60 protein-coding genes and 1 tRNA gene (1 of these 61 running past the window's edge) are annotated in these 55,595 nt (G+C 59.9%); 39 read left to right on the top strand and 22 right to left on the bottom strand.

The window, feature by feature from the left end; all coding sequences use genetic code 11:
• The 3 genes from Enr8_RS10625 to Enr8_RS10615 form a co-directional block, all read right to left on the bottom strand.
• Window positions 1–523: the 5' portion of a YebC/PmpR family DNA-binding transcriptional regulator gene (locus Enr8_RS10625; protein ID WP_146431240.1), read on the bottom strand. Its footprint begins 212 nt before the window's first position; only the first 523 of its 735 coding nucleotides appear in the window; the start codon lies at window positions 521–523; its stop codon lies off the left edge, out of view.
• Window positions 524–705: 182 nt separating this feature from the next.
• Entirely contained in the window at window positions 706–2,082 is a 1,377-nt protein-coding gene (locus tag Enr8_RS10620) for a DUF1552 domain-containing protein (RefSeq protein WP_146431238.1), read from the bottom strand.
• 70 nt (window positions 2,083–2,152) lie between these two features.
• Window positions 2,153–4,450: a DUF1592 domain-containing protein gene (locus tag Enr8_RS10615; RefSeq protein WP_246120056.1), complete on the bottom strand. Its 2,298-nt coding sequence runs from the start codon at window positions 4,448–4,450 to the stop codon at window positions 2,153–2,155.
• Window positions 4,451–5,000: 550 nt separating this feature from the next.
• Here Enr8_RS10615 and Enr8_RS10610 point away from each other — a divergent pair.
• Complete coding sequence (locus Enr8_RS10610) at window positions 5,001–5,969, top strand: hypothetical protein (protein ID WP_146431234.1); 969 nt, start codon at window positions 5,001–5,003, stop codon at window positions 5,967–5,969.
• 279 nt (window positions 5,970–6,248) lie between these two features.
• Here Enr8_RS10610 and Enr8_RS25390 read toward each other — a convergent pair whose 3' ends face one another.
• Both Enr8_RS25390 and Enr8_RS25385 read right to left on the bottom strand, forming a co-directional pair.
• Complete coding sequence (locus Enr8_RS25390) at window positions 6,249–6,392, bottom strand: hypothetical protein (RefSeq protein WP_186767565.1); 144 nt, start codon at window positions 6,390–6,392, stop codon at window positions 6,249–6,251.
• A gap of 365 nt (window positions 6,393–6,757) precedes the next feature.
• Complete coding sequence (locus Enr8_RS25385; RefSeq protein WP_186767564.1) at window positions 6,758–6,940, bottom strand: hypothetical protein; 183 nt, start codon at window positions 6,938–6,940, stop codon at window positions 6,758–6,760.
• Between the two features lie 137 nt (window positions 6,941–7,077).
• On the opposite strand from Enr8_RS25385, the gene Enr8_RS10600 reads away from it, so the two are divergent.
• Window positions 7,078–7,782, top strand: a complete 705-nt coding sequence (locus tag Enr8_RS10600) for a hypothetical protein (protein ID WP_146431231.1) — start codon at window positions 7,078–7,080, stop codon at window positions 7,780–7,782.
• A 1-nt stretch (window position 7,783) separates the two neighbouring features.
• On the opposite strand, the gene Enr8_RS25380 is transcribed toward Enr8_RS10600, so the two are convergent.
• The 10 genes from Enr8_RS25380 to Enr8_RS10555 form a co-directional block, all read right to left on the bottom strand.
• Window positions 7,784–7,945, bottom strand: a complete 162-nt coding sequence (locus Enr8_RS25380; RefSeq protein WP_186767563.1) for a hypothetical protein — start codon at window positions 7,943–7,945, stop codon at window positions 7,784–7,786.
• Between the two features lie 234 nt (window positions 7,946–8,179).
• Window positions 8,180–8,551 carry a hypothetical protein gene (locus Enr8_RS10595; RefSeq protein ID WP_146431229.1) on the bottom strand — a complete coding sequence of 124 codons (372 nt, stop codon included), beginning with the start codon at window positions 8,549–8,551 and terminating at the stop codon, window positions 8,180–8,182.
• Window positions 8,552–8,662: 111 nt separating this feature from the next.
• Window positions 8,663–9,565 carry a dihydrodipicolinate synthase family protein gene (locus Enr8_RS10590; RefSeq protein WP_246120027.1) on the bottom strand — a complete coding sequence of 301 codons (903 nt, stop codon included), beginning with the start codon at window positions 9,563–9,565 and terminating at the stop codon, window positions 8,663–8,665.
• A gap of 29 nt (window positions 9,566–9,594) precedes the next feature.
• Window positions 9,595–11,325 carry an L-arabinonate dehydratase gene (gene araD / locus Enr8_RS10585; protein ID WP_146431227.1) on the bottom strand — a complete coding sequence of 577 codons (1,731 nt, stop codon included), beginning with the start codon at window positions 11,323–11,325 and terminating at the stop codon, window positions 9,595–9,597.
• Window positions 11,326–11,418: 93 nt separating this feature from the next.
• On the bottom strand, window positions 11,419–13,059 hold the full coding sequence (locus Enr8_RS10580; protein WP_146431225.1) for a GntP family permease: 1,641 nt from the start codon (window positions 13,057–13,059) through the stop codon (window positions 11,419–11,421).
• 705 nt (window positions 13,060–13,764) lie between these two features.
• Window positions 13,765–14,853, bottom strand: coding sequence for a sialate O-acetylesterase (locus Enr8_RS10575; protein ID WP_146431222.1), 1,089 nt, complete (start codon window positions 14,851–14,853; stop codon window positions 13,765–13,767).
• Between the two features lie 164 nt (window positions 14,854–15,017).
• Window positions 15,018–15,518 carry an alpha/beta hydrolase-fold protein gene (locus Enr8_RS10570; RefSeq protein ID WP_222434841.1) on the bottom strand — a complete coding sequence of 167 codons (501 nt, stop codon included), beginning with the start codon at window positions 15,516–15,518 and terminating at the stop codon, window positions 15,018–15,020.
• Window positions 15,519–15,583: 65 nt separating this feature from the next.
• Entirely contained in the window at window positions 15,584–16,180 is a 597-nt protein-coding gene (locus Enr8_RS10565; RefSeq protein ID WP_146431217.1) for a hypothetical protein, read from the bottom strand.
• Between the two features lie 481 nt (window positions 16,181–16,661).
• Complete coding sequence (locus Enr8_RS10560) at window positions 16,662–18,122, bottom strand: cation:proton antiporter (RefSeq protein ID WP_146431215.1); 1,461 nt, start codon at window positions 18,120–18,122, stop codon at window positions 16,662–16,664.
• Between the two features lie 396 nt (window positions 18,123–18,518).
• Window positions 18,519–18,592, bottom strand: a tRNA-Met gene (locus Enr8_RS10555).
• Between the two features lie 357 nt (window positions 18,593–18,949).
• On the opposite strand from Enr8_RS10555, the gene Enr8_RS10550 reads away from it, so the two are divergent.
• Together Enr8_RS10550 and Enr8_RS10545 are read left to right on the top strand one after the other, a co-directional pair.
• Window positions 18,950–21,211: a prenyltransferase/squalene oxidase repeat-containing protein gene (locus Enr8_RS10550; protein WP_146431214.1), complete on the top strand. Its 2,262-nt coding sequence runs from the start codon at window positions 18,950–18,952 to the stop codon at window positions 21,209–21,211.
• 443 nt (window positions 21,212–21,654) lie between these two features.
• On the top strand, window positions 21,655–21,927 hold the full coding sequence (locus Enr8_RS10545; protein WP_146431212.1) for a hypothetical protein: 273 nt from the start codon (window positions 21,655–21,657) through the stop codon (window positions 21,925–21,927).
• Between the two features lie 49 nt (window positions 21,928–21,976).
• On the opposite strand, the gene Enr8_RS10540 is transcribed toward Enr8_RS10545, so the two are convergent.
• The 5 genes from Enr8_RS10540 to Enr8_RS10520 all read right to left on the bottom strand — a co-directional run bounded on the left by Enr8_RS10540 (window position 21,977) and on the right by Enr8_RS10520 (window position 27,156).
• Window positions 21,977–22,591, bottom strand: a complete 615-nt coding sequence (locus Enr8_RS10540; RefSeq protein ID WP_146431209.1) for a non-canonical purine NTP pyrophosphatase — start codon at window positions 22,589–22,591, stop codon at window positions 21,977–21,979.
• A 5-nt stretch (window positions 22,592–22,596) separates the two neighbouring features.
• Window positions 22,597–25,128, bottom strand: coding sequence for a DUF3656 domain-containing U32 family peptidase (locus Enr8_RS10535; RefSeq protein ID WP_146431207.1), 2,532 nt, complete (start codon window positions 25,126–25,128; stop codon window positions 22,597–22,599).
• A gap of 284 nt (window positions 25,129–25,412) precedes the next feature.
• On the bottom strand, window positions 25,413–26,144 hold the full coding sequence (locus tag Enr8_RS10530; protein ID WP_146431205.1) for a TVP38/TMEM64 family protein: 732 nt from the start codon (window positions 26,142–26,144) through the stop codon (window positions 25,413–25,415).
• Window positions 26,145–26,209: 65 nt separating this feature from the next.
• Window positions 26,210–26,800 carry an REP-associated tyrosine transposase gene (locus Enr8_RS10525; RefSeq protein WP_146431203.1) on the bottom strand — a complete coding sequence of 197 codons (591 nt, stop codon included), beginning with the start codon at window positions 26,798–26,800 and terminating at the stop codon, window positions 26,210–26,212.
• A 95-nt stretch (window positions 26,801–26,895) separates the two neighbouring features.
• A complete protein-coding gene (locus Enr8_RS10520) occupies window positions 26,896–27,156 on the bottom strand; it encodes a hypothetical protein (RefSeq protein WP_146431201.1) in 261 nt (86 codons plus the stop codon).
• 263 nt (window positions 27,157–27,419) lie between these two features.
• On the opposite strand from Enr8_RS10520, the gene Enr8_RS10515 reads away from it, so the two are divergent.
• The 31 genes from Enr8_RS10515 to Enr8_RS10370 all read left to right on the top strand — a co-directional run bounded on the left by Enr8_RS10515 (window position 27,420) and on the right by Enr8_RS10370 (window position 53,329).
• Entirely contained in the window at window positions 27,420–27,941 is a 522-nt protein-coding gene (locus tag Enr8_RS10515; RefSeq protein ID WP_146431199.1) for a hypothetical protein, read from the top strand.
• The gene (locus tag Enr8_RS25370; RefSeq protein ID WP_186767561.1) at window positions 27,938–28,114 is read left to right on the top strand and encodes a hypothetical protein; all 177 of its coding nucleotides are present in this window, start codon (window positions 27,938–27,940) and stop codon (window positions 28,112–28,114) included. Before Enr8_RS10515 ends, Enr8_RS25370 begins: the two co-directional genes overlap by 4 nt.
• Window positions 28,093–29,169: a GNAT family N-acetyltransferase gene (locus Enr8_RS10510; protein WP_146431197.1), complete on the top strand. Its 1,077-nt coding sequence runs from the start codon at window positions 28,093–28,095 to the stop codon at window positions 29,167–29,169. Before Enr8_RS25370 ends, Enr8_RS10510 begins: the two co-directional genes overlap by 22 nt.
• A gap of 237 nt (window positions 29,170–29,406) precedes the next feature.
• Complete coding sequence (locus Enr8_RS10505) at window positions 29,407–29,781, top strand: hypothetical protein (RefSeq protein ID WP_146431195.1); 375 nt, start codon at window positions 29,407–29,409, stop codon at window positions 29,779–29,781.
• Between the two features lie 126 nt (window positions 29,782–29,907).
• Complete coding sequence (locus tag Enr8_RS10500) at window positions 29,908–30,261, top strand: hypothetical protein (RefSeq protein ID WP_146431193.1); 354 nt, start codon at window positions 29,908–29,910, stop codon at window positions 30,259–30,261.
• The gene (locus Enr8_RS10495) at window positions 30,254–30,571 is read left to right on the top strand and encodes a hypothetical protein (protein ID WP_146431191.1); all 318 of its coding nucleotides are present in this window, start codon (window positions 30,254–30,256) and stop codon (window positions 30,569–30,571) included. The genes Enr8_RS10500 and Enr8_RS10495 overlap by 8 nt, the downstream gene beginning before the upstream one ends.
• The gene (locus Enr8_RS10490; RefSeq protein ID WP_146431189.1) at window positions 30,561–31,046 is read left to right on the top strand and encodes a hypothetical protein; all 486 of its coding nucleotides are present in this window, start codon (window positions 30,561–30,563) and stop codon (window positions 31,044–31,046) included. Before Enr8_RS10495 ends, Enr8_RS10490 begins: the two co-directional genes overlap by 11 nt.
• Before the next feature lie 222 nt (window positions 31,047–31,268).
• Window positions 31,269–32,432 carry a C1 family peptidase gene (locus tag Enr8_RS10485; protein WP_146431187.1) on the top strand — a complete coding sequence of 388 codons (1,164 nt, stop codon included), beginning with the start codon at window positions 31,269–31,271 and terminating at the stop codon, window positions 32,430–32,432.
• Window positions 32,433–32,440: 8 nt separating this feature from the next.
• A complete protein-coding gene (locus Enr8_RS10480) occupies window positions 32,441–32,734 on the top strand; it encodes a hypothetical protein (protein ID WP_146431185.1) in 294 nt (97 codons plus the stop codon).
• A gap of 333 nt (window positions 32,735–33,067) precedes the next feature.
• Entirely contained in the window at window positions 33,068–33,586 is a 519-nt protein-coding gene (locus Enr8_RS10475) for a thioredoxin family protein (protein ID WP_146431184.1), read from the top strand.
• Window positions 33,587–33,625: 39 nt separating this feature from the next.
• Complete coding sequence (locus tag Enr8_RS10470) at window positions 33,626–34,006, top strand: hypothetical protein (protein ID WP_146431182.1); 381 nt, start codon at window positions 33,626–33,628, stop codon at window positions 34,004–34,006.
• Between the two features lie 199 nt (window positions 34,007–34,205).
• Window positions 34,206–34,586 (top strand): hypothetical protein, encoded by a 381-nt coding sequence (locus tag Enr8_RS10465; protein ID WP_146431181.1) that lies wholly within the window; start codon window positions 34,206–34,208, stop codon window positions 34,584–34,586.
• Window positions 34,579–35,805 (top strand): phage terminase large subunit, encoded by a 1,227-nt coding sequence (gene terL / locus Enr8_RS10460; RefSeq protein WP_186767560.1) that lies wholly within the window; start codon window positions 34,579–34,581, stop codon window positions 35,803–35,805. Before Enr8_RS10465 ends, terL begins: the two co-directional genes overlap by 8 nt.
• Window positions 35,805–36,326, top strand: a complete 522-nt coding sequence (locus Enr8_RS10455; RefSeq protein ID WP_146431177.1) for a helix-turn-helix domain-containing protein — start codon at window positions 35,805–35,807, stop codon at window positions 36,324–36,326. Before terL ends, Enr8_RS10455 begins: the two co-directional genes overlap by 1 nt.
• A 67-nt stretch (window positions 36,327–36,393) precedes the next feature.
• Complete coding sequence (locus tag Enr8_RS10450) at window positions 36,394–37,938, top strand: phage portal protein (protein WP_146431176.1); 1,545 nt, start codon at window positions 36,394–36,396, stop codon at window positions 37,936–37,938.
• A gap of 167 nt (window positions 37,939–38,105) precedes the next feature.
• A complete protein-coding gene (locus Enr8_RS10445) occupies window positions 38,106–39,218 on the top strand; it encodes a hypothetical protein (RefSeq protein WP_146431174.1) in 1,113 nt (370 codons plus the stop codon).
• Between the two features lie 169 nt (window positions 39,219–39,387).
• The gene (locus tag Enr8_RS10440; protein WP_146431172.1) at window positions 39,388–40,116 is read left to right on the top strand and encodes a hypothetical protein; all 729 of its coding nucleotides are present in this window, start codon (window positions 39,388–39,390) and stop codon (window positions 40,114–40,116) included.
• A 142-nt stretch (window positions 40,117–40,258) separates the two neighbouring features.
• A complete protein-coding gene (locus Enr8_RS10435) occupies window positions 40,259–41,485 on the top strand; it encodes a phage major capsid protein (protein ID WP_146431171.1) in 1,227 nt (408 codons plus the stop codon).
• A gap of 155 nt (window positions 41,486–41,640) precedes the next feature.
• Window positions 41,641–42,042, top strand: coding sequence for a hypothetical protein (locus Enr8_RS10430; RefSeq protein WP_146431169.1), 402 nt, complete (start codon window positions 41,641–41,643; stop codon window positions 42,040–42,042).
• Window positions 42,043–42,164: 122 nt separating this feature from the next.
• Window positions 42,165–42,407, top strand: a complete 243-nt coding sequence (locus tag Enr8_RS10425; RefSeq protein WP_146431168.1) for a hypothetical protein — start codon at window positions 42,165–42,167, stop codon at window positions 42,405–42,407.
• On the top strand, window positions 42,404–42,733 hold the full coding sequence (locus tag Enr8_RS10420; protein ID WP_146431166.1) for a hypothetical protein: 330 nt from the start codon (window positions 42,404–42,406) through the stop codon (window positions 42,731–42,733). Before Enr8_RS10425 ends, Enr8_RS10420 begins: the two co-directional genes overlap by 4 nt.
• Window positions 42,734–42,903: 170 nt before the next feature.
• Window positions 42,904–43,347, top strand: a complete 444-nt coding sequence (locus tag Enr8_RS10415) for a hypothetical protein (protein WP_146431165.1) — start codon at window positions 42,904–42,906, stop codon at window positions 43,345–43,347.
• 3 nt (window positions 43,348–43,350) lie between these two features.
• Window positions 43,351–44,259, top strand: coding sequence for a phage tail tube protein (locus Enr8_RS10410; RefSeq protein ID WP_146431163.1), 909 nt, complete (start codon window positions 43,351–43,353; stop codon window positions 44,257–44,259).
• Between the two features lie 12 nt (window positions 44,260–44,271).
• The gene (locus Enr8_RS10405; RefSeq protein ID WP_146431162.1) at window positions 44,272–44,604 is read left to right on the top strand and encodes a hypothetical protein; all 333 of its coding nucleotides are present in this window, start codon (window positions 44,272–44,274) and stop codon (window positions 44,602–44,604) included.
• Between the two features lie 14 nt (window positions 44,605–44,618).
• A complete protein-coding gene (locus Enr8_RS10400) occupies window positions 44,619–44,972 on the top strand; it encodes a hypothetical protein (protein WP_146431161.1) in 354 nt (117 codons plus the stop codon).
• Window positions 44,973–45,130: 158 nt separating this feature from the next.
• On the top strand, window positions 45,131–45,691 hold the full coding sequence (locus tag Enr8_RS10395; RefSeq protein ID WP_146431159.1) for a hypothetical protein: 561 nt from the start codon (window positions 45,131–45,133) through the stop codon (window positions 45,689–45,691).
• 502 nt (window positions 45,692–46,193) lie between these two features.
• Window positions 46,194–46,916, top strand: coding sequence for a hypothetical protein (locus tag Enr8_RS10390; RefSeq protein WP_146431158.1), 723 nt, complete (start codon window positions 46,194–46,196; stop codon window positions 46,914–46,916).
• Window positions 46,917–46,936: 20 nt separating this feature from the next.
• Complete coding sequence (locus Enr8_RS10385) at window positions 46,937–49,816, top strand: autotransporter outer membrane beta-barrel domain-containing protein (RefSeq protein ID WP_146431156.1); 2,880 nt, start codon at window positions 46,937–46,939, stop codon at window positions 49,814–49,816.
• Window positions 49,817–49,830: 14 nt separating this feature from the next.
• Window positions 49,831–50,547 (top strand): LamG domain-containing protein, encoded by a 717-nt coding sequence (locus Enr8_RS10380; RefSeq protein WP_146431154.1) that lies wholly within the window; start codon window positions 49,831–49,833, stop codon window positions 50,545–50,547.
• On the top strand, window positions 50,544–52,187 hold the full coding sequence (locus tag Enr8_RS10375; RefSeq protein WP_146431152.1) for a hypothetical protein: 1,644 nt from the start codon (window positions 50,544–50,546) through the stop codon (window positions 52,185–52,187). Before Enr8_RS10380 ends, Enr8_RS10375 begins: the two co-directional genes overlap by 4 nt.
• Window positions 52,184–53,329 carry a hypothetical protein gene (locus Enr8_RS10370; RefSeq protein ID WP_146431149.1) on the top strand — a complete coding sequence of 382 codons (1,146 nt, stop codon included), beginning with the start codon at window positions 52,184–52,186 and terminating at the stop codon, window positions 53,327–53,329. The genes Enr8_RS10375 and Enr8_RS10370 overlap by 4 nt, the downstream gene beginning before the upstream one ends.
• 174 nt (window positions 53,330–53,503) lie before the next feature.
• Here Enr8_RS10370 and Enr8_RS10365 read toward each other — a convergent pair whose 3' ends face one another.
• Entirely contained in the window at window positions 53,504–53,773 is a 270-nt protein-coding gene (locus Enr8_RS10365) for a hypothetical protein (RefSeq protein WP_146431146.1), read from the bottom strand.
• A gap of 101 nt (window positions 53,774–53,874) precedes the next feature.
• Here Enr8_RS10365 and Enr8_RS10360 point away from each other — a divergent pair, with 101 nt between their 5' ends.
• The 4 genes from Enr8_RS10360 (at window position 53,875) to Enr8_RS25365 (ending at window position 55,118) form a co-directional block, all read left to right on the top strand.
• Window positions 53,875–54,297, top strand: coding sequence for a hypothetical protein (locus tag Enr8_RS10360; protein ID WP_146431144.1), 423 nt, complete (start codon window positions 53,875–53,877; stop codon window positions 54,295–54,297).
• The gene (locus Enr8_RS26415) at window positions 54,272–54,406 is read left to right on the top strand and encodes a hypothetical protein (RefSeq protein WP_261342434.1); all 135 of its coding nucleotides are present in this window, start codon (window positions 54,272–54,274) and stop codon (window positions 54,404–54,406) included. Before Enr8_RS10360 ends, Enr8_RS26415 begins: the two co-directional genes overlap by 26 nt.
• Window positions 54,407–54,709: 303 nt before the next feature.
• The gene (locus Enr8_RS10355) at window positions 54,710–54,922 is read left to right on the top strand and encodes a hypothetical protein (RefSeq protein WP_146431141.1); all 213 of its coding nucleotides are present in this window, start codon (window positions 54,710–54,712) and stop codon (window positions 54,920–54,922) included.
• Between the two features lie 19 nt (window positions 54,923–54,941).
• Complete coding sequence (locus Enr8_RS25365) at window positions 54,942–55,118, top strand: hypothetical protein (RefSeq protein ID WP_186767559.1); 177 nt, start codon at window positions 54,942–54,944, stop codon at window positions 55,116–55,118.
• 17 nt (window positions 55,119–55,135) lie between these two features.
• On the opposite strand, the gene Enr8_RS10350 is transcribed toward Enr8_RS25365, so the two are convergent.
• Window positions 55,136–55,423 (bottom strand): hypothetical protein, encoded by a 288-nt coding sequence (locus Enr8_RS10350; protein WP_146431139.1) that lies wholly within the window; start codon window positions 55,421–55,423, stop codon window positions 55,136–55,138.
• Window positions 55,424–55,595 lie beyond the last annotated feature (172 nt).

Raw genomic sequence — 55,595 nt, 5'->3', positions numbered from 1 at the left:
TGGCCGCGGCGAAGACGGTTAGCTGGCCATTCTCTTCTTCGACGTCCTCGACATTGACGTCCGCTTCCAGGCAAGCTTCGAGCACCTGGTCTTGGTCGCCACCTTTGAAGGAGAAGACCGCCAGATGGTCGAACAGGTGGGAGACCGAACCGGAGTTGCCCAGCTTCGAGCCTGTCTTGGTGAAGCAGTTGCGGACGTCGGTGATGGTGCGGTTGGGGTTGTCGGTCAGGCAGTCGACGATCACCGAGCACCCGCCGGGGCCGTAACCTTCGTACCGCGATTCTGAGTAGTCCTCGCCGCCGGAGCCTTTCGCCTTTTCGATCGCTTTGTCGATCACATGGGCCGGAACCTGCTCTCGTTTGGCCTTTTCCATGATGGCCTTCAGCGTCGGGTTCGACTCGGGATCGGGGACGCCGTTCTTGGCGGCGACGTAGATCATTTTGCCGAACTTGGAGTAGAGCTTGGTCTTCTGAGCAGCCGTCTTGGCGATCGAGTGCTTCCGGTTCTCGAAACTTCGTCCCATGGGAGTGGTCTATTGACTCTGGCAAGTGCTGGTGAAAGAAATGACTTCCTAGAAGGATAGACAAGAACTCGCTTTCGGGCAATCACGACCCACCTTCCCCCCAAGAGTTGCGGCGGCGCCACCCTGAAAAAGGCGAAAATCGCGGGATCATAACGAGTTTGCCGGGCAGAATCGACGTCCAGTTAGCTCCAGCCTTTGAGCGGCCCGGTGCTGTCGCCGAAGCTTTCGGCCTCGACCCCCATGTGGTGCAGCAGCGAAACGTACATGTTGCAGAGCGGCGTTTTCTTGTCGGCGGTGATACGGCGGTTGGTCTTGAAGGTTCCGCCCCCTTGGCCGGCCAGCAGCAGCGGCAGGTCTTCTTCCTGGTGGGTGTTGCCATCTTTGATGCTCGAGCCGTACATCACCAGGCTGTTGTCCAGCAGCGAACGGCCTCCTTCGTCGAGCCCCCGCATCTTGTCGAGCAGGTAAGCGTATTGCGTCAGGTGCCACAGCACGATTTTTTCGTACTGCTGCCGCTCTTTCTCTTCGTTGCGGTGATGCGACAGACCGTGGAACGATCCCCGGACGCCATCCAAAAAGCTGAAGTTTCGCCCCGTCTGGGCGTTCCCCAACATGAAAGTCGAGATCCGGGTGGTATCGGTCCAGAACGCCAAGACCATGATGTCCAGCATCAAGCGGACATGCTCTGGGTGGCTTTCCGGAACGCCTGGTCCAGGACGGGGCAAGTCGAAGCGGCCATCGTTGATCCACCGCTTTTGCGGTTTGAGCGCCGTTTCGATTCGCTTTTCGACGCTGCGAACCGATTCGAGATACTCGTCCAGCTTCGCCTGATCGGCCTCGCCCACTTTGCGGCGAAGATCTTTGGCGTCGGACAAGACCAAATCAAGCACGCTGGCGTCATCACGGGCCAGCGAGTCGGCGACCGCTTTCTGGTTGGGATTGAAGCCAGAGACGACCGGCCCGGCCGAGGTGGTGCGGAACAACCGGTCGAACGCCAGTCGCGGCACGATCTCTTTGGGGACCGGCGTGTGCGGATCGCGCCACGCGATGTGCGATCCATAGATGCGGGTAAATCCTCCGCCGACGTTATCAACGCCGGAATAGGCGGCGTCGACCCCCAGTTCGAGCGACGGCAGCGGCGTGCGGTCGCCAATCTTGGCGGCCAAGACCTGGTCGACCGAGATCCCGCCGGTGTTGATGTCGCGGCCCGAGGTTCGCTCGACAAACCCGCCCGATAGCCAGGCCGGCACCTTCGGCCAGTGCCCGTTACGGCCGACCGTTTGCTTGTGCCAAAGGTTCTCGAGGATGGTGAGCTCTTCTTTAACTTCTTTGAGCGGCTCGAGCATTGGCGTCAGCTCAAAACTGCCGTCCTTGGTCTTGGCCGGGTTCCACTGGTCGGACCGCACGCCATTGGGGACGAACAGAAACGCAACCCGCTTCGGCGGTTTGCTGAGCGTCTCGGCGCCATAGCTGCGTCCGCTCATCGCTTCCAGCCACGGCAAAGCGAGAGCGGCGCCGGTACCTTGAAGCAGCGTCCTGCGCGAAATCGGTCGTGGCATGAGGTTCTCCTCAAAGTGGATTGGAAGGCCTAATGGGTGAGCCCAAAAAGGTGAGCCCAAAAAGGTGAGCTTAGTGGGCGGGCATCGGGGCAGCGGTCATCGCGGCGGTCTGCTGGCGATAGCGGAAGGGCGTGCTCAGCACGATCTGCTCGATCAACGTCTGCATTCGGTAGTCGTTTTCTTCCAGCGACGTGACGAGCGACTCGATGGTGCAGCTGTCGGGATCTTCCAGACTGCGCCCTAACGCATAACCTAAGACTTTTCGGCTCAGCTGACGAGTGAATTCCTGCTTCCGATCGAGCAGAATCTTCTTCAGCTCGCTGGGCCCAGCGAACTTTTCGCCCGACGGCATCAGTCCCGAGGCGTCGACCGGCTTGCCGTTCTCGGTAGTTTCGCGCCATTGGCCGAACAGGTCATAGTTGTCGAGGCCAAAGCCGATTGGGTCAATCAGATCGTGACAGGCGGCGCACGACGGGTTATCGCGATGCTTTTCAAGCTGTTCACGGAAAGTCTTCGCGTCTTTCTTCGTGCTGACTTTCGTCGGCAGCGCCGGGACGTCGGCCGGCGGACTGGGAACCGGCGTGCCAAGCAGCGTCTCCAGCACCCACGCGCCGCGAAGCACGGGACTGGTTCGCTGCGGGTAAGAGGTCAACATGTGCACGCCGCCTAGCCCCAGCAAACCGCCGCGCTGGCCGTTGCTGACTTCCACTTTACGCAGCTCACGTCCTTTGACGGCCGGCAGCTTGTAATGCTTCGCCAAACGTTCGTTGAGGAAGCAGTAGTCGGCGTCAAGGAACTCTAGGATCGGCCGGTTCTCACGAACGATGTAGGCGGTCAGCTGAATCGCCTCGGCCCGAAAGTCGGCCGCCAGTTCGTTGGAGTAGACTTCTTTGAAGTTGCCATTGATGGGCGCGATGCTGCCGCCAACTTCCTTAGTCCCCAGCCACTGACCGGTAAAGGTCTCGAAAAAGATTTCCGCCTTCGGATCTTGCAGCATGCGCTGGACTTCGGCCTGCAGGACCGGCGTTTCGTGCAGCTTGTTGGCCTTCGCCAGGTCGAACAGTCGCTCATCGGGCATGCTTGACCACAGGAAGTACGACAGACGCGTCGCCAGCTCGTAGTCGTCAATTGGCTCGAGTTCCGACGATGCCGGCCGCTCTTCGATCCGGAACAAAAACTGGGGAGAGACGAGAATCCCTTTTAGCGCCAGCTTGACGCATTCTTCGTACGGGTCGTTGCGTTTGGCGGCGCGATCGAACAGCGCGAGGTAGGGCGCCAGTTCGGCTTGCTCGACCGGGCGGCGAAACGCGTGCGTCGCGAAACGGCGAATCAACGCTTCGGCCGCTTTTGCGTTTTTTTCGTACTTGCCGTCGGTCGCCTCAAAAATTCGATCGTGAAACTGCTGCGCCTGCTTGGGGCGCTTGATGCCAACTTCACGGATGACCAGCCGGGTGACTTCGACGCTGGATTGATGCTTGGGATTGTGAATGCCAATCGCATGAAATCCACGTCCCAGGCGGACCTTCGTCTGCAGCGTTTGCAGGTCTTGGTTGGACTTCAGCGTAAAGCGATCGGCCGGCAGACCATCTAGCTTCAGGGCGAGCGTTACTTCTTGGCCTGTTGGATTCCGCACTTCGGCGGCAATCTCATAGTCGCCGCTGACGTAGATGATTGGGCCGGCCGAGAGATCGGCGCCCGGTTTCAGGATCCGCGGCTTTCCCGCTTTCGCCGGTTCGGCAGGCAGCAACTGATCGCTGGCAAACTCTTCTCGCAAGGGGGGCGTTAGGATTGCTGAGTCCAGAATCTCCTGGGCCGCTTCGACGTACCGTTCCATCAACATCGGCGGCAAGAATAGGGTCTCGCCGTTGTTGTTGAAACCTTCGCCGCCGCCGCCATCGGTCGGAAAGCTGTCGGCATAACCCAGCTGCGGGCCAACCAGGTCGCGGATGGTGTTCTCGTACTCCAAGCGGTTCAGCCGGCGGGTTGTCACCTGGCCGGCATACGGACCAAGCTCGCAGGCAGTCGCCCGCAAGTGATCGTCGATCCAGTTGGCCAGGGCGAGCCGCTCCTGTTCGCTCGGCTGCTCTTCGTCGGACGGCGGCATCGTTCGGTTGCGCAACTGGGCTGCGACGCTGCCCCAACTGCTGCGCAAGTGTTGAATCTGCGGCGCCGTTTTCGCCTGGAGAAAGCGAATGTGGTTGTCGGGATCGTCGGGATCGTGACACGCGGCGCAGTGGGTCTCCAGCAGAGGCCGAATCTTGGTTTCGAAATGGTCGGCCGCTTCTGGCTCCAAGGCCGAAACTGAGGAAATCGCAACGACCGCTAGCAGGAAGGAGAGTAGGGTAACGCTGTGGGCGCGCAAGAACATGGGCACGGAGGTGGGAAAGGGGGAGGGGAGGTTGGGTGAGCGGCTGTTTCTGAGCCCCTGTCTTTAGGATAACTGCGATTCTATCCTCCATATAGGGCAATCGCTGCGAAAAAAATGACGAATGCCGAAGCACGAACGACCCCGATTCGCGCGGACGGCACAGGACTGGACCGTTTCGTTTTTTGAATCGTAGTGGACTGGATCGCACACTTTTTTTGTAGGCACCAGCTCGACTGCGGGCAAGAATCGACGCAACCTCTTCTCACTACAGGTCTTTCGTTCCGCCAGGCGATCTCTACCAAAAGCACCTCCCAATCACGCTAAGCTCGAACCGCGCGTACACCGAAAAAAACAACGTCCCCCAAAAGACGCGCACGCAAATAGGCAACGAAGACCCACCCAGCTAACACCCCACAAAATCGCAGGCGATTGGTCTCTTCGTTGGGCTTACGTTTGCTCCCGTCCTCAAATCAGAAGCAAAGTCACCCGGCGGCAAGATCACTCCCCGTCTCCACGGGGTCGGTGAAAGGCAAAATCCTGCAAATCACTCGTGGGAATTCACCCACGGCATACCTGGACATATTTCTACCAAAAATCGAGGCAATCGGGCAAGCAAAAAGAGGGGCAACGGCTTAAGCTCGTGCCATTCGACCCCGTTCCCTTTTCTTCGCTCGTTATTGTTGTCGTGGCCGTAGCGACGCTACCACTATCAGGGCCAATTGCTATAAGCACTGCGGCTACCTTTTCGATAACAGGTGCTGCACAAGCAGCCGTCGTGGTTGGTGCAGGCTACACGGTCGTCCGAGCTGTCGATGAAGGGGTCAAAGATGCCGGACGCTGGACGGGCCACTTCGACAATGATACGTTGACTCCAATCACCTACGTGATTGCCCAGGGGACAGGCGATGAGCTTGCGCAAGACATTGTCCTTTCGGCTGACATTTCAGTGGCGACGGTTGAGATTACTACCGGAATTGCCGGAGGGATTGCGGCAGCGAGGGCTAGTTCAAGAATTGCCCCAGCAAGAGTTACAGGCAAGTTCCGTGGTGAGCCGTTTGCGTTTGGTACTGGCGCTCGTTCGCAACGGGCCTTGGCAATGGCGGAAGAAGCTGCCAAAGCGTCGAATGTCAGGCTTTTCGATGTGGTGGATGAAGTTCGCTATGTTCGAGGATCGTCATACTTCGATGTTGACCTTGCAGGTCGTCGCATTCTTCATATTGGCGAGAATGCCTTCGGAAGGAATCGCACTGGCCAAATCCTCGAAGCTACGCACGAGTTGATTCACGCTCAGCGGTACAACAATGTTCTGCGAGATAGGGGCGGGAACTTCGTTCAAGCCTATGACGATTACTTCTTAGCCAAGCCGTTCGGAAGTGATCTTTATGCGTTGGAGGAAGTGACAACGGAGTTGCTTGCTTTGCGACGTGTCGAAAACTATCTCGGAGGGCTTTCGCCGCAGCAGCGTGCTGCATCAACACGATACATCAACGATTGGCTGTCAGGATTCCGTGGCAACTAGTCGCAAAAATCACAAACATCAGGAGACCAAACATGTCACGACTTACGCTTCTCCAAGGTCTACTCCTAAATTTCAAGGGAGAGATCGAACCAAGGCGGCGGGAATACTTGCCGAAGAAGGAGGCATACGAACAATTGAAGTTACACACTGGCCAAGATTTCGGTGAAGACATTGATGCCTGGCAACAATGGATTCAGGATCACCCGACGTCGGTTCGGTCGAAGGATGCTTCGTCCGATGCTTCTCGAATGGTCTCAAACTTCTTGTCAAAGAAGTAGTTCACTTCGCCTTCTGCATCACGATCTTCGCAGGCTGAGCCGGTTTGAACGGTTGCAGCTTGGCCGGTTGAGCAGGCTTCCACGGCTTGAACACCGGCACGCCTGACGGCGGCGACTTCGGCTTTTTGCTCAAGCTCTTGTTCACCGCTGAATCTCTCGGCAACGGGTTCATTTTCGACAGCCCGATGACGGACGAAAAAAAAGGTGTCAGGACTCTTTATTCCTCCCGGTCGGCGACTCCGACTGGACCAATCAACCGCTCGCCGCGTGAACCTAGATTCCACCCTCCGCCCCCACGGCAGGCCGAAGAAAGGGAAGGACTCTCGAAACAAAGAGTCCTGACACCTTTTTTATCACAAGAGATTTTGCGAGATACGGCGGTGCCCAGCAGCGGCAGGCATTGCTAAATCAGGTCAGGGCGTCAGGTACGCTCAGCGAAGCAAAGGGAGTTGTTCATTCGTTCCGAGAGATGAAGCGGCTCGGATACGAATTGCAGGATGTTTCCTTTCACTACAGGGCAACCAAGGCTTGGATCTGATATTCCACAACGGCAGTCGCTACGCAGTCGTTGAGGCAAAGCACGGCAAGTATCTCTCGCTCCTGAAGACGTACAAAGGAAACCTGCGGCAGGGCAGTTTGCAGTACAATACGAGCCGCCTCCAACGCTATCTGCAATATGGAGATGGAACGCATGATGCTCTCGCTCAACAGTTATTGAAGGATGCACGTAGAGGACAACTGGAGAGCTTTGCCACCTTCTACAGAAGTGGTAGAATTCTCGAGCTTCCGGTAGGCTGGCCCAAGGTGAAAGCAGTTCCAAGGTAATACCAATGGCGATGACAGCAGAACAGATGATCGAATTCTTCGGCAAGGTGGCCAATGCAGCATCGACCGATGGAATGCATGCTGCAAAAGAGTCAGAGAACTATTACCTTGCCACAATCAATTGCAGCGAAGCTTTCAAGTGTCGCTTGATGAAAGGTCTTATTGAATGGCGAATGGGAACCGATCCGTCAGAGTCATTATCTGAGGCTGTAAGCGGTTTTGCGGATGATTGGGCAACAGTATTGGCGGTCGGCAATGGTGATGGCAAATCCGCTGACGTGCCAGCTGAACGGGTGGCCTTCGTTGCTTATCTGATTGGCAAGCCGCCTTCCATTGGCGTTTCTAGCGAGGGTTTTGAAAGCGACCGTCTCTTGGACGTTGTTTTGGGGGATTGGCTATTCGATTCATGGAATGGTGAATCGTGGGAACAGGGAATGGAGCAGCTTCGTGAAGCTGGCAGTCATTTGGCAGTTCAAACGCATGAACTATACAAAGCTGTTGCCCATGCAGCCGAGGCAGACTTGCCAGCACTATCGCAAGAAGGCGAGAAGTTATTTGCCAAAAGAAAGTCTGATAGCTTCTTTAGCGGTGGCGATCAGACAGAGGGCGGTAGCGAAGACAATAATGTCACCGTTGACTACAGGCTTGCAGCCCTACTGAAACGTGCTGGATTCGATGGCACCAGCGAAGTTCACGCTTGGAAGTGGTAAGTTACTTCGGCTTTTGCATCACGATCTTCGCAGGCTGAGCCGGTTTGAATGGCTGAAAGCGTGCCGGTTCAGCAGGCTTCCACGGCTTGAACACCGGCACGCCTGACGGCGGCGGCTTTGGCTTCTGCTTCAAGCTCTTGTTGAACGCTGAATTCTTCGGCAACGGGTTCGCTGGTGACATCCCCTTCGGTCTGCCATCACTTCCCAGCAACAGCCCTTCCTGTTGCTTCTGTCGTTCTCTGAGCCATTCGGGACGCGGGCCTTTTCTCTACAGAGCGGCGTCGCGACGCCTGCCAAAATCAGCAGGCAGCCGACGAGATAGAGCCAGGGGACTCGCCGTTAGGGAGTTCGAGCTATTGGTGAAGAAGACATGGCGGTCTCCATTTGGGGCGCCAAATCATCGCCATTTCAGCACGACCAACACACCAATTAGAAACAGCAACAAGAGAATTCCAGGCAAGAATACTCGGAGCAGATATTTGAAGATCGGCTTGTCATCAAGTTCCTCGACTTCCGTCAACTGCATGTCCAATCGTTCGATTTCCTCTTGATCATACTCGACACTGAGTCCGGATCGAAGTTGAGCAGAGTAACTGTTCAATTCGTCGTCATATTTTTCCTTCTCGAATTGAGAACCGTAACGTCCCGATGAAAGGCAGACGCTCTTCACTAGATCTTCACGGGCCAACTGAGGATCAAACGCACACTCGCCGCACTTGTTGTACGGAAACGATTTCTTTGCTCCACACTTGATACAGATCGCAGTCATAATCAGTCCTCACTACCGTCAAGCAACTCCCATATCCCGCCGCCGAGATGTGGTCGATTCTCGAATCGGCTGAATCTGGCGGAGCGTAGCGAAGTAGCATGATCGTCGCGGCTACTTCATCTGGTGCAGCGCGGCGGCGATTTCTTCTCTGACCGACTCGGCCGGTTCCGACAGCAGTGGAATGATCGGTCCGGTCTGGGCGATGCCGGCCAGTTCGGTGGCGCGGTGCAAGATGCTGATCGGGCCGAGCGAATCGCGGAGTTGTTCCAGCGGCAGGAAACGCTCGCGGATCGCTTCCGCTTCGTCCCACTTTTCGGCGTGAATGGCGGCGAGCAGGTCAGTCGACATCTGCGGGAAGATGCAGCCGCAGCCGGTCGTGAAGCCGCCCAGACCAAAGTCACGCATGTGGACGATCGCCGGTTGATCACCCAGGCCGCTTAAGATCAGGCTCTTGTCGATCTGGTCGGTCAGGCTGCGCAAGTAGTCGTCTTGGGTGTAGTCTTTGCGAACGACGGCGTACTTGATCGCCGAGATAACGCCGTCGCTCGCCAGCGCGGCGGCGTCTTCGACCGAAACCGTGCCGTCGTACTTCAGATACAGCACGACGGGCTTGCCCAGCTTCTCAGCGACTTTGCGAACCGCCGAAGCGATGCCGGGCGACGAGACGACGTCGCGCTGCGGCAACAGCATGACGTTCGGAAAATTGAAGTCGAGCAGGATGTCGACCTGGTCGAGCATCGTGCCGAAGGCCGGACCGATTGCCGGAATGACCAGCGTGTCGTCGGCGGCGGTCGTGCTGATCAACTCAAGCGCCGATCGATACTCGGCGAGCGTCAGATGATAGAAGATCGCGTTGCCGCCATAGAGCAGCGTCGAGATGCCGCCTTGCTCGATGTGCTTGATCAGCTTCGCATTTTCCGCGACGTCGAGCGCCCCTTCGCTATTGCGGGCCAACGACGGGACCGCCCAGACGGAACGGCAGATGGTTTCAGCGGTAAGCGGTTTGGTATCCATGGCCAATTCTGGTCCTTGCAGGGTCTGTCTCAGAAAATATCGGGGTCGGGCGTTTCGTCGCCGTGATGAAGGAAATCAAAATCGCAGCCGACGTCAGCCTGGGTGACGTGCTTCAGGAACATCGCTCCATAACCGCGGGTGTACCGCGGAGGGCGAGGTTTCCAGGCGGCGCGTCGTCGCGCCAGTTCGTCGTCGTCGACCAACAGGTTCAGACTGCGCTCAGCGACGTTCAATTGAATCAGATCGCCAGTCTGTACCAGGCCCAGCGGTCCGCCGACCGCCGCTTCCGGCGCGATGTGTAATACGCAGGCGCCATAGCTGGTGCCGCTCATCCGGGCGTCGGAGATTCGGACAAGATCGCGGACCCCTTGCTTCAGCAGGTGATCGGGGATCGGCAACATGCCCCATTCCGGAAAACCGGGGCCGCCTTGCGGTCCAGCATTGCGCAAGATCAAGACCGAGTCGCCGGTGATGCCGGATGCGGGATCGTTGAGCTTCGCCTTCAGCCTGGCGTAGTCGTCAAATACGACCGCCGGGCCGGTGTGGTCCAGCAATCGCGGTGAGGCGGCGGTTGGCTTGATCACGCAGCCGGACGGAGCGAGATTGCCCCGCAAGACAAACGTGCCGCCGGTTGCCGAAATTGGATTGTCGAGCGGCCGAATGATGTCGGCATCGATCACTTCGGCGGCAGAGATGTTCTCGGCCAGGGTCTGCCCGTTGACCGTCTGCCGCGTCCCGTCGATGTGCTCGCCTAGTTCCTTCAGTAGCGCCGGCAGTCCGCCGGAGTCGAAGAAATCTTCCATCAGGAACTTGCCGGCCGGGCGGATGTTGGCCAGCACCGGCGTGGTGCGCGACAGTTCGTCGAACCGCTCCAGCGTCAGTTCAATGCCGGCACGGCGGGCCATGGCGATGATGTGAACGATCGCGTTGGTCGAGCCGCCGATCGCCATGCTGGTGACGATTGAATTGTCGAAGGAGGTCGGCGAAAGGAAGGAGGAAGGTCGCAGGTCGGCCAGCGCCATTTCGACTGCGCGGCGCCCGGTGGCGACCGCCAGACGCGAATGTTCGGCGATGACCGCCGGAACCGACGAGGCGCCCGGCAGCGTAAAACCGAGCGATTCGGCGATCGCCGACATGGTCGACGCGGTTCCCATCGTCATGCAGGTGCCGGCCGAGCGAGCGATGCAGTTCTCGATCTGTCCCCACGACTCGTCGCACAGGTTGCCGGCGCGGCGTTCGTCCCAGTATTTCCAGGCGTCGCTGCCGCTGCCGAGCGTTTGATCTTTCCAGCGCGCCCGGAGCATCGGACCGGCGGGCAAGAAGATGGCGGGGCGATTGGCCGAGATCGCGCCCATCAACAGGGCCGGCACGGTCTTGTCGCAACCGCCCATCAGCACCGCCGCGTCGATCGGGTGACAGCGGAGGACCTCTTCGGTTTCCATCGCCAGCAGGTTGCGATAGAGCATCGTCGTCGGCTTCATCATCATTTCGCCGAGCGACATCACCGGGATCTCAACCGGAAAGCCGCCGCGCTGCAAGATGCCCCGCTTGACCTCTTTGACCCGTTCCGGAAAGTGCGAATGACAGGTGTTCAGATCGCTCCACGTGTTCAGGATCGCGACGACCGGCTTGCCGCGAAAGTCCTCGTCATCGTAGCCCATCCCTTTCAGCCGCGAGCGATGACCGAAGCCGCGGAGGCTGTCGGGGGCGAACCAGCGACTGCTGTGCAATTCGGAGTTCTCAGAAGGTTCAGCAGGCATGAAGCGAATCGTGGTTGAAGGTGCGTGGCGATTGGGAAAGGGCGCCTATTATCTTAGCTGTTTCCGGGCGTGACGAAACCGTCGTAACGCGACTTACGCAAGGGGGAAAAGGTAGGCCGCCAACAGCGTCGCCAGAAACGAGGCGATGCCCATAATCGTAAGCAGCACCGAGAAGGTTTGCAGCGTTTCTTTCTCGGTAAATCCACTCATCCGGCTGATCACCCAGAAGCCGCTGTCGTTCATCCAGGGCAGCGGTTTCGAGCCGCAACCGATCGCCAGCGCCAGGTAGACCGGATGAAACGGCAGCCCAATTTGCGTCGCTAACGGGACGACGATCCCAATGGCCGCGATCATGGCGACGGTCGCCGAGCCTTGAATGACGCGAATAGTCAAGGTGACGAGAAACGCCATCGCCAGTAGGCCGGACCCGCTGACCGACGACGGCATTAAGTTGGCGATCGTGGCGCCGACATCGGTTTGCCGAATCATCTCTCCAAATGCGCCGCCGGCACAGGTGATCAAGATGACGACGCCCCCTTCGGCCAATGCCTTCTGCACCGACTTGCCGAGTTCGACCCAGGTGGTCTTCGGCTTCAAGATCAGCGTTAGCATCGCTAACAGAGCGCCCAACGATAACGCGATGTTCTTATCGCCCAGGAAAGGAATGGCCGTGTCGAGAACCGGGGTCAGCGCACTGCCGAAGTCGGGCTTCGCGGCTTTGTAGAACGTTAGCAGCGCGAGCAGAATAATCGGGATGACGACCGGCAAGATCGAGAGGCCGAAGCTGGGGAGCCGCGAATCATTGGGCGGCGCCGCGTCGGTCACTTGTTCGGCTTCGTCGAAACGGAGCGGAATTTGCCACCGGCGATTGGCCCACAGCATGTAAATGTAACCGGCGAAGACGCCCCAGATGCCGACCGCAATCCCGCCGATCGCCATGGCGCCGATGCTGACGTTGAGTTCGCTAGCGACAAATAGCGGACCCGGAGTCGGCGGCACCAGCGAATGGGCGAGCGTTCCCCCGACGATGATCGACATCACGTACTTTAGGTAGTCGCGACCGGTGCGGCGAGCCATCGCTTGGGCGAGCGGCAACATCAGGAAAAACACCGTGTCGAAGAAGACCGGAATCGCCAAGATGAAACTGCTGATCACAAAGGCGAGCGTGGTCCAGCGCTGGCCGAGCGCCTGGCGAATGGTCTGCACGATCCGTTCTGCGGCGCCGCTGGTTAAGAGACATTGGCCGATGATCGAGGCCATCGCAATCAGTACGCCAATTTTGCCGAACGTCTTGCCAAGTGCGTCGGCGACGCGGCTGGTGGCGCTGGTTTCGGACAGCTTTACGGCTTGGTCGTAGTCGTGCTGAGAAATTAGCCGCGCAGGCAGTCGAGGCGATTCAGCCAAGTTTTCGCGGAGCGTTGCGGTCGATGCGTCGAATTGCTCGATCCAAACGGATTGCGCGTCTAGCTGCGGGAGATCCTCCTCGCCGCTGACGATGTAGTAGGCGCCGGGCTGGCTTTTAAATTCATCGCCCACAGCGGCTAGTTCTACCTGCTGGTCGGCAAGGGCGACGATGTTCGCCGCGTGATTGTCGAGCGCGCTTTCGCGAACGCAATAAGACGCCGTTGCGGCGGCGACGACCAGCGTGGCGAAGAATAGGGCCAGGAATGCATGCAGCCGAAAAAACAGCACGCCGCCAACGACGATGAGCATTCCCAAAACGATCGCAAGCATGTCTAGGGACGCCCAGTCATTTGGAAACTAGCGGAACAGCGGGAGGAAGGAAGATCAAAGCGGGGCATTCGGCCGGAAGGCTGCGAAGCTGCCACACGCTCGGTTAGCGTCCGGCATTTCGTCTTAGAGACGAAAAAGATTGTTAAACTACAAAACTTTCGAGCTTCCGCAGTAAGTCAGAGCGTAGCAGAAGAGAGCAGCGCAGGCAAACGGGGCAGCCCCGGCAGTTTCGCCTGCGAGTCGAGATCGAAGTCGAACGTATTCGGGCCGTCGGGCGAAATGGTCGCAGTGAACCCCGACTTCTCAAAATCGCGATACTTGGCCGGCGTGAGCGGCACTTTCTTGACCGGGCCGCCAGAACCGCCGGGCCCGGCATGTGGCCCCGACGCGGCGATCTCGATTCAGTCGTTTTTCTCGACGGTGACCTGAAAGTCTCCCTCGGTAACGCCGTCAAAGTCCTCGAACGTCGTCAGGCGATATTTGCCGGCGGCGTCGGTGACGCTGACGCCAGAGTGATTGCCGTCTAACAGTCCGTCGAGAAAATCAACGGACTGCTAATCCAGCGTGAGGGTGCAGGTTAGCCCCTGGCAAGAAGCCTCGCTATTTGCGAGGCGACTTGAATGCTTTGCTTGCAAAGATTCGCCGGTTCGGCAGATGTCCGACCGGCGTTGATTTCTCGAAGCCGAGCGAAAAACTCCGCTGCGGTTATGGGCTCTTCTGCAATCGCACCATCGCTTGGCCCATCGCTTCGCCGACGTTCATGTAGGTCTCGGCATTGTGGTTGTAATGACCATTAGAAGCGCCCCCTTGAGAAAGCGGATGCGTGTAGACGGTGGCGACGGCGCCTTTGAACTCGGGGTGCTTGTTAGGATCGCTGACGGCGAACTGCGCTTCGAGGATATCTTTCTCGGTCCCTTGGGCCGCGTCCTTGTCGGTTTGGCCAAGCGTTGCACAGACGAACTTGGCGCTCTTGGCGTCAAACTCTTGGCGGAGGCGCTGGATCAGGTTCACCAGGTTCTGTTCGTACTTCTGCGAGTGCCCCGGATTGTAGCGATCCTTGTCTCCTTGCCACCAGAAAAAGCCGGTCACTTCGTAGTCGGTGGCGCCGGGGTAATACTTGTCGAGATTGCTCAGCACCTCTTTCGCCCGGGCGATGTCGCCATCGTACTGAACGCCTGCTTTCCAGCCGATTGGCTCCGGCTCGGTCCCTTTCTCCCAACGCAGCGGGCTCTGTCCGTAGCCGGCATAGATGTAGGTCTTGCCATCCTTCGGATCGGTGAATTCATACGACGGCGAATCGGGGGGAAGCAAGTCCCAGCCGAGCGAACGATTGCCAATCGCACTTTTCAAAATCAGCACCGGCTCGTCATGCAACTCACCCAGATAGCTGCCGATACCGATCTCGACGCCAATCTTTCCGCCGGCGACTTGCAGCCAGTCATTCTTGCGGAGCGAAGTCTTGCCGGGGCCGCCGCTCCCCATGACCGCGACGTTGCGAACATCCTTGCGCACCGTCCAGGCGCCAGCTTCATTGACTAGATAGGGATAGAGTCCCTTGCTGTTGACCGCGTGCTCGAGTCGCCCATCTTCGTCGCCGGCGACCTTGCCCATCTCCAGCATGTTGGACTGCCCCATCAAGATGTAAACCTTCACCGGCTTGGTCATGTCGGCCGGCTTGCCATCCGGATCGGGAAGCGGGGCGGATGGTTCCATCGCCATCGCCGGCAATGCAAACGCCGTCACGATAAGAAACGTCAGCAGCAAGTGAAATAACGCGAGGCGTAACTTGGGCATGATTCGGCTCCAGCAGAGTAGGCGAGGGAAGGGGTGCTTCTAGGATACCCGACCTACGGTAGCTTTTTACACAAGATTTTTGGTTTTGCGGCGACTCAAACGTTTGAAAAAGATAGGCTGTTATCGATTCGGTGAGAAAGCAATCACGAGAACGTTCGCCGCACTCATTGCGCCGGCAAAGCGCCGGAGCGGCGGACGTTGTCGGCGTGAAACTGAACGATCTCTAGCCCTCGTTTGTCGTCGATCTTGGCGGCGCTATGCGGGGCGCCTTCGACGATGATGCGCTCGAACGGAATCTCGAGCGACTCCCGATACTTCATGAACTGCAAGTTGTGCTCGTAGTTGAACCCTTTTGTGCCGACATGCAATTGAATCCGCAGCGGCGGGTTTTTCGTCTCGGCGTATTCTTGGGCCAAGTCCCAGGTGTTGTCTCCTTTGGCGAAGACCAGATTCCTGTTCTCGCGGCCTTCTTGCTCTTTCACCTTCATTTCGTTGGAGTACCCAGAACGTCCTGGCGCTGTCGAACAAAACAGGTCAGGGCGCTTGAACATGATCCGCGTCGTACCGCGGCCACCTTGCGAGAACCCTTCGAGCCCGCGTCCGTCGCGATTGGCGATGGTGCGATACGTCTTGTCGATGAAAGGGATCAGTTCCTTGACGAACACGCGGGCAATCTAAAGGGACGGCGGGCAATCTAAAGGGACGGCGGGCAAATTCGCAGCGCCGGCCTTTAAGACCCCCGTCCCCTGTTCTCTGCTGGACTAGCTCCGTTGAAGCCCGGGACTAGGCGGGCGTTAGTGAATGGATTGATGAGTTTCCACGTTCCCTCCAGGACGGGCTTTTCCGACGACAATAGAAAAACTTTTCCAGATGCACCAGCAAATGACGAGCGACCAACAAAATGCAGGGAGACGAGCTTGCCATCACGAGTTGTGGTGACGCCGAAACGAATCACTCCGTCGGCATCGACGGTTCCATGGACTTTTCGCTCCGGGGAAAGCCAAGGCTCTTGTCCCAATGGTCGAGCAAGCCACTTGGCTCTGCCATCGTCCGACGGATCGCCGAAGCCACCTCTTGCTTGATTCGAGGCGTCTTCATCAGCCTCTTCTGTTGCGTCCTGTTTCTCAGCGAGATCGCTGACCACAACCAGAGTGAGCCGTTCTGCTTCGGAGCAAACATTCACGTCGTGGAAGAAATTCCGGCGAGCGTCTGTCTCGTCAAACGTTGCAATCAGCGAGTGTTTCCCGGTCGCCATTCGGGCGTTGTCTTGCGCCCGAGACTCGGCGACAAAACAGATTAGCAGGAGGGCGGTGGTCATGCGCAACATGTGACGCTCCAACTATGTAGAAACTCTGAAAACAGACAACTTATGATTGTTCAGAACGGCCTATTACGGGGAGCGCCCTCTAACAATAGGAGCAATCTACGGGGACGGGGGTCAAATTCGCAACGCAGGCCTCCCCTTTTCTCTGCCAACTCTCTATATTCTGAGCGTGAGACTTTCCCTCCTCTAACGGTAACTGGAAGACTCCAGGCAAAGCAAGCGATCGCGAACTTGACGAGCGCTTGGCGACGGCGCGTCTCCATCATCACCACCAACGCCCCCCACGTTGAACCGACAACCTCAAGGCTATCTGCCTGTTGGAAAATGCCCTCGTGGCATTTTCCAACCTCGCCAGGCTCAGAGCATAGCTCTTCGCGGCTCGCAAAATAACGACTTACGTCGCTATCTTGGGATCGCATACCGTTGAGAAAATCAACGGACTGCTATGAGGCCGCCTCCGCGTTGATCAGGTCGCTATCCGTAGTTAGTGGGCGTCTGATTTGCTTTGCCCGGCAAGGCCCAGCTGGCGCAACATTGGCCCCATGGTCAGGCCGCCGAAGAGGATTGAGAAGGCGACGACGACGTAGGTCATCGTCAGGATGAGTTCGCCGATGTTGTCGTACTGCGATTGCTGGGCGTGGATCTCTTCCTTGAGCGATAGCGCGAGTGCGACGCTGATCCCGCCGCGCAGGCCGCCCCAAGTCATCACCTTGATCGCGTGCGGCGTATATTCTCGGTTGGTCGCCTTCTTCAAGGCGGTCACCACGGCGCCGACCGACAGGAACCTCGCCAGCAGCGCCGCGGGGATCGCCAATGCCCCGGCCAGCAAATACTGCGCCGTGAACGAAAGGACCAAGACCTCCATACCGATCAACACAAACAGCACCGCGTTCAGAAGTTCGTCTACCAATTCCCAGAACGTGTCCAGGTGCTCGCGCGTTTGGTCGGACATCGCTAGCGTTCGGCCATGGTTACCCAGGATCAGCCCCGCGACCACCATCGCCAATGGCCCCGATAGGTGAAGCGCCATCGCCAAGGCATACCCGCCGGTCACGACCGCCAGCGAAAGCAAAATCTCCGTCGCGTAGTGATCAATGGTTCGCAACAGGAGGAACGCGACCATCCCCAGCACCAGGCCGAGCGCGAGCCCGCCGCCGGCTTCGAGGGCGAAAAGCTTGGCGACATCCATTACTGTCGTCTCCGCCTTCTCGCTGTGCGCTTGAGCATCGTGCGTAGGTGCGTTTCCGGGTTGTTCCGCATCGCTATCGGCGCTGGGGCGGTTGTCCAAAACTTGTTCGCTGGGCTCAGCGACGTGATTGACATCATGGTTCTTCGCCGCGTCGGCATGCGATTCGCCATGATGCTGACCCAGCCCCGCGATCCCCAGCAGCGCAATAAACACCACCACGCCCACGCCATCATTAAACAGCGACTCGCCGGCGATCTTGGTCTCCAGCGGCTTGGGTGCGCCGAGGCTCTTGACGATCCCCAAGACCGCGATCGGATCGGTCGGCGCGACAATCGACCCAAATATCAGGCAGTAGATGAAGCGGACCTCGATACCGAGCCAGCCGGTGATCACGTAGGTAAGGCCGCCGACGATGAACGTCGTCGCGAGAACGCCGACGGTCGCAAGCAGACCGATGGCCGCAGACTGTTTCTTGAGGTCGTTCAGGTCGACATGCAACGCCCCGGCAAACAGCAGGTAGCCGAGCATGCCCTCCATGAGCGTCTGGTCGAAGTCGATCGAGCCGACGAGGGTCTCAGCCGCGGTGAGCACGCCCGCCTGCGGCACGATCCAATTAATCAGCAGCAGGGCGACCGCGTGCAGCATGGCCAGCAGCATCAAGCCTACCGTTGTCGGCAGCTTAAGCAGTTTGTGGTTGATGAACGCGAAGGCCGCTGCAAGGGCGACAAGGATGCCGGCGATATTGAAGAAGCTCATGGCCCCCTTTATACCGTACTTCCGTAAAGGAAAAAGAGGGAGAAATCGTCCTGACCGCCTGCCGATACGTCGAAAGTAGGCGCGCCCTGCGCTGGGGTATTCAAAGGATCAGAAGCGGGGAAATGAAGTGTGCTGTGGTCGACAAGAACGGCGTGAGGACGCGTTTCGGCTTCGATTCGCCAAAGTCTTTCTGGTTTTCACCACAGCCACGCTTTCCCAGATAGAGGGTTCGGCCAAAAATCCGAACGTCGACCTGCTTAGAAGGGGCGTGAGATCAATACATTGGAACACGCCGCCTTGCGCACGCCGGCACTAGCAGCCATTGGTTAAGTGCGAAATTCCGCGACGGCATAAAAAAACGCTGGCAGAGCAATTTTGCTCAACCAGCGTTGAAAGTGGCGGGGGCCGGATTTGAACCGACGACCTCGAGGTTATGAGCCTCGCGAGCTACCTAGCTGCTCCACCCCGCGACATTAACTCCACTTAACGACATGCTTGCCGCTGTTGGAAGTGCTGAATTGTAAAGGAACTGTGATCAGTGTCCAGGGGACCGACCGAAAAAATTCGTAGGCGATCTACTTTGGTCGGCGTTTACGCGGCAAATCGGCCGCAATCGCCGGTAGGACAGTTTTCGACGCGGAAAGCCGTGGGATCGAGCGTTGTGTGCGGTCTCGTCAAAATCGACAAAATCGGCGCGAATTCCGCGCGGGCTCGGTTGAGTACATTATCGGTTCCTTGCCGCTTAAAAAACTCACTGGTAGAGTGACGTAACCCCTTTTTTCGCTTGTATTTTGGCCGTCTTGGTAGTGCGGTCTTGGAGCTGGTGGATGTCGAGCGACGAACATCCGAAAGACCGCGATAAATCGCCAGAGAAGCGCCCTGCGCCGATATCGCAGCCTCCATCGACTCCGCCGCCGGCGTCAGAAGGGGATGCGGCGAAGGCGCCGATCTCGTTTGGACAAGCACCGCCGCAATCGGTTCCCAATTATTTTCCGCCCGCGGGACAGTATCCGCCGGGGCAATACCCACCGCCGCAATATCCTGCGCAGGGACCGTACCCGCCGCCGGGTCAATATCCACCGCCTGGTCAGCAAGGTCCGCCGCCGCAATATCCGCCCGCTGGCGGTTATCCTCTGCCGGGGCAACAACCACCGCCGGGGCAGTACCCGCCATCAGCTCCTTATGGATCTCCTGGGGCGCCGGCTGGTTATCCGAACCAGTGGGCGCAGCCTCCGGTAGCGCCGCAAAACGAATCGCCGCCGGTTCCGCCGAGCGCTCCGCCCCAACCAAAGCCTGCCGAGCAAGAGCCAACTCCTCCGCCAAAGTCGGCATTGCCCCCCAGTGCGAAGCGACCGCCGGAAACGAAGAAGCCGCAGTCGCGCAAGCCAAGCGACAAGCCGGAACCGCCGAAGTGGCGCGATGAAGCGCCAGGCGAACAGCCTCCGGCAAAACCAACTCCAAAGAAGCGGGCGACCAAAAAGCCGCCGGCTGCGAAACCTGCGCCCGCGTCAAAGCCGGCGGCCGAAGCGCCGGTAAAGCCGAAGCGGACGCCTGCGGCAAAGTCGCCTGACGCGAAACCGGTCGACAAATCAGCGCCGGTCGAGCAAGTTCCTTCTGATGGCAAAGGTTTGCCGCAGAAGGCGCCCAAGAAAGCTCCGCCGGAAGTGGTCGACGCGAACCTGGCGGTCGCCAAGCTCAGCGCTCCGGCCGATGACTTGACCGCCAAGTCGACGCGGATGATGCCGCCGTGGATGATCAGCTCGATCATCCACTTCGTCTTGGTGGTCGCGCTGGCGATGTTGGTCTTCACGCCGACGCAAAGGCAGGAAGTCGTCGTGACGGCGACGTACGCCGAGCGTCTGGGCGAACAACTCGATCTAGAAATGTTGCTCGATGAAGATGACTTGGTGGAGGACGACATTGTCGGGTTCGACATTACGTTGTTTGAGTCCGAGCAACCGCCGCCCGAGTCGCTGACGACCCTGGCCGCCACGGGGACGAAGTCGCGACAGCGCGAAGTCGAAACGCCGGGCGTTGAATTCAACTTCCGAGGCGAAGGGGGCGGAAAGAAGGCGCTACTGAAAGCGTATGGCGGCAACGCGACGACCGAACAGTCGGTCAAAGCGGCGCTCGATTGGCTCAAGCGAAATCAACGCCGCGATGGCTCGTGGAGCTTGAAAGGCCCCTACAAAGATGGCGCCGGAATCGAGAATCATATTGCGGCGACCGCGATGGCGCTGCTGGCGTTTCAAGGGGCAGGGCACACGACGCTCGAAGGCGGCTACACTCGCGAGGTGACCCGAGGCTGGGGCTTCTTAATGTCGCAGATGGACAACGATGGCACCTTCATCAGCGGGCCGCTCGCCAATCAGCATCGCTTGTACACGCAAGCCCAAGCGACGATTGCCCTCTGCGAGTTGTACGGCATGACCAAAGATGAGCAGTACCGCAAACCGGCCCAACGGGCGATCAACTACGCGGTCCGCATTCAGTCGCCGGAAGGTGGTTGGCGCTACACGCCAGGCGATGGCGCCGATACTTCGGTCACCGGTTGGTTTGTCATCGCCTTCGCCAGCGCCAAGATGTGCGGGCTGACCGTACCCGAAGAGACGCTGCAGCGCGTCGGCGGGTTTCTCGATACCGTTGCGAAAGAGAATGGCGCTCGCTACACCTACCAACCAACCCGCAACCAGCCGGCGACGCTGTCGATGACGGCCGAGGGTTTACTCTGCCGGCAGTACTTGGGCTGGAAGCAAGAAGATCCCCGTTTGCAGGATGGCGTCGACTACCTGGTCGAAAACCCGGTCGATTGGAAAGAACCCGACGTCTACTACTGGTACTACGGCACTCAGGTGGCGCATCATTATGAGGGCTCGGCGTGGCAAAGTTGGAATCGCGTCATGCGGCAGGCGATCCCAGAGGGTCAGGTCCAGGTCGGCAGCGACAAGGGAAGTTGGTCGCCCGATGGAGACAAACATGGCGTGATCGGCGGGCGGCTGTTTATGACTTGCCTGTGCGTCTACATGCTGGAAGTCTACTACCGGCATCTGCCGATCTACTCGAAGTCGGAAGTCCTTTCGCTGCAATAGCGATCGCCTTATCCGCTAGATATAGAAATCTGTTGATTCTGTAAATTCAACTCGCGTTCCGAAGGGGAGGATTGGTATATTGGTGGGGCTTGTCCCAACCCGCATGCCAAGCCCTAGATTCGCAAATTTCGCATGGACGCTTTTCTGCTCGTTTGCCCCCCTTGTTAGGCGCGTTACCAACTGCCCAACGCCAGCACGCACGGCAAGACAGTTACCTGCAAGGAGTGCGGAGAGAAGTTTACCGCCAAGCTGCAGAAGGCCGCGCAATCGCCGAAAACTGCCGCTCCGCCGCAGCCTCAAGCAGCCACGAAGTCGAGCGCTGACGATCCCTTCGCTGACTTGTTCAGCGATTCGGCAACCCACGCGATTCGCAGGCGTTTCGCGATGAGGTCGGTCTCGAAAACATGGTCCGGATCGAGATGCCGGGGCTCAATAAAGAGTAGATGAAGGAGATGTTCCTCCGGTTGAAAGACAAGGTCAACACCGGGCACTACTCCAGTCGTACCAGCGGAAACGTGACCGTTTTGGATATTGGCTTCGACGGCGACGTTGAAGCGCTCGCCAAACTGATCGACTTTGGCGAAGTGGAGGAAGTCTCGGTCGAGCAGCGGACGATCAAGTTGAAATCGGTCTCGCTTCCCAGGTCGCAGGAGACGGAGCAAGCCGAACAGGACGAGTTCTTTAAGCCGTCGGGGAAAGATGATTTTGGTAAGTGACGAAGGCCGGAACTTGCTCGCGTCCCTTTTCGCTCGCTGGCGCTGTGGGCTAGATTTTTGACTGGCGGCGGAGTTCTTTAAATAGCCGCTGTGTCGCTCGCCCGCGGTGGCCAATTAATCGAGTGGCAGCCGGGCTCATTTCGGCCAGTCGCCGACGATACTCGATGATTTCTAGATGGGCGTCGTAGCCGATGCCGTACTGGCCGCGGGCTTCATCTTGGATTCGTCCGTGACACTCACCGATCGCTTCGCAGAAGATCTCGCCATTCGGATTAGCGATCGCCAGGTGACAGACAAAGCGGGCCGAACGTCTTGCGAGCGGCACGTCTGCCAGCGCGTTGATCAGCTTCACGCGGTTTTCGGCGGTGGTTGCCTGGTCGCCGGCATACCGGGCGGAACGAACGCCCGGTTCTCCGCCTAGCGCCGCTACTTCCAGTCCCGTATCGTCGGCCAAGACCCATTGTCCGGTTTGCCCGGCATAGCCGATCGCCTTTTTCAGCGCGTTGTCGCGCAGCGTTTCGCCATCTTCGACGACGGCGACGGCGTCGGGAAAATCGCGCAGCGAAAGGAGCGTCACGCCCAGCGGCCCCAGCGACGTCGCCAGCTCTTGCAACTTGTGGGCGTTGCCGGTCGCCAACAGCAGAGCTGAGAAGGGGAGCTTCATCGGGCTTACAGAATCGCCAGCGGGTTGCGACGTTCTTCGAGCGTTCCGCGGGTCACGCCGACGCGGTTGAGCGCCTTCAGTTCGGTCCAGACTTCCTTGCCGGAGATTTGCCCGGTGAGCAGCGACGAGTAGAGGTCGAGCGTCTGATAGACCTGCGATTTGGTCGCTTCGTCGAGCAGCTCAACGCGGAAGTGCCGCACGCCCAAGTCGATCAGCGCGGCGACCGCTTCGGCGCCACTTTGTGGAGCGGCGTTGTAGAGCGTGTTGCGGCAGCCGACGTCGGCGGTTAGCAGATGTTCGCTGCCGACCCGATCGCGCAGCTGCACCACGTGCGTATCGCATGGCCGGCCGCAGTTGGTCTTGTTGGTGCCGGGCGAAAGGACCGAACAGAAGACGCAATGCTCCATATGGAACATCGGCATGTGCTGGTGGACGACCACTTCCAGCAGCTGCGTCGGACTGCGGCGAACCATCTCGAACAGCTGTTCGCGGTTCAAGTCGTACGATGCGGTGATTCGCTCGGCCCCTTGGCGGCGGAGGAAGTCGACGGTCAACTCGTTGGCCGCGTTGAGCGAGAAGTCGGCCACGCAGGCGACGTTCCGCTCGCGATAGTAACGCAAGCCCGAAAGGTTGCGGACCAGGATCCCGTCGGCGTTCTGTTTCTCGAGCGCCCTGAAGATTCCCATTTCGCCCGGCTTTTGAATCCGCGGCGTCGCCAAGTAAACTTTGGCGCCGGCGCCGTGGGCGATGGCGACCGCCTGACGATACTCGCGAATGTCGGCGAAGTCGGCGTAGAGCCGCTTCATGCCGATCTCACTCGCCCAGGTCAACTGATCCAACGTGCGGCAGAGCAGGTTCAAGTGGGGCATGTCGTCGGTCGGAATATTCTCTGGAATCGCATCGCGCAATTGCGGCAGGACCGGCTTCGCACTGACGGCATGCGAACGGATCGCCGCGGCCCGACGCGCTTCGGTCAGTTGCTCGACCATCTGCTTGCGCAGTGCGCCCAACACGCTGAGCGGCGCCATCGGCTCGCCAGCGATGTCCGCTTTGAGATCGGCAAGCCGGTAGCCGGTCTCGCCCAAGCGAGAGAACTGCTCCTGCAGCGTTTCGATCGTCAGCGGATGTTTGCGGGCCGCCTCGAGCGGTTGTTCGGTTTGCAGCTGTAGTTGAGGCAAACCGTCGACAGTCGCCACCAACTGCAGCGGCTGGTCGACAGCGGCGGAGACTTGCAATTGCAGGTCAACATCGCGCGGCGCGATCTCGCCATCAAACGATTTTCGCAATCGGCGATTCAGCTCGGGATCGTCGCTCTTCCAGATTTTCTGGCCTGGGTAAAGCTGGGACAGATCGACGGCGTCCCGCATCAGCGCCATCTCGACGACGCCATGCGAAACTTCGCCTTCAAGTCGATTCTGGCCGCGATACAGGGCGAAGATGCGGCCCCCTTGTTCGGCGTCCGCGATACGGTCGCCGTCAAAGACGATGCCGTCTCCCGCTTTCAACGCTCGCCGCAGCGAGACCTTGACCCGTTGTCCCTGGACCTTCTGCACTTCGCCGACCAGCACGCCCCGCTTGGCCGAACTGATCGCCGGGACCAACATCTTGTGATCGCAGCCATGCAGCCAGCCGACCGAGAACCCCCGCGAAAACGACAGTTCCATCTCTTCGACGTCGCGCGGCGCAAACTCGACCGGGCGTCCGGCGACGGCGGCGTCGATGGCCGTGCGATAATGCCGCGTGATGTTGGCGACGTACTCGGGCGTCTTCAACCGACCTTCGATCTTCAGCGACACGACGCCGGCTTCGATCAGCTCGGGCGTCACCGCAAACGCGGCCAGGTCTTGCGGGCTGAGCAAGTACTTTTGATCGCCAAGATCGACCTCTTGACCGTCGCAGATCAGCTCGTAAGGCAACCGGCAGGCCTGGGCGCATTGGCCGCGATTGGCGCTGCGGCCGCCCAGCGATTCGCTGGTCAGGCATTGTCCGCTGTAAGCGACGCACAGGGCGCCGTGCACGAACGCTTCGAGCGGCATCTCGGTTTTTTCGTGAATCGCCGAGATCTCGGCGATCGACAGCTCGCGGGCCAGCACGACCCGCTCGACGCCCATTTCGGCCGCCAGAGCGATGCACTCGCTGCTGGTCATCGTCATTTGCGTCGACGCGTGAATCGGCAAGGTTGGCGCAATTTGCCGAATCAGCCCGACCAGGCCCAGGTCTTGCACCAACAGGGCGTCGACTCCGGCGGCGGCGATTTGCCGCACCAGCTGTTCGACCGCTTCCAGTTCCGGCGAAAAGGCGAGCGTGTTGAGCGTGACGTATCCCCGCACGCCATGCCAATGCAAGAACGACATCAGCGACGCCAGGTCTGCGGCGTCAAAATTGTTGGCCCGCGCCCGTGCGTTAAACCCGCTGGTCAGCCCGAAATAGATGGCGTCGGCGCCGTTGGCGACGGCCGCTTTGGCGCAGTCCCAGTTGCCGGCAGGCGCCAGAAGTTCGGGGGCAGCACGATTTTCAGACGCACAGGTATCAGACATATAGCAGGGGAGCGATTCGTTGAAGGTGTCGAAACCGCCATTCTAACAGTCGCCGCCGCGGTGCGTAGTCGATTTGCCACAAGAATCTCGCAGATCTGCGGCTGTCACGCTGCAAAGAGCGGCCCACAAAGTTAGCAGTCCGTTGATTTTCTCGACGGACTGCGTGATCGCATGGATGCGATCCCAAAATAGCGACGTAAGTCGTTATTTTGCGAGCCGCGAAGAGCTACGCTCTGAGCCTGGCGAGGTTGGAAAATGCCACGATGGCATTTTTCAACAGGCAGTTAGGGGGATCGTCGCAGCCATTTGACTACCTGACGCGTGAGCAGCGGCAACAGGCCCAGCAGGGCGAAGGCCGCCAGCGTTGGCCAACGGACCACGGCGCCGAGTCCCTGCTCTTGGATGGCGGCCAGCGACGGCAAACTGGCGCCGGCGGCGACGTAGACGATCGTGCCGGCCAACATGCCCAACTGGCTGACCCACCAAAACGTCACCAGGCGAATCGGCGTCAGGCCCATCAGCAGATTGACCAGAAAGAAGGGAAAGATCGGGATCAGCCGCAGCGTAAACAGGTAGTAGGCGCCCTCCGCTTCGACCGAGGCGTTCAGCTTTTCCAGCCGCTGCTGGTAACGCTGCTGGATGGCGTCTCGAAAGAGATAGCGGCTGACCGAAAAGGCGATTGTCGCCCCCAAGGTCGAAGCGAAGCTGACCAGCACGACGCCGGCGACCGGCCCAAACAGCCAGCCATACAAAATGGTCAGCAGCGCTGCGCCTGGCAGAGAAAGCCCCGTGATCACAACGTAGATCGCAAACGCGGCGAAGTAGGAAACCAGCCAATGTTGCTGCTGGAAAGAACGGAGAGCTTCCTCACGCTCGACTAAGGCATCGATCGAGAGATGCCGGCCGAAGAGGTAGTAGACGGCGATGGCGAGGAAGAGTAAGAGGAGGGCGATCAGCCAACGATAGGGCCGAGCACCGGATGGCGCCGAATCGCCTTCAGGAATTGGATCGTCCATTCACACCACTTCTCTTAACGGGTGGCACTGCTGGCTTGCCCAGCAGTGAAACAGCGTAGCGACACTCAGCAGCCACGAACATTCCAGTCGGCCGGAAGCGGAGAAAGCAAAGGAAGGTCTGCTTCTATCGGCGATTCAGGCAGAAGAAACCGACGAGCACTCGACCACTTCCAATCGATCGCCCGTTTGCAAAGTCCTCGTTTGACTGGATTGTCATGAATGTAATCGATGACCAATTGAATTGTCGCTGGATCGAAGATCTTCCGATCGTAGCCCGGTCCTTCTTGCCAGAACCGAAACGTCTGCACGCCCGGGCGTTGTTGAACGGTGAGTCGCTTCAGTAGCGGACTATTACACTCAATCAGATGCTGCTTGATTCGGTAGGAGAACGGCCGTTTTACTGCGTTAAGAAAACTGGAAATCGTGGACGCCGATTGCTGTGGCAAGACCAGCAAGTGTACATGTTCCGGCATGAAAACGAACGCGGTTAGATGAAACTCGTGTCGCTCGACGGCGTTCTGAATGCTCTGAGCGAGCATGCCCCTCCATGTGTCGTTGGTGAGGAGCGGCTTTCGTTGGTAGCAAGAAAAGGTGAGTTCATGAAGGTGGCCCGCTTCATGGATGTGTTTGACTTGCTTCTTTTTGGGTGGGGCCATGCCCCCAGGGCAGTTCTGAAGCCACTGCTGGGCAAGCCAGCAGTGGCACCCGTTGGTCGTGCCGTGCTTCTGAGTCGTGAGGAAATTCTTAGTATTTACTTCTTCTTTTGTTCCTTCTCCTTTTGGACAGCCTCCTTCTTGGCTGCCTGGCGAGCCCGGGTCAGCCGGGCTTGTTGCAGCGGCGTCCAGGCTTCGAGGTAGTCGATTGAGCGGATGGCCATCGTTGTTTCGATCTTGACTTCGTCCGGGCCTTCGCTGGCCCAATCGGCCCGAAATTCTCGTAGTTTTGCGAGGAATTTGACGATCCGGTCCTCCATCTCTTTGATGTCGTCGACCGTTTGATATTCCATTCCCATGAGCGATCTCCCGGGGCGAAAAAGGTTTTATTGATTCCATCCCATTACCACAGAATACCTTACGTCAATCGTTTGTAAAGTCTAAGACTCTCCTCGAACTTTAGGCGGTCAAAAGTCTTGCAAAAGTCTAAGACTTTACTTAGAATGTCTTGAGTCATTGGGGTTGGCGGACGTCAGCAGGATTGACCTGAATTGCGACCCGCTCGGCCCCGAAACAGAGAGCGAAACTGGCGACGAAACTTCCCTGTTGTGGAGGACCTTGGATGCTACTTTTTTCTCCTCCGGCGGCGCCGACGCCGCTCAGCTATTACCGAATTCGCTCGATTCAGGACAAAGTCGACGGCGTCTACTATTGGCTCAAAGCGTCACGTACCCCGCAGCAGCAAGCGTTGTTCGCCGACTTGCAGGTCGCCCGGAATCTGCTGTGCGATTTGCCGGTCTTGCTTGACGCCGAACGCCGCGAGGCGGATCGACGCTGGCAAACGGCGATTCAGTCCCTTTCGCAACCGCAACAGAGCCCAGAGGCGTCTTCGCCTGGCTGGAGCGATCTGAACGAACCTCACCCGCGGCGGCGTCATTTTGAAAGCCACGAGACCGGCGTTGGGTGCTACGAGTTCGACGCCGACTTTCAATTCGCCCGCGGGCCGCTGGCGGATCAACTGCAACACGTCACGATCACCGCCGCGCGCCGATTGGAGGGGGACGAACTGGTGGAAGTGACCAATCCGGCCGAGCTGCGAATGCTGGGCGCCGAGGCCGAAACCTGGTGGGAGGCGCAATCATGACGAAGAAGCCGCCTGCCCGCAAAGCGGCCAAGCTCGTCCCCAAATCAACGAAATCGAAGACTTGTCCGCCGCTGTATCAAGTGGTCGCCGAGTGCGAAAGCGAACGTCAGCAGCGTCAGTTGTTCGTCGAACTGAAAGCGAAAGGATACCAATGTCGGTTGTTGAGTCTGTAGTATCGTGTCGCGTCGCCGATTCGTTTCGGGTGCAGATGGTCAGCGGCATGTTCGACGTGTCGCTCGACGAAAAGCTGACCGATCGTTTTGCAATTGAGTTGCCGCTGGACGACGATTGGCAGGTCGGCTTGATCGTCGGACGCTCGGGCTCGGGCAAGTCGTCGATCGCCGCCAAAGCGTTCGGCTCGCAAGTCTATCGCGGCTTTCGCTGGCCGAAGCGGAAAGCGATCGTCGATGCGTTTCCCGAGCCGCTGGAAACCCGTGAGATCGTCCGCCTGCTGATCTCGGTGGGGCTCAGTTCGCCGCCGGCGTGGTGCAAACCGCATCACGTGTTGTCCACGGGCGAGCAGTTTCGCGCCGACCTGGCAATGTCGCTCTCCTCAAGCGATTCGCTGGTCGCGTTTGACGAATACACGAGCGTCGTCGACCGGCGGACCGCGCAGATCGGCTCGGCCGCGCTCCGCAAGTCGATCGACGCCGGGCATATCGACAAGCAGTTTGTGGCGGTTACCTGTCACCGCGACATCGCCCGCTGGCTGCAGCCCGATTGGGTGGCCGATATGGAAAGTGGACGACTCACCCGGAGGCGTCTTCGGCGACCGCAACTCGATTTACAGATTCGCGCCGGCAATCACCAGCACTGGCCGCTGTTTGCGAAGCATCACTATCTAGATCCGCGGCTTAATCCGGCCGCCCGGGCGTTTGTGGCGACGCTGGATCAGCAGCCGGTGGCGATCTGCGCGGTGCTGAATCACTTTCGCAAAGATGCGTTTCGCGTCACGCGACTGGTGACGCTCCCCAGCTTTCAAGGGATGGGGATCGGCGGAGCATTGCTTGACGGCGTCGCGGCTCACCTGGTCGAAGAAGAAGAGGCCCAGCTCGTCTCGATCAGCGGCAGTCACCCGGCAGTGATCCATCACTGTAACGCATCGCCGAAGTGGGAGTTTCACAACCTCAAGAAAACCGGCCGCCGAGCCAGCGGATTCTTCCGCGAGCATCCCGATTGGAAAGTTTCCCTCGGCCGCGCGGTGGCGTCGTTCCACTATCGGTCGTAACGCGACTCGAGTCGTAGGTTGGGTGCAGCGCAGCGAAACCCAACAATGCGGCTTCCAAGCAAAGGTGGGTTACGCAAGCGAGTCGCGCGTCATGCGAGATAGGGATGGCGCGCGCTTGCTGCACCCACCCTACGAAGAAGGCCTTCAAGCATGGTCATTCGATAAATCCTAACGCATTCCCTCGCTTGCGGGCTAGTGTGCGTTTTTTCCATTCCATCCCCTCACCGGAGTTCCGTCATGACCCGTATTACGACCGCGCAAGCGGAGGTTGTCGCTCGGCAGATTGAAATGCAGCTGGCGCAGGGGAACTTCTCCGCCGCCCAGTCGATCTTGGCTCGCTGTCTGGAAGAGGTGCGGTCGGAACGCCGCGAGTTGATCCGTCAATTCGCGCAGCCGCGGGAAGTGCCGCTGGCCCGACTCAGTCTCGAACCGCAGGTCATCACCGCTTTGAAAAGCGTGCACATCACGACCGTCGGCGATCTGCAAGGCGTTACCTACGAGCAGCTGCTCGAAGTGCCGGCGATCAACACGACCCGCGCCAGCCAGGTGCGCGACAGCGTACGGCAACTGGTCCGCGACTTCAAAACCCGCAGCTTCGAGCAGGCGCTCTAAGCCGCACTTCTTGGTTCGATTCCCATTTTCGTAGCGAAAAACGGCGCGTAGGTCGCCGTCCCGCTGGCGGTATGCGCCGACCGGCCGCCGCTTTCCCTTTACCAACCTATTTCGGAGCGACGTTGAATGGTCACGACCTTCACTGACAAGTTGTCTGAACTACTCGCCGAAGCTCAGGCCAAGCTGCGACCCGGCTTCAGTTGGGACGCGCTGAGCGAGGCATTTTTGACGTTCATCCATGGCGCGATGCTGGCCGCCAAAGAAGAACTGCTGAACCCTGGCGCCGAAAAGAAGGCGGCGGTTCTGGAGTGGGTCGGCGCGTTTTGGGATTACGTCGTCGCCCAGGTTCCGCTGCCGACCTGGCTGTTTTGGATGAAGCTGCCGTACGTCCGCTCGGCGACGCGCAGCATCATCCTGACGATCGCCGCCGGTTTGATCGAAGCTCTCTACGCCCAAAACCTGGAGCAATTCCGTGCTTAATTTGTTTCTGATTGCGGCGGCGGCGTTTGGCGCGCTCGGTCTCGTTTCGCTCGTCTGGGCCCCCGCGCTAAAAGCGCCGGCCAGCAGCGGCGGTCCGGCGCCGGCGCCGCTCCCTGTGAAGTTGATCGCGAAGAATCCGCAGCCCGAGCGCGATTCGCCGGGCCCCAATCCGGTCGATGCGTTTCGCGCCTGGTTTTGCGTCGTTCGCCCGGTGCTGATCGCCAGCGGCGCGTCGAGCGAAGAGATTCGCCAGGCGGGGCTCGATCTGGTGAAGCATCTCATCATGGAGGCGCCCAACGATGAAACCTAACGTCTGCTTCCTGCTGATGGCGGCGATGTTGGCGGCGGCCGGGCTCTCGCAGTTCGACTTGCTGCCGACGATCACGCCGCCGCCCGAAAACCCCGGCGAACCTGACTTGTTGGCGGCGTTTCGCGAAAGCGATGCCCACAACGAGGCGAGCCAAGATGCCCAGCGGTTTGCGGAGTTGTGCGACTCGATCGCCGCCGTGATCGAGTACGACGCCGCTCGCAGCCAACCGCAACTGCGCAGCGGAGTGCAGCTAGAAAACCTGCGGATGATCGCCCGCGAAACGCAACTGAGCGGGGGCAGCTATGCCGCCAAGTATCCGCGTCTGGGCGGCGAGATCAAAACGTACCTCGACGCGCGGCTGGGCGTCGATGGCGGTGGACTGTCCGACGATCGCCGCCGCAACTGGATCAACGCCTATCGGCAACTGGCCAAGTCGGCCCGCTACGCCGCCGAGTACCTCCGCTGGAAGTCGTAACCACTGGAAAGCGTAACCACTGGAAAGCGTAACCACCCGTAGGGTCCGCTGTGCGGACCACGCGTCACGATCGAGCAACCACCCGCAATCGAAGCGATCAAGCGGCGCCCGGCCCGCACAACGGACCCTACAAGAGGTCAGCACTAGCCCGCAGCACTAGCGAGGCAGTGCGGCCAAAAGCCAATGACGAATGTCGAAACTCCAATGACGAAAGAAGCGCGAATGCCAAAAGACAACAACCATCCACCAAGCCAACGCTGGCAAGTACTGCTGCTCGTGCTGCTCGGCACGATCGGCGGGCTCGCCTACTTCGCGGCTCGCGAGAATCCGTCCGATGTGCCGGAAGAAGTGAGCGACGAAACGCAGGGCGAGGTTCGCCCAGTGAAACCTTCGCCCGACGTCTTGCCTGGTAAACGGCAGCCGGCGGTCGCGTTGTTCGGCTACAAGCCGCGGCCGAATGAAACGCGACGGTTTTTGAGTACGCTGCCGCAGCCGAAACTGCGACAGGCGGCGCCGCAACTATTCGCGCCGCGCGGTCCGCCGCATGACGCGCTGCTCTACCGGGCGCTTTACAAGGCGCACCGCGATACGTTTGGCGTCGATTGGCAGGTGGGCCGACAAGGGATCGGCGATTGCGTCAGCTGGGGTTGGGCGCATGCCTGCGATATTCACCTGGCGATCATGTACTGTCAGGGGGACAGCGCCGAGTGGCGCCCGGTCGCGACCGAGTCGATCTATGGCGGCTCGCGAGTCGAAGCTCGTGGGGTGACCCGCGGCGGTTACAGCGACGGCAGCTATGGAGGGGCCGCGGCGAAATGGGTTCGGGATTACGGTCTGATCTTTCGCCAGGCATACCCGTCGGTCGACCTGTCCGAATATTCATCGCGCCGCGCCAAAGACTGGGGCAATTATGGAAATGGCGGTCAGCACGATGGCGGCCAGCTCGATCGCGAAGCGGAGAAAAGCCCGGTGCGGACCGTCGCCCTGGTCAGCACGTTTGAAGAAGCGGCGGCGGCGATTCAAAGCGGCTATCCGGTGCCGGTTTGCAGCGGCCAGGGGTTCAGCAGCAAGCGAGATGAACAAGGGTTTTGCCGCCCGTCGGGCAGTTGGTCGCACTGCATGTGCTTTATCGGCGTGCGGCACGATCGCCCCGGGCTGCTTTGCTTGAACAGTTGGGGCCCGACTTGGGTCAGCGGGCCGAAGTGGCCCGACGATATGCCGGACGGTTCGTTCTGGGTCGACCAGGCGACCGTCGATCGAATGCTGCGGCAGAACGATTCGTTCTCGGTCAGCGGGTACGACGGGTTCCCGTTTCGTGAATTGGATCATGCCGCCTGGGTGCAGCGTGCATCACAGGACGATTCCATCTTTGCTCTCAGTTTATAGGTGCTGTGATGAAAATCTTGACCGCTGGTTTGTTTGGTTGCGTGTTGGTGTTGTCTGGGTTGCTGCTGCTGGAAAAGGCGGACGATGTGCTGAACGGCCCCGTGCCGACCGACGTGCAGCGCGACAGCCTCGGCAAACGCTTCGTGCGGGCGCTGACCAATTGGATGATCGACAAAGGAATGCGCGACGGCCCGCCGAGAGAAAGCTTCGCGCCGCCGCACGCAATGATGAGCTACTCGCCGCCGACCCGTGAGTTGTTGCTGCACGACGGCGACGACATCGATCACGCCGAAGGCTGGTAAGCAAAACACTAGCCGGCAGCGCCAGCGAGGGAATGCGGCTGCAAGGAAAATCAGATGTCGGAACGAAGTGTCTTCCTTTGGACATTAGGGCTTCGCCATTCGACAGTTCCGAACCCATTCCCTCGCTGGCGCTGCGAGCTAGCTGCCTGTTGAAAAATGCCATCGTGGCATTTTCCAACCTCGCCAGGCTCAGAGCGTAGCTCTTCGCGGCTCGCAAAATAACGACTTACGTCGCTATTTTGGGATCGCATCCATGCGATCACGCAGTCCGTCGAGAAAATCAACGGACTGCTAGTGTCGGACTTTGAAATTCCCTCAACGTTAGGTGACGTAATGAAGTTGGTGTCGTGGTTTCTCGTTCGGTCGTCAGGCCGAGGCCTGACCTACATGGTGATGTTGCTGGCGACGCCGGCGATTGCTGCGGCGGACGATGGGGCTCGGGCCAAGGCGGCGGTTTGCCTGGCATATGCGTCGGTGGTGAAAGATGTGCCCGACTTGATCGGGCCGATAGCGCCGACGCCGGAAGTGGCGCCAGCGCAGCCGATTTCGTATCGCGACGCTTATGCGCTTTACAAGAGTCAGCGGCGGCCGATGGTGGTGATGGTGACGGCCAGCTGGTGCCCTTATTGTCCTGCGATGAAGCGTGAACTGTTGACGCTGCAGCGTGATGACAAGCTCCCCTCGGCGTCGTTGGTGATCGTTGACTACGACGCCGATCGCGCGACCGCTCGGACGGTGATGGGTTCGCGGCGGACGCTACCGGCGCTGGCGGTCTTTCATTATGTGGGGGACAAGCCGAAACAAACGCGGCCGACGAAGGCGAGCGAGGTAACCAAGATCTTGGCGCAGTAGCGGGCGGCGGAGGCGGTTCTAGGTAGAAGGAGACGGACAATGGCGACTCTCTTGCTGATATTGGCGGCGATTCCCGTACAAGCGGCGACGATCGATCGCGTCGACTTGATCGAAGTGAATCACTTTTTTGACGAACAAGGCCGACATGTGATCGACCAGATCATCTTTTGGGACTGGGATCGCGACCGCTTTCAAATCCGGGCCTGGCGGCTGATCAATAGCGACGCTCAGTTGCCAACCCGCGACTGGCGCCGCGATCAGTATGTCTGCTACTGGCGCGACTTGATGCAACTGCGCAAGGTCTACGCTCCCCGAAAGCGCGAAACCTGGACGACTTACGATCCGGAAGTACTGGAACGCGAGATGCGATCCATCGAAGAACGCCGCGAGCTGACGAAGCTCAAACCAACACGACGCTAGCCCGCAGTGCAAGCGAGGGAAAGCGGCTGCAAGCAAAGAGGAATGTCAAATCACGAATGACTAGTTCGGATTTCGAGGTCTTCCCTCAAACATTAGGGCTTCGTCATTTGACATTTTCCAACGCATTCCCTCGCTTGCGCTGCGGGCTAGTGTTCGAGCCAAATGGATTTCATCTTTCTACATAACTCCGTGAGGCGGTATGAGCCAGCCAACGTCAATCAGCGAAGAAGCTGCGCGCGGGCGAAACAGCCGGCGGCTGCTGCGGATCGAGAATCAAAAGGGTTTCGCGGTCGACGACAAGCTGCGTCAGCTGTGCGTTGATCTGGTGCGAACCACGCTTGAGAACGATCAGCTCAGTTTGCGGGATCGACAGGCCGCCGCTGCGTTTGTGTTGAAACTGTGCGAGTTCAATCTCGATCGGACGCTCTTGCTCGTAGAGATCGACTCGCTGACCGGCGGCGAAGAGTCTCCGCCGACAACCGAAAGCAACAAGAACTTCTTTGGAAACGACGCCCATGAGACGTTTGAGCCCGCGAGTGAGAAAGCATCTTTCGCAGACCGGGAGACGTCGCGTGATTGAGGTTCCCTGGCCGCTGCCGCATCAACTGCCGATCCTCCGCGATCCGCATCGCCACAAGCGGGTGATCTGCGGACGTCGCTGGGGCAAGACCGGCGCCGGGTTGATCGCGGCGATTCTTGGGCATGGCGATCCGGCAGGCCCCGGACATCGCAAGGGGATGGTCGACGGCGGCAACTTGTACTGGGTCGCGCCGACCTTCGCGCAGTCGAAGAAGATCGAACGGGACATTGTGCGGGCCTTCATCCGCAGCGGGCTCGAATACTCGAAAAGCGAATGTCGAATCGAACATCCCAGCGGCGGCAGCATCACGATCAAGACGGCCGCCGCGCCGATCAGCTTGCGCGGCGATGGACTCGACGGCATGATCGGCGACGAGTTCGCCTTCGTAAACAAAGAAGTCTGGTCCGACGCATTGCGACCGGCGCTGTCGGATCGGCGGGGCTGGTCGATGTTTTTGACGACCCCCAACGGGCCGAACTGGATCAAAGAGCAGTTGGAACTGGATGGCGTTGACCCAAACTACAAATCATGGCAATGCCCAACCAGCGAGAACAAGTTGATCGACCAAGCCGAACTCGACGCGGCGCTGTTGGACCTCGGCCAGGCGTCGTTCGATCAAGAGTACCGAGCGCAGTTCCTGGACATCGCCGGCGCCGAATTCTCGGGGCTCTACTTTCAGACGCCTGACTTTTGGTTCCAAAAGTGGCCGGCCGAGGAAGAGATTCGCCATCGCGTGATCGGGCTAGATCCGTCGAAAGGGAAGAGCGACAAGTCGGACTACAGCGCTTTCGTGCTGCTGGCAGTGACCTATGACGGCCAGGTCTACGTTGACGCCGATATTGAGCGGCGGGACGTCCGCAAGATCGCGGAGAAGGCGTGCGCGTTGTGCGATGCGTTCAACCCCGATGGGCTAATCGTCGAGACGAACCAGTTTCAAGAGCTGTTGCGGTGCAATATCGAGGAGCTGACCAAACGTCGCGAGCGCCCGCTGCCGATCTACGGCCAGACGCATCACGAAGACAAGCGAACGAGGATTCGTCGCACGTTGACGCCGTTTCTCTCGCGGGGAGAGTTGCACTTCAAAGCGGACAGTCGCGGCGCGAAGCTGCTCGTGTCGCAACTGAAAGACTTTCCGGTCGGCGCTTACGACGACGGGCCGGACGCGCTGGAGATGGGGATTTCGCTGTTGGCTCGCATTCTGCACGGGAGTAATCACTGATGGAGAACCGGGGACGAAAACTGGCGGAAGCGACGCGAACGCGGATCGGCCAATTGCTGGCGCAAGGGATGTCGGTCCGTAAGGTCGCCAAGGCGATGTATGTCTCGCCGTCGACGGTGCAGCGGATTCGGGGTGAGGCGTTGACGGCCGACTCGTCTTGCGCGCAGGCGTCGAAGGTGCGCTGCGCGAGGGGAGAAGATGCGGTGATGAAAAAATGTCGAAACGACGTCGCGACAAAGGCGAAGACTTGCTTGACAAAGCGCACGGGATTTTCATCGAATACCGCCGCACGATTGGGAAACGATCGTGCACGACCGAGAGGTTTTGCAGCGACTTTGGTGGCCAAGGTTCAAGCTTATATGCCAGTGGAACGCGTATTCCCTCGCTTGCGCTGCGGGCTAGTGTGGTGCGTTTCGATGGTGCGAAGGATTCGAGAAATTTGGTTGACAAAGCGCACGGAATTCTCCTCGAATACCGGCGCGATGATCGAGAAGCCGCCGGATCGACTGCCTCACTCTTGATCGGATTCGTCATTGGCATTTGCCCGATATTCATCGGCGGACAAGTAATCAAAACCGAGCAATACTCATGCAAGAAGAATCCCAAAGCTGGGTGTCCCGCGAGCAAGAGCTGCGAGCCGAAATCGAAGTTCGGAGTCGCTTGCAGCCGCTTCGCGATCACTTGGTGGAAGCCGCGTCTCGTCCGCAGCAGGTCCGCGAGTCTTTAGGCGACGTTCGTCTTGCTCACGGTCGGGCTGTCCAGCGGCCGATCGACTTCTATGAATCCGTCAGCCTGGAATCTTGGGCGACGCCGGATGTGGCGACCAATCGCAAAGATGGCCACTATGGGCCGGTCTTTCGATCGGAAGCGGAACTCGCGCTCTTTCGCGGGATCGCACGCGCCTTGGCGGACGGAGACGAAACGGCGGTAGGGGTCTTGGGCAACCTGGTCCACTACGTCGTGCACACCGGTTTTACGTACGCGGTCAACGCGACGGAGAAATCGGCGAGCGTCGACCTGTTGCGAGACGAGGCGCGGCGGTGCGTGGAGGAGTTCCTCGCCCGCAATGAGTGGGAGCTCGGCTTTGAGGAGGAGCTGGTCAAAGACTCGATCGTCGACGGCGAACTGCTGATCGCGCTCGAAGCTGACGCCGACGGCGTACGGGCCCGGCATGTCGAACCGGCCTGGCTGACCCAGCCGCTCGATCCGCGACTGCTGGAAGAAGAGTTGCGTCGGCGGCACAGACTCTCGCATCCGCTCGACTGGCGGTATGGCGTCGCCACCCGGCAAGGAGACGCGAGCGACGTGTATGGCTACTTCGTTCGTTGGAATGGCGACGCCGAGCAGTGGAGCTTTTACCCGCCGTCTCGTTTTCTGCAATTGAAGCGAAATGTGCCGCGGCATGTGAAGCGGGGGCTGAGCGACTTTTATCCGGTCAGCGGGCGAATCGTTGGCGCGACCGAACTGCTGAGCCGGATGGGAACCGGCGCCGGCATCCAAGCGTCGATCGCTTTGATCATCAAGAACGCCAGCAGTTTGCCGAGCGGCGGCTCGATCGAGAGCTTAGCCGGTGGGCCTTCGCTAGCCGGCGACAATCCCACCTTCGCGGCTAGCAACTGGCGCAACGGCGAGGTGATCGACACCTTCGGCCGCGAGTTTCAGGCTGGTCCGATGGCAGGCGCGCAGGCCGGCAATTTTGTGCAGATCTTGCAGGCGATGCGCCGCGCGACCGGCGTTCGCTGGAGCATGCCCGAGCACATGATCAGCGGCGACGCGTCGAACAACAACTACGCGTCAATCCTAGAAGCGGGCGCCCCATTCACCCGAGCGATCGAATCGGCCCAACAGAAATACATCACCGCCTTTGAAACGCTGCTGTGGCGAGTGCTGCGGATCTACTTCGAGCAAGGCCGTTTCCGCCGCTGCGGTTTCGCCTGGCGACAGATTCGGCGGCTGTTGGCGATGACGATCGAAGCGACCTCCCCCGCGGTGCGCGACAAGGAGAAGGAACTCCGCGTCGCGCAGTCGCTGCGAGAAAGCGGCGTCATGTCGCGCCGAACGTTAGCCAGCCGGTTCGATCTCGACCTGGACGAAGAGCGACGGAACGAAGCGAACGAGGAATCTCAACACTAACCCGAGGCGCAAGCCGAGGGAATGCGGCCACCATTCTGTATCAGCCCATTCAACGTGCGCCACTGCCGGCTTGTCGAGCAGTGTGAGCCTGCAATCGATCCACAACGCAACCATTGCTAGTGGCACACGCGACGACGAACCAACACAACGCCTCCCCAGGAGAAAATATGTCTACACCCAAACAACTACGCGTCAAAGAGGCGGTCGGCGTCACCCAAACCTCGGGGCAAGTCGATCGCGAAGATGGCGTGATCCGCCAGGTGCAGATCTGCGGTCCACTCTCGCGGAACGGCCGCAACTATTCGGCGGCGCTCGACAGCGCAGCGCTGCTGTACGAAGGGGTGAAGGTCAACATTGACCATGGTTTCGCCCCCGGCGAAGAGCGGTCGTTTCTGGCCGGCTTTGGCGTGTTGCGGAACGTGAAGCGACAGGCGGACGCCCTCTACGGCGATCTCCATTTCCTGAAGTCGCATCAACTGGCCGAGCTGGTTTGCGAGCGGGCCGAGCGCTTTCCCGAGACGTTTGGCCTGTCGCATGACGCCGACATCGACGGTTATGTCGACGAGGCGGGCGTGTTTCAAGTCACCAAGATCATCGCGGTTCGTTCGGTCGACCTGGTAGGCGAACCGGCGACGGCCCGCGGCATTTTTGAATCGGAGCGAACTGGTATGACAGCGACCCTTGCAGAGCGGCTGGCGTCACTCGACGCGACCGCCTACCCGGCGCGAGACGACGTGCTGGCGAAGCTGGAAACGGTAGAGATCGGCCAGCAGCCGCTGCTTGAGCGACCGTGGGAAGAAATCGACGCGCCGCTCGAAGAGACGCTCTTGGCCAACTTTCGCGCGGCGGTGATCGCGGCGCTCGACGCGGGCGATTCGGCCGACGTGCTGCACGCGATCTGGCAAGCGCAGCAGCTGCTGCTGCAAAGCGGCGAACCGATCGCCGCGGCGCAATCGGCCCAGGAAAGCGTTAGCCGCCGCTTGCTGGTCGAGCTTCGCCGAGTGACGCGGCGGCTCGATCTGCTGGAACGCGATCAATGGGCCGCCGCGGTGCTGGAATCGGCCGGGCTGCCGAGCGACTCGCCGTTGCGAACTCAATTGCAAGCGATGACCAGTCGTGCCGAGATGGAAGCTCACGTCGCCGCGAGCGACATCGGCCCGGCGTTCGCTCCGATCGCTGGCGGCGAAATCCCGGTCTGGGAGTCGCATTCGCCCGAAGCAGAACCGCTCCACCGCACCCGCGAGCAAATGTACGCCGCGTGGGGATTGGGAAGTAAGTAGAGAGGGGAAAGGAAAAACTAGAGCCGAAGGGTCCGCTGTGCGGACCACGCCCTGCGAACCAACTCTGCCAAACCAGTCAACCGGCGCTTCTCGGTCCGCACAGCGGACCCTACGCCGGGGCGGCAATTCACCAACCAAGCAAACCCCTGTTTCAGTTAGGACTACAAATATGCCTCAAACGCTTCACCCCAACAGTCCCGTTTACGGGCTCGGTTTTCAGGCCGCCTATGCGGATCACTGCTTTGGTCTCGATACCGACGTCTTCGAGAAGCTGGGCGATAACGCCTCTTCGGCGATCGCGGTGACCGATGCGTCGGGCGGCGTGCTGCGAATCGCCACCGGCGCCACGTCGGCCGCCGATAACGACGGTTGCTACCTGGCGACCAAAGGCGAGGTGATCAAGATGGATCGCTCCTTCGTCTTGAAGTCGAAATTTCGCTACAGCGAAGCAGGCGCCAATGTCGCGAGCGCCGTCGCGATCGGCTGCATGAACAACGCCGCCGTCGGCGCCATCTTGGCGGCAAACGGCGGCGGACCGGCCGGCAACTTTTGTGGCGCCATGATCTACAAGGTCGATGGCGAAACGACCTGGAAGTGCGTCAGCTCGGCCGGCAGCACGCAGTACGTCGACGACACCGGCATTACGGCCGCGTCGAGCGAAATGGCCGACTTCGAGATCCAGTTCGAGGTCCTGCCCGGCGGCGCCTACGGGCGGTTCGTCTTTCTGATCGACGGTCACGTCTGCACCAAGGCGACGTCGAACCTGAACGAACCGATCACGCACGAAGTCCCGTTGAGCGGCGCGACCGAGATGAACGTCCTCTGCGGCGGTCAAACCGGCAGTGCGGCGGAAGAAGTCTTCTACCTCGACGCCATCGCCTTCGGCGTCACGACGTAGTCCCAAACTAACCCGAGGCGCGAGCCGAGGGAATGCGGCCACCAGTCTGTTCACGCCAAGAAGCTGTGTGCCAATGCTGGACCAGCCAGCAGTGGCGCCCAAGAGAACGAACTACACCTAAAAACCTCCCCCGGAGTATTCCATGAACTATCTCGAACTGGCCCATGATTTTGAAGTTGGCGAACGTCAGCGGAAAGCCGTTTGTCGGCGGATGGGCGTTCATGAGTCGATCAGTTACGACGAAGTCCCCAACCCGGCGATGGACGCGCTGAAGGGGGCGCTTCGTTCGGGCCAATTGCGCGCCGACGAGATCAGCATCCGCAGCATCTTTGAAGCGACGGTCACCGACCGCATGGGCAAACGCTGCGGCCGCGAAATGGTCAACAGCTGGCGCGATACGAAGGATGGCCGCGTCACCGGCCATCGTATCTACGAGTCGGGCGTCCGCAGCGCGGCGTTCGCCAACTTGATTGGCCAGGTCTTCTATACCCGGATGATGGAGGAGTTCAACAAGCCGGAGCTGATCGGCATGTCGCTGGTCGAGTTGATTCCGTCGACCCACCAATGGGAAAAGTTCGCCGGGATGACGATGCTTGGCGATCATGCTCAAGAGGTGAAGGAAGGGCACGACTATCCGACGGTCAGCCTGGCCGAAGATTGGGTGATGTCGCCGGAGACGAAGAAGTACGGCTTCATCGTGCCGATCACCCGCGAGGCGATCTTCTTCGACACGACCGGCATGGTGCTGCGTCGCGCCGGCGAAGCGGCGATGATCTTGGCGGTCAATCGCGAGAAGCGAATCCTCGACACCTGTTTGGGAATCGTCAACTCGTACCGCCGCAAGAATCGCCCGGTGATCGACACCTATGGCTCGGCCGCCGGCGACCATGACTTCGACAACCTGGTCGCGTCGAACGCGCTCTCCGACTACGAGTCGCTGGTCGCGGTGCACGACAAGTTCCAGGCGATGACCGACCCGCAAGATGGCGAGCCGATCGTGCTTGGCAAAACGCAGCTGGTCTGCCCGAAGTCGCTCGAGTGGAAGGCGAAGGCGATCCTCAATGCGACCGAGGTTCGCGAGACCAGCGGCGATCGCGAAACGATCGTGCAGGGGAACCGGCTGCCGCGCGACTACGAGATTCGGAGCAACGAATACGTGCAGTCGCGAACTGGATCGCCGTCGAGTTGGTTCTATGGCGACTTCCAAGGCGCCTTCGCCTACGTCGAGAACTGGGCGCCGGAAGCGGTCGAAGCCCCGACCGGCAGCCATCTCGAAATGACCCGCGACATCGCCGTTCAGTTCAAGATCAGCGAACGAGGCGTGATGGCGGTCAAAGAACCTCGCAAGGTGGTGAAGTCGACCAGCTAGCGTCGATTGAAAGCGGCTCGGGCGCCACTGCCGGCTTGTCCAGCAGTGGGCCTCGCTTTCGAGCTTCTCACCAAACGATACGAGAAAATCGATTCACTGCTGGGCAAGCCAGCAGTGGCACACGGTAAGACATCCCTTCTCCAACCGAGAACCCTATGACGCAACAGAATTCCAAAGACGAATTGGCGGCCGAGCGGGCCGAACTCGCTCAGCTGCGGGCCGAGTTGACCGCTGAGCGGCAATTGCTGGACGAAGAGCTGGTCTTGCTAGAGCAGTCGCAACAAGGCGCCGCCCAAACGAAGTCGGCCAGCGGTCGAATCCACCAGCGTGAGGTGCCGGCCGACGTGCGAAATGTCCGTGCTTGGCTTCGCTCGCAAGGAAAGCACGCGATCGTTCGCGACTACGAGGTGACCCTGCGGAGCGGCAACGGCGGACCGCGAGTCGTCAGCCCGATCACCGCCATCGACGAAGCGGAAGCGATCAGCATCGCCTTCGCCCAACTGAAGATCGAAAGCACCCAAGCGTACAACCCGTACGCCAAGGTTATTTCCACGTAGAGATCGCGTGTGCCACTGCTAGATCGTCCGGCAGTGAATGCGGTTGACCTTGGCGGCAGGTTCGCACTGCTGGGCAAGCCAGCAGTGGCACACGTTTTTCTTCTTGTTCAGCAGGAACCGACATGACCCTTACCAAATTGCAACAACTCGAAGCGCTCCAGACCCGCCGCGACGCGATCCTGCTGCAGATCGCCGCCCTTACCGAAGGGGAGATCGGCGGCGGACCCGATACTTCCGGCGGTGGCGATCATGTGCGGCAGGTTGCGTATCGAAAAAGCCTGTACGAAGAGCTGGAGCAAATCGAAAGGTCGCTTGCACTCTTTCACGGCCCGTGGACGGTCAAACGACAAGGACGCTTGGCATGAGCTACTACGACGCCCTGAAAGACAACTGGCGAGCGTTCGGCGACATCGAGGAAGTCGCCTATGCCGACGCCACCGGAGAAACGACCGGCGTGAAGGCTCGCCTGATCGAGCCTGACCAAACGGCGCTCGCCAACGTCGATGGCCGGGCCGCCCTGCAAAACGACTACGCCACGTTCGTGGTCTGGGACGCGACGCTGGAAGGCAAGAAGCCAATCGGCGGCGGCGTGATCACGCAAAGCGGCGGCGCCAGGTGGACCATTCAAGCGGTCGCCGGCGCCCAGTGGAAAACGCAATGGCGATGCTTGTGCATCCGCCACGTGACCTGAGTGAAATCCAGATACTAGCCCGCAGCGCCAGCGAGGGAATGCGGTTGCAAGGAACGAATGATTCATATCCTGAAGTTTCGTCTTAGACATTAGGGCTTAGTCATTACACATTTCCGAACGCATTCCCTCGCTGGCGCAGCGGGCTAGTGTTGGATCCTACGGAGAACCTTATGCCCAGCGCTTTTGAAACCATTTGGGACGCCGTATACGCCCAGATCTTGGATCTAGAGCTTGAGGGCGTCTCTGGCGAAAACGTTCGTCAGCAGCAATGGCCGTTTAACCCCAGCAGTGGCGAGATGACCAGCGGCATCTTCGTCTGTCCGGTGACCGAAACGCTAGCGAGCGAAGGCTCGAACGCGCGAAGCGAAATCGGGTATGGGTTTGAAGTTTGCCTGGTGGCGGCGAGCAATCAGACGCTCGGCAAGCAGGCGCTGGGGACGTTGCTCATCTGGCGAGAAGCGATTCGCCGCGCTTTTCATGACAAATCGCCGATCACGGCCGGCGGGGTGGTTCGCACCCGGTGCGAACCGGGGAAAGTCGCGCTTCCCGCCGCCTTCGCCAAACAGTACGACGCCAGCGCGCTCATCATTCGTTGTTTCGCCTACGAGGGGTAGATCATGTCGATTACGCACGTTTCTGGTTTTCAAACGCAGTTGGGCTTGGGCCCGCAGCATGCCACCAACCTCGCCACGCGTCAGCTCGAGCACTTTGGCGTCGAACTCGACAAGCAGTCGACGATCGTTCGCGCGGACGGAATGATTGGCGCCCGGGCGTCGATTGGCGACTCGGCCCAAGTGGGAACGTACGCCGTGGGAGGAACGATCTCGCTGCGACCGCGGCCCGATGATCTTTCGTTTCTGTTGCCGTACATCCTGGGCGGGACCGAAGTCGAAGACGCGTTCCCACTAGCCGAGAGCTTGCCAGAGCTGGTGGCCACCATCGATCGCAAGATCATCGTCAACACCTACCGCGGGCTCAAGGTCGATCAGGCGACGTTCCGCAGCCGCAAGGGAGAACTGCTAGAGCTCGAACTCGATCTGCAAGGCAAACTGGCCGACGCCGCCGCAGCGGCCGGAACCTTCCCCAGCATCGCCGGCACGCTCTCGGCCAAGAACCCATTCGTCCATCATCAAGCGAGCGTCACGATCGACGAGACCACGATCGAAGTCGACAACCTAGTGATCACGATCGACAACGCCCTAGAGCTCGATCGCTTCAACAACAGTCAAACCCGCACCAGTCTGCCGGAAGGGCCGCGTCGGGTGACGCTTCGCTTTGACAGCGAACTGGACGACGACGTGCTGACCAACCTGATCGAGATGGCGGCTCGTGGCGTCACGGCCGAGGTCGCCTACGCCAACGGCGTCGACACGCTCACCTTCAGCTTTGGGCTGGTGCAACAGCCGAAAACGCCGCTAACGATTCGGGGCAAAGGACCGACTCGGCCGACGCATCAGCTGGAGGCTTTCGCCGACTTGGCCAACGATCGACCGCAGCTGGCGGTCGTTTGTACCGACGCTTCCTAACAGGAGAACCGCATGTCCGACACCAACTACTTCATCGACGACGGCTATTTCGAGACCGGGCACATTGCGGCGCAGACGGGCCTGCATGGAGCGCTCGACTTCGTCTATCGCCCGATGATTCATGCCGACAAAGAGGCCTACTACGAACTGGCGAAACGGCCCGACGTATCGCCGACCACCGCGATTGTCACCTTTGTGACGCGGCATCTGCACGAGTGGTCGCTTGCCCGCAGTATCGAAGCCGCCCAGGTCGAGCGCTTGCGGCCGCAGCTGCTGGAAAAGCTGCTGCATATCGTGATGGGCGACCTGGCCAGCGAGCAGGAAGCGAGCGACCTAAGAAACTGACGCGCGGCGTCGCGTTGCTGCAAACGCATCCCGGCGCCGCATTGATCAACTGTGAAGACTGTCAGCAGTTCGTGTACGACCTGCAGACTGGCCGCCGCGTGACGGTGCGGCAAGGTCCCGAGCGACAAGAAACGCCGCAGCGACGCCTGCCTGGCATGCCGCTGCAATGCGGCAGTTGTGCGAAAGGCTCGCCCGCCGAAGCGCCGCAGTGGGAGCTGTCGGCGAAGAACTGGAAGGCGTATCGACTATGGCGTGAAGTTCGCGCCACGTATGGACGCTGCGTATCGCCGGCAATGGCCAGAGATTCGATCATCCGCCGCAACCTGGCGGCAATCGATGATGTGGTGCGGCGATATCAAAGAACATGAACGACGCTCTTGAAAGTTGGCGCCATGCTCTTACGGCGTCTTCGACGGAAGAGCATGTCTTTGTTGCGGTTGGAAGGACCAAGACATGCTTTCCTCGCAAAGACGCGATAAGAGCATGGCGCCATAGGAGTTTCAGGGGCGCCCCATAGGGAAGCACGATGACAAATCCGGAAGAAGAACGAGTCTTACGTTACACCCTGCAGCTGGGCGTGGATCCATTGGATCACGTTCAAAAAGAGATCCGCGAAACGATCGCCGGAGGGGAGCGTGACGCGACCGAAGTGATGCGGTTAGAAACGGAACGGCGAAGGCGGATCGAGAGCGAGTCGGTTGTCGAGACCGAGCGGCAACAGCGCCGGACTTTCAACCAGCCGCCGGAACTGCCGCGCCGGGACGCGAAGCAAACGGCGGCCACACAGCCAGCTGTGACTAGCGCCGCCAAGCGTAACTTTGCTGCGGCGGAGACGTCGCGCCCCACGCCGACAGCCCAAACCTCATCGCCAACCGTCGAAGACTCGACCGCAACGACCAATCAACGCCCGCTACAGGTCGAAGTGAAAGCGCAGCGGGAGTACATCGTCAAAGTGGAAGAAGACGTCGACCAATTGGTCGAGCGAATCGCGGAGCAGATCAACACGCAACTGGCCGAACGCGAACAGGTAATCCTATGGCGATTGAATAAACGCCTGGCCGATTTTGTCGCGAGCAGGTCTCGCTGAGGTCGGCGTCGTCGTCTTCGGAGATCGGATAAACAAGCATTGGCGTTGGTGCGTCAACGCTAAAGATCTTCGTGCCAAGGCCCACCACGGTACCAAGGAAGGTCTCTGTAGGTGACTCCATTCAAAGCATTCAATGCAGCCAGAAAGACCACCGTGGCAATCGCAGCGAGGAGCTTAACGTTGTCTGTCTCGGCCCTGCAAATCACAAGTATGGACAACGCCAACAAGATGCAGGCCAAGATTCGAGCGGCCCATCGATTAAGCCATCTCAACAGAATAAAAAGCAGTAGGATCGTTATGACAAAGACGGCTACCGAAATGGAAAATTACCCTGATTGCAGACCGTAATTGAAGAGCGCGCCGCCGAAGATCGCCCACAAAAACAACCCATAACAAAAGAGGGCGAAATTACTGTTCTCGTCCGAAATTTTCACGTTTCGATCCCTGTTGATCCTTCATTTCTCTTTTTGAAACAGAATACCAACGAAAGAACACCCAAGCAATGTATTTAAAGATCGGCAACTACACGCACGAGATCGGCGGCCCACAGCTCGCCATCACACAGCGTCCAGTCCTCAGCGAAGGGGGCATTCCGCTTGCTCAGCTGCATACGTGGCAGATTCAAGGGATCGTCACCGGCAGCGGGCAAGATGACATTGACGCCAAGATTGCTGCGCTCAAAGCGGCGTATCGACAGCGCGGGTTCGACGCGACGCTGCTCCTGTCGGACGGGGTCACGCCCAGCCAGCATGTATTGCCCGGTAGCAAGGCGATTGGCGGCGTGCGGGTGGTAAGTGGGCCTGACTTTCCCAATGGCGGCGGCGCCGAGTATGCGACCAAGCGGACCTTTGCGGTGACGCTGGAAGCGGAGATTCCGATCGAAGACGCGCAGACGGCGCTGCTCAACTTTCGCGAAACGTTGGCGCTTTCGGGCGGCGATCGGCGGATTGATTGGACCGAAACGAAGCTCGGTCCTCCTCGCCCCCAGATGACGCGGCGGCAGACCATCTATCACGCCGTGCAAAGCGGCTCGGCGGTTGGATACCGGCAGTATCCGACGTTCCCCGGCTTTCTCTTTCCGCAGCAATATGCGGTCGAAGCGCCGCGGCTGACCTATGGCGGCGGCAAGCGGCGCTCAAGCGGCCACTTTACTGATTTCTCGCTCAGCTGGGAGGTTCGCTATCAGGCGGATCGTCCGTTGGCTGGACGTCCTCATTTTGCGTAACGCAACGGAGCTAGAACAAGATGGCGCTATTTGTATGGCGAGGTGACGCGCAGGCCCGCGCGCAAGTGGTTCAGGTCACCGCCGAGTTCGTCGAAGCGGGCGACGTTTGCACGTTGTCGATCAACCGCAAGGAGGTTCGCTTTACGGCGCTCAGCGGTTCGGTCGTGCCGATCTACGAAGGATTGGTCGCCGCGATCGAAGCGTCGGGCGTGCCGGAGCTGGCCGATATCACCGCCGAAGTGGTGAGCGACGCGTCCCCTCCGTACTTGAAGCTGACCGGCGCCGCCGACGGTCGCCCGTTTGTGGTGACCGCCGACGCGTCGAACGGTTCGCTCGGCGAAGTGACGGTCGCGACGACGACCAGCGCGTACGGCGGCGCGAATGAAAAACAGCAGGTCACGCTGCCGGACGGCGTGACCGGCGGTACGTTTACCTTGACGCTGGACGGCGATACAACCAGCGCCATCGCCTACAACGCCGCCGCCGCAACGGTGCAGTCAGCGCTCGAAGCGCTGACCGACATCGACAGCGGCGATGTCGAGGTAAACGGCTCGAGCGGCGGACCGTGGAGCGTCGAGTTCAAACAGGCGTACGCCAACAGCGACGTATCGCTGATTTCTCTGGACGCGTCGAGTCTGACCGCCGGGACGGTCAGCGTCGTCGAGACGGTCAAAGGCCAGGCCGGTACCAACGAAATCGTCCGCGTTACGGTGAGCAAGAGTGCGGCAACGCCATCGGGCACGCCGCTGGAATACGCCTGCTCCTTTGGGGTTGCGAACAACTATCTGTTTCGTTGGAAGGACTTCAGCGAACTTGATACGGCCGCCAAATTCAAAACGGCGATGCAAGAGCATGCGTCGGTGAACGAAGCGAACGTTAACGTTGCGCTCGTCTCCTCGGCGCTGCGTGAGCGAGTCTACGACGTCGAGTTTACCGGCTCGCTCGGAGGTACCAATTGGAGCATCGCCTTCCTGGAGGATACCGGCTACGGCGTTGGCAGCGGGGTGACGACGCTGCAGAACGGCGATGGCGCCGGGACGGGAGAGCGTCAGCTGGTCAGCTTGACCGGATCGCCGAGTGGAGGAACGTTTACGCTGACCTACAGCGGACAAACGACCGCGGCGCTTCCCTACAACGCGGCGGCGGCGACGGTGGAAGCGGCGCTCGCAGCGCTCTCCAACATCGGCGATGGCGACGTTTCGGTCGGCGGCAGCGCGCCGAACTGGACGATCGAGTTTGCCGGCGACCTCGCCGCCCAGGACGTTCCGCTGATCAGCGGTGATGGCGGCAATCTGACCGGGGGCGCCGGCGTCGTCGAGAAGACCCAGCTGGCCGCCGCCCCGATCAACGAGAAGCAAACGGTCAGCCTTTCGCCTGGCGTCACCGGCGGTACGTTCACGCTGACCTATGCGGGACAGACGACGGCGGCGATCTCGTTCGCCGCGTCGTCGTCGGCGGTCGAGACGGCCCTGGAAGATCTTTCCAACATCGATGCCGTCACGGTGACCGGCGCGTCCGGCGGCCCGTGGATCGTCGAGTTTGCCGGCAGCCTCAGCGCGACCAATGTGGCGACGCTTCTGGGAGACGGCGACAACCTGACCGGCGACGATTCGCAAACGTTGACGATTACCACGACGATCGCGGCGACCGGACCACACCACTGGAGCGATCCGGCGAATTGGGACCAGAACGCCGTGCCGGTCCATGGCGCCGATGTGCGGATTGAGAACTCGGCGTCGAGCCTACTGTATGGACTGGATCAGGCGAGCGTAACGCTTAGCAGCTTGGATGTGCGGGCCAGCTTCACCGGCTCGATCGGTCTGGCCGACATGCATAGCGCCGGCTTCCATGAGTACCTGCCGACCCATCTGGCGATTGGCGCGACGACGGTGCGGCTGGGAGAAGGGGAGGGAAGCGGATCGCCGCAGATCCGGCTCGACAATGGAACGGAGCAGGCGACGGTGACCGTGTTCAACGCCGGTTCGCCTGCGTCAACTGCGGGGTATGCCGTCGAGTGGATTGGCACGCACGAGCAGAACGGGCTGACCGTTTACAAGGGAACGGTCGGCGTGGCGATCGGCGGAGATCAGTCGGCAGTCTTGGCGACGCTGGACGTCAGCTTTCTCAGCAGCCGCCAGGCTGATGCGCTCGTCTATCTGGGAGACGACGTGACGGTTGGCGACATCGTGAAGAACGGGGGCGAACTGATCATCGCTGGCCGTAGCGGTACCGACATCGCGTCGATCCGATCGACCGCCGGCGAGGTCCAACTGCGAGGGGAAGATGGCGTTGAGTCGCTCATCCTCGAAGGAGGCGACTTCTACTATTGGTCGACCGGAACGCTGGCGACTGGCGCCGTCGTTAGCGGAGATGGGCGGTTGATCTTTGACGGCGATCTGCGCCCCAAGACCGTCTCGAGCGTGATTTCGGTCTACGGCGATGCAGCCAGCGTGATCGATGCGGCCGAGGTGGTCAACGTCGACGGCTATCTGTCACTCCAATTTCAGGGGACGTCCCGGTTTGCCGATCTGGGAAGCAACATCATCATTTCGCGGGGGCTGCCCGCAGAAGGAGAGGAAGCAGTGAGCGTCACGCTTTACGCGGCGGCGATGCAGATGGTTTCGGTCGCGGTCGATGACGAGTTGGAATCGATCGCCGCGAAGCTAACGACCGAAAGCTACGCGCATCCGAGCGGCAAGACCGAAGCGGAGATCATTCAGATCGACGTCGTGGCGCCCTCGGCCGACATCGTCGTACACGACGCGGCCAACGACGACGACGGCCAAGCGGTCGCCAGCGACGCGTCCGAATATTTTCCGGTGATCGGCGCCGCGGCGACGGCGCTGCGGCTGGTCACCGAGACGACCGCGGACGTGTTGCTGAAGATCTATTACAAGTAGTCGCAGGTGGGTAAATGGCGCTCGTATTGAATGGCACGTCGGACTACGTCACGTTCGGCGACGTGCTCGACATGTTCACCGAGGATCGAACGATAGTCGCGCATGTGAATCCGTTGATTTCCGTCGCCGGAAGTACGCGGCACGTGGTCGCAAAGTGGAGCGATTGGAGCAATGGGTACATCTTTGGGATGGCGTCGTCCGGCTGGCGTCTGAATATCAGCGGCGTCTATCCGCCGAACGCGAACTACGCGCCGCCAATCGGCGCGTGGACGCAGATGGCGGCGTCGATCGACCGAAGTCTGGGGACCGATGCGGTGCGCGTTTACGCCGACGGCGTCGAAGCGGCCCGGGCGAACTGTCCCACCCCCAACGGCAACAACCTGAACGGCAGCGTCAGCTTTTGCGTGGGGGCTGTGCCTGGCTTGGGCGGATATTGGCCAGGGAAGATCGCCCATGTGCAAGTTTACGGTCGCGTCTTGTCGCCGGAGGAAATCGTCACCTTGAAAACGGCGCCCGCCAGCATCGCCGACGGGCTGATCGGATATTGGCCGCTGGTCGCTGACGCGGTTTCGCCCCTCGGCGGGGCGACCGGCACGTTGCAACGCGGCGCGACGTTTGACGAAGACGACCCAGCGCCTTACTCGCCTGGCGGCGGCCAAGGGGGCGATCAGGCAGCTGGTCGACGACGGTTGGGACTGCGAGGGAACCTTGGAATAGGAATGCGAACATGACGATTCCGGAAGCGAGTTTTTCTTTTCCCGGCGTGTCTGACTTTGTCGAAGTGCGCTACACGCTCGCCCATGGCGTCAGCCCAGGCCGCATCACGCTACGCACGTTGCCGGGCGCGGCCGAGCCGGCGGCGGTGGGAACGGCGACGTTTCGATATGCCGGAACGCGAATCGAAATGCCGAACTGCCGCGTCGAGGCGGTAACTGCCGAAACCGACTACGCCGGGCGAGCGCGTTTGCGGTTTGAGATTCTCGACCAACGCTGGGCGTGGCGGTTCGGCGCGATCTCGGGCGAGTACAACGTCCGTTCGCCGGACGGGAAAATCATTGTGCCCGAGACCGAGAAGACGCCGCGAGAGCTGGCGCAGCTTTGTCTTGACGCGCTGGGAGAGAAGGGGGAAGTCTCGGCAATGCCCGATCGGCTGCGGCCCTATGTGAATTGGGACTACAAGGTTCCGGCGCTCGCGCTGGCCGATTTGGCCGATGCGTGCGGTTGTCGCGTGGTGCTGAAGATTGGCGGCCGCGTGGCGGTCGAGCCGGCCGGACAAGGGGCGAACCTTTCGCTAAGCCCGGCCGCGATCGCCGGCGAAGCGGTCTACGATCCGCCGGAAGCGCCGACCGGCTTCAAGTTTGTCGCGGCGCCGACGCTGTACCAGGCCGACTTTGATCTCGCGCCGGTCGCTGTCGAACCCAACGGCGAGATCGTGCCGCTGGATGACGTCAGCTATGCGCCGGAAAAGGGTTGGCAAACAGAGCCGGTCGACGATCTGGGCAACGTCGTCGCCAACCAGCGGGAACTGGCGAAAAGCTGCGTCTGGAAGTACTACCAGATTCAACCCAAGCTGACGCTCCCTGGTGATCCGGCCATTCAGGAGAACAGGATCGAGCGGATCGACGAAGTGTTGCCGCTATTGCCTTACCAGGTCGAAGCCGATCGATTGCCGGACGAGACGCTGCGGCGTCGACCCGCGTGGGTGTACGGGCTGTTTGAAAAGGGAGCGTCAACCTTTCCGCAGGTTCGCCAGCGCCAAGATCCCGATCCGAATCTCAACGACGTGCCGGAGGATCTCTACACGCGATCTTTCAGCATTGATCGAGAGCGGGGCCTGGTGATCTTCGCCGAGCCGGTCTACTTGTTTCGTCAGCGCGAGGACGACTACGAAGTGTCGCCGGCCCGATTGAAACTGCGGATCGCGTGCCGCCGCCGCGCCAAGCAAACCCGCGGCGTCGTCCGGTTTGAATATGCGCCGCAGAAGCGCGCTCGCCGTCAGGCGGAACAGATCATCTTGCGCAACGACATCGGCCGCGAGGTCTACGTCAATCACAAGACGAGCCAGGTGATCGCCAATGACGACCAGGTGCAGCGCCATGCGGAGTACTATCTGGCCGCCGCCGCCCAAGAGTTGAAAGCGTCGCAGCCGGGCACGTTGACGTACGACGGCTTTTGGCCGATTCAGCCGGATGGAGCGATTCGCCAGGTGACCTGGGCGATTGGCGGCAGCGGTCGCGGCACGACGGTCGCCAGTCGCAATCGAGAAGACGAACTGATCGAGATGAGCTATCGCGAACGGCGGCTGCTGGAGCGGATGGTCGAAGTGGCCCGCACCGAACGTCGCCGCGAACAACAAGGAGACAATCGATGAAATCAGCATTGCGTTGGCTGCCGTTCGTCAATCGCGGATGGCGCGAGATTCCGCCGTTTGGCGTGATGGCCCCGGCGACGATCGATCCCCGCTCGAGTTTCAAGATGAGCGCGGTCGAAAAGCGGGACGATGACGCCGCGCTCAGTCTGGCGCCGGTCGACGCCGCCCATGCCGAGATGCAAGACGCGGCTCTATTGTTCGTGAATGGTCCGCAAGCGGTCCCGGCTCGCAAACGCGGGACTTGCGTGCAAGCAGGCGTGCTGCAAGCGCTGGTCCGCCAAGACGATGGCGGCGAGATCGATCATCGCCAACAGGTGCGGCCTGAGGTCTTGCTGGGACCGACCGATGGCAGCTTTGCGCTGGGCGCCGGCGGTTCGGCCTATCGCTTTCTGGGGTTCGCCGGTTGTCCGCCGATTGAATACCGCGATCCTTCCAATCCGCAGCAGAAGTTTCGGGTGGGTTGGGTTACGCCCGCCTATGCGTCGACCCCCTGCTATTTCAAGACGGAAGAACTGCGGCGGCAGTTGGTCTATCCATATGCGGGCGCCGGGTTGATCTTGGAGACAAACCGGGCGTCGCTGGCCGGCGGCGCGACTCAGCCGCTGCTGTCGAGCAGCGGGCACTTCGCCTATCGCGCCTACGACGAGACCATCGCGCCGAGCGGATTGCCCGACTTGGCGAAAGTGAAATGGGGTACGCCGGCGCTACCTGCGGCAAAGCCCGGCGATACTGAAACGCCGATCGCCGCCGCTGACAAGGGAGCGATGCAGCTAGAGTGTCGCGCTGGCGGCGTCTACCAGATCGGCTTTACCGCCTCGATCAAAGCGGTTCAGGCCGGCGTCGACGTGCGGGGAATGACGCTCGGCTTGCTGGTCGAACGGAGTGGCTTTGACTTTGCGAAAAATCGCGAGACCGACCTGGCCGCCGACGAGAGCGGCATCTTTCGGCTCGACTGGCAGGAAGGGATTTATGTGCGTCCCGAAAACTGGGCCCAGTTTGAAGAGATTGATTCGTACTTCACCACCGTCTCCGGCACAACGATTGTAAGCATCGAACAAGGCGATCGGTTGCATGTGGTGAACGCAGCGACCGGAGTGCTGGAGATACGATACTTAAATTGTTGGGCAAGCGAAGTGCGGTAGACGAAACACTAGCAGTCCGTCGAGAAAATCAACGGACTGATAGGCGAGCGGATCGGGAAGGGGCGGACGGTTCGATGAAGAAGGAGTTACGATCTGTCGCCGAGTTGAGGAGGTTTGGGCGCCGCCTACCTTGACGTAATAGATGCCGCATTCCCTCGCGCTGCGGGCTGGTGTTTAATCGTTCTTCGCCGCCAGCGCCTTCAGCCGTTGCACTCCGCGCTCGGACGCGATCAGCTGGCATTCGAGCAGCACGTTTTGTTTTTCGGGGTCTCGGATAACCATCGTGTAGTCGCCCGGCTTCATCAGGTAGCCGACGTCGGTGCGATTGTGATGGTTCAACTCTTGGTAGCAGGCGGTATAACCATGTTGATAGGCGAGCGCTGCGACCATGCCGATGACGATGATATTTCCCACGGCGAAGATGGCGAAACGGGAAATCTTCATAGGGTTGGCGGGACCTCAAGGTGGGCTGTAGGGGACGGGCGCAAGCCCCTGCTAATATGGATTTCCAATCCCGCGAGGACAGGAAAGTGACAAGCCGTAACATGACGAAAGATTCCGATCACGACGCCAACCAGGCAAAACACCGTCGCATCACTCGTAGGGTCGTTGTGATGTCGATCTGCTTGACCGCCGGGTTGCTCGCGGTAGGCGCACTGGCCGGATATCGAATGGCGACCATTTACCCTCCGAGCCAGGTCTTCGTGATTGGCGTACAGACGACCGCTACCGAGCGAATCGTCTATCTGCAGGAGGAACCGAACACGATGTACTGGATCGAATCGATTGGGACGTCGGGTTCTCCCAATCCGTGGGTGACGCTCCGCATGCGTCTTTACTCGATGCGTGGGTTCGCCCCGACCGTTCCGCAGGAACGCGATCGCTTCCCCGTTCCAACTGACTGCGAGCGGTTTACCTTGGTTGGTGCGCTGGGCGAAATGTATGCGTATAATCGCCGATTTGCCTGAGATCGCCGCCGAAGACGTGCCTCCCAGCATCCATGAAATCTACTTGCAAACGCCCGAGGACTGGGCGGCCGAAACGGAGGCGGAACCGTCTGCAATGAAGGAGAATTAGGGCGCATTTTCGGGCGCCCAAATGGAGCTGTTTTGGCGCTTTCCGCGGTTTTCTAGTGACTGTTTTTCCACCGGCCAGAATGTGCAAAAACCTCGGGAAAACAAGGCTCAAAATAGTGCTTGCATGGCGCACTAATGTTCACTATTCTATAGTTCGTCATTCGAGGGATTCTTACCGAGACAGCGCTGGGTCGCTGCCGGCCGCGACAGCCGTTGACGTCGCCTCTTTTGCTCAATTTCTTGGGCCGCTGCAACTGTCCCAATCTCCATTGACCCGACTTCCTTGCGCCGAAGGTAGGTATCTATGTCGTCCACCCACACACTTCCCCCGTCGCCATCGCGCAGCAGCGCGATGGCGCTTGTCCGACTTCCTTGCCAACTGCGCCATTGCGGCGCTTGTGCGACGATGCGCGTTTGCCCATTCGCCATCGATCGCCCCCAAGATGATTACGCCCAGCAGCCGGAAGCGGATACGTGCTGCGCCGCCGCGACCGACTCGGAACCGAACTATCGCTAATCCACCGGGGAGGAAGAAAATGGATACGTATCTTGTTGTGACCTATACCCGGTACGCTTCAGAAATGCCGGTCGCCATCTATCGGGCGGCGTCGCTCGAAGAGGCGCGGGGCTTTGTCGTCGAGTTCGAAAAACGATCGCTACCGCTGGCGACCGAGATTGTGCTCGATCGCACCGATCAGCACTCGGCGGCGTGATAGGAGAAAATTGTTGCCTATGGATAGGTAACGACGCCGGGCTGGGGTGCGTAGCGGCCCATGATGGCGTCGTTACACTGGTTGCAGACGAATCCGCGCTCTTGGCCGTCGTGCGTGCCGCGGTGGGCATGTTCGACGACGCAGTCGTCCAGCTCCACTACTTCCCGAATCGCCAGCAGGTCAAGAAAGCAATCGAAGTAGACCCACTCGCGGCAGTTGTCAGACCTGGCGGCGCCGCGGTAGGTCTCCCGAATTTCGCTGGCCAGGATCGCTTGTTCCAAAGGACGGAGATGTTCGCAGGTCATCGTGGCGGAAAATCGGCAAGGGATGATGGAGTGAGCGGCAAAGAAGTCGTGATTATGCGACTCTTGGCGAAACTGAAAAGAGGAAAATTGCCGACTTCATCCAAACTGAATAGTCCTTTCGGTAGCCGCTTTGACATCCCATCGGCGGCGGTCTATTATCCAAGTTTCCCCA

It is taken from the genome of Blastopirellula retiformator, from assembly GCF_007859755.1.
In the GTDB taxonomy this organism is placed as follows: domain Bacteria; phylum Planctomycetota; class Planctomycetia; order Pirellulales; family Pirellulaceae; genus Blastopirellula; species Blastopirellula retiformator.
Note: the sequence above shows the minus strand (reverse complement) of the source record. Positions and strands in the feature narration are given on the sequence as shown.

Excerpts from the sequence above, each read along its gene's own strand:
- Enr8_RS10620 (WP_146431238.1), bottom strand. The coding sequence starts at position 2,082 with ATGCCACGACCGATTTCGCGCAGGACGCTGCTTCAAGGTACCGGCGCC.
- Enr8_RS10615 (WP_246120056.1), bottom strand. The coding sequence starts at position 4,450 with ATGTTCTTGCGCGCCCACAGCGTTACCCTACTCTCCTTCCTGCTAGCG.
- Enr8_RS25385 (WP_186767564.1), bottom strand. The coding sequence starts at position 6,940 with ATGCGTTCCATCTCCATATTGCAGATAGCGTTGGAGGCGGCTCGTATT.
- Enr8_RS10600 (WP_146431231.1), top strand. The coding sequence starts at position 7,078 with ATGGCGATGACAGCAGAACAGATGATCGAATTCTTCGGCAAGGTGGCC.
- Enr8_RS10595 (WP_146431229.1), bottom strand. The coding sequence starts at position 8,551 with ATGACTGCGATCTGTATCAAGTGTGGAGCAAAGAAATCGTTTCCGTAC.
- Enr8_RS10590 (WP_246120027.1), bottom strand. The coding sequence starts at position 9,565 with ATGGATACCAAACCGCTTACCGCTGAAACCATCTGCCGTTCCGTCTGG.
- araD (WP_146431227.1), bottom strand. The coding sequence starts at position 11,325 with ATGCCTGCTGAACCTTCTGAGAACTCCGAATTGCACAGCAGTCGCTGG.
- Enr8_RS10580 (WP_146431225.1), bottom strand. The coding sequence starts at position 13,059 with ATGCTTGCGATCGTTTTGGGAATGCTCATCGTCGTTGGCGGCGTGCTG.
- Enr8_RS10575 (WP_146431222.1), bottom strand. The coding sequence starts at position 14,853 with ATGCCCAAGTTACGCCTCGCGTTATTTCACTTGCTGCTGACGTTTCTT.
- Enr8_RS10565 (WP_146431217.1), bottom strand. The coding sequence starts at position 16,180 with ATGTTGCGCATGACCACCGCCCTCCTGCTAATCTGTTTTGTCGCCGAG.
- Enr8_RS10560 (WP_146431215.1), bottom strand. The coding sequence starts at position 18,122 with ATGAGCTTCTTCAATATCGCCGGCATCCTTGTCGCCCTTGCAGCGGCC.
- Enr8_RS10550 (WP_146431214.1), top strand. The coding sequence starts at position 18,950 with ATGTCGAGCGACGAACATCCGAAAGACCGCGATAAATCGCCAGAGAAG.
- Enr8_RS10545 (WP_146431212.1), top strand. The coding sequence starts at position 21,655 with ATGAAGGAGATGTTCCTCCGGTTGAAAGACAAGGTCAACACCGGGCAC.
- Enr8_RS10540 (WP_146431209.1), bottom strand. The coding sequence starts at position 22,591 with ATGAAGCTCCCCTTCTCAGCTCTGCTGTTGGCGACCGGCAACGCCCAC.
- Enr8_RS10535 (WP_146431207.1), bottom strand. The coding sequence starts at position 25,128 with ATGTCTGATACCTGTGCGTCTGAAAATCGTGCTGCCCCCGAACTTCTG.
- Enr8_RS10530 (WP_146431205.1), bottom strand. The coding sequence starts at position 26,144 with ATGGACGATCCAATTCCTGAAGGCGATTCGGCGCCATCCGGTGCTCGG.
- Enr8_RS10525 (WP_146431203.1), bottom strand. The coding sequence starts at position 26,800 with ATGGCCCCACCCAAAAAGAAGCAAGTCAAACACATCCATGAAGCGGGC.
- Enr8_RS10520 (WP_146431201.1), bottom strand. The coding sequence starts at position 27,156 with ATGGGAATGGAATATCAAACGGTCGACGACATCAAAGAGATGGAGGAC.
- Enr8_RS10515 (WP_146431199.1), top strand. The coding sequence starts at position 27,420 with ATGCTACTTTTTTCTCCTCCGGCGGCGCCGACGCCGCTCAGCTATTAC.
- Enr8_RS25370 (WP_186767561.1), top strand. The coding sequence starts at position 27,938 with ATGACGAAGAAGCCGCCTGCCCGCAAAGCGGCCAAGCTCGTCCCCAAA.
- Enr8_RS10510 (WP_146431197.1), top strand. The coding sequence starts at position 28,093 with ATGTCGGTTGTTGAGTCTGTAGTATCGTGTCGCGTCGCCGATTCGTTT.
- Enr8_RS10505 (WP_146431195.1), top strand. The coding sequence starts at position 29,407 with ATGACCCGTATTACGACCGCGCAAGCGGAGGTTGTCGCTCGGCAGATT.
- Enr8_RS10500 (WP_146431193.1), top strand. The coding sequence starts at position 29,908 with ATGGTCACGACCTTCACTGACAAGTTGTCTGAACTACTCGCCGAAGCT.
- Enr8_RS10490 (WP_146431189.1), top strand. The coding sequence starts at position 30,561 with ATGAAACCTAACGTCTGCTTCCTGCTGATGGCGGCGATGTTGGCGGCG.
- Enr8_RS10485 (WP_146431187.1), top strand. The coding sequence starts at position 31,269 with ATGCCAAAAGACAACAACCATCCACCAAGCCAACGCTGGCAAGTACTG.
- Enr8_RS10480 (WP_146431185.1), top strand. The coding sequence starts at position 32,441 with ATGAAAATCTTGACCGCTGGTTTGTTTGGTTGCGTGTTGGTGTTGTCT.
- Enr8_RS10475 (WP_146431184.1), top strand. The coding sequence starts at position 33,068 with ATGAAGTTGGTGTCGTGGTTTCTCGTTCGGTCGTCAGGCCGAGGCCTG.
- Enr8_RS10470 (WP_146431182.1), top strand. The coding sequence starts at position 33,626 with ATGGCGACTCTCTTGCTGATATTGGCGGCGATTCCCGTACAAGCGGCG.
- Enr8_RS10465 (WP_146431181.1), top strand. The coding sequence starts at position 34,206 with ATGAGCCAGCCAACGTCAATCAGCGAAGAAGCTGCGCGCGGGCGAAAC.
- Enr8_RS10455 (WP_146431177.1), top strand. The coding sequence starts at position 35,805 with ATGGAGAACCGGGGACGAAAACTGGCGGAAGCGACGCGAACGCGGATC.
- Enr8_RS10450 (WP_146431176.1), top strand. The coding sequence starts at position 36,394 with ATGCAAGAAGAATCCCAAAGCTGGGTGTCCCGCGAGCAAGAGCTGCGA.
- Enr8_RS10445 (WP_146431174.1), top strand. The coding sequence starts at position 38,106 with ATGTCTACACCCAAACAACTACGCGTCAAAGAGGCGGTCGGCGTCACC.
- Enr8_RS10440 (WP_146431172.1), top strand. The coding sequence starts at position 39,388 with ATGCCTCAAACGCTTCACCCCAACAGTCCCGTTTACGGGCTCGGTTTT.
- Enr8_RS10435 (WP_146431171.1), top strand. The coding sequence starts at position 40,259 with ATGAACTATCTCGAACTGGCCCATGATTTTGAAGTTGGCGAACGTCAG.
- Enr8_RS10430 (WP_146431169.1), top strand. The coding sequence starts at position 41,641 with ATGACGCAACAGAATTCCAAAGACGAATTGGCGGCCGAGCGGGCCGAA.
- Enr8_RS10425 (WP_146431168.1), top strand. The coding sequence starts at position 42,165 with ATGACCCTTACCAAATTGCAACAACTCGAAGCGCTCCAGACCCGCCGC.
- Enr8_RS10420 (WP_146431166.1), top strand. The coding sequence starts at position 42,404 with ATGAGCTACTACGACGCCCTGAAAGACAACTGGCGAGCGTTCGGCGAC.
- Enr8_RS10415 (WP_146431165.1), top strand. The coding sequence starts at position 42,904 with ATGCCCAGCGCTTTTGAAACCATTTGGGACGCCGTATACGCCCAGATC.
- Enr8_RS10410 (WP_146431163.1), top strand. The coding sequence starts at position 43,351 with ATGTCGATTACGCACGTTTCTGGTTTTCAAACGCAGTTGGGCTTGGGC.
- Enr8_RS10405 (WP_146431162.1), top strand. The coding sequence starts at position 44,272 with ATGTCCGACACCAACTACTTCATCGACGACGGCTATTTCGAGACCGGG.
- Enr8_RS10395 (WP_146431159.1), top strand. The coding sequence starts at position 45,131 with ATGACAAATCCGGAAGAAGAACGAGTCTTACGTTACACCCTGCAGCTG.
- Enr8_RS10390 (WP_146431158.1), top strand. The coding sequence starts at position 46,194 with ATGTATTTAAAGATCGGCAACTACACGCACGAGATCGGCGGCCCACAG.
- Enr8_RS10385 (WP_146431156.1), top strand. The coding sequence starts at position 46,937 with ATGGCGCTATTTGTATGGCGAGGTGACGCGCAGGCCCGCGCGCAAGTG.
- Enr8_RS10380 (WP_146431154.1), top strand. The coding sequence starts at position 49,831 with ATGGCGCTCGTATTGAATGGCACGTCGGACTACGTCACGTTCGGCGAC.
- Enr8_RS10375 (WP_146431152.1), top strand. The coding sequence starts at position 50,544 with ATGACGATTCCGGAAGCGAGTTTTTCTTTTCCCGGCGTGTCTGACTTT.
- Enr8_RS10370 (WP_146431149.1), top strand. The coding sequence starts at position 52,184 with ATGAAATCAGCATTGCGTTGGCTGCCGTTCGTCAATCGCGGATGGCGC.
- Enr8_RS10365 (WP_146431146.1), bottom strand. The coding sequence starts at position 53,773 with ATGAAGATTTCCCGTTTCGCCATCTTCGCCGTGGGAAATATCATCGTC.
- Enr8_RS10360 (WP_146431144.1), top strand. The coding sequence starts at position 53,875 with ATGACGAAAGATTCCGATCACGACGCCAACCAGGCAAAACACCGTCGC.
- Enr8_RS26415 (WP_261342434.1), top strand. The coding sequence starts at position 54,272 with ATGCGTATAATCGCCGATTTGCCTGAGATCGCCGCCGAAGACGTGCCT.
- Enr8_RS10355 (WP_146431141.1), top strand. The coding sequence starts at position 54,710 with ATGTCGTCCACCCACACACTTCCCCCGTCGCCATCGCGCAGCAGCGCG.
- Enr8_RS25365 (WP_186767559.1), top strand. The coding sequence starts at position 54,942 with ATGGATACGTATCTTGTTGTGACCTATACCCGGTACGCTTCAGAAATG.
- Enr8_RS10350 (WP_146431139.1), bottom strand. The coding sequence starts at position 55,423 with ATGACCTGCGAACATCTCCGTCCTTTGGAACAAGCGATCCTGGCCAGC.